The 57,022-nt window shown below is 74.8% G+C and carries 55 protein-coding genes (2 of these 55 running past the window's edge); 17 read left to right on the top strand and 38 right to left on the bottom strand.

Annotated features, from left to right (window positions below; translation table 11 throughout):
• The 5 genes from ACH436_RS12325 to ACH436_RS12305 form a co-directional block, all read left to right on the top strand.
• Positions 1-595: the 3' portion of a DUF885 domain-containing protein gene (locus ACH436_RS12325; protein WP_430560469.1), read on the top strand. 1,169 nt of this gene lie to the left of the window's left edge; only the last 595 of its 1,764 coding nucleotides appear in the window; its start codon lies off the left edge, out of view; the stop codon is at positions 593-595.
• A 36-nt stretch (positions 596-631) separates the two neighbouring features.
• Positions 632-1,558 (top strand): AEC family transporter, encoded by a 927-nt coding sequence (locus ACH436_RS12320; RefSeq protein WP_430560468.1) that lies wholly within the window; start codon positions 632-634, stop codon positions 1,556-1,558.
• 17 nt (positions 1,559-1,575) lie between these two features.
• The gene (locus ACH436_RS12315) at positions 1,576-2,250 is read left to right on the top strand and encodes a Maf family protein (protein WP_430560467.1); all 675 of its coding nucleotides are present in this window, start codon (positions 1,576-1,578) and stop codon (positions 2,248-2,250) included.
• Between the two features lie 185 nt (positions 2,251-2,435).
• Complete coding sequence (locus ACH436_RS12310; protein ID WP_430560537.1) at positions 2,436-4,217, top strand: acetyl/propionyl/methylcrotonyl-CoA carboxylase subunit alpha; 1,782 nt, start codon at positions 2,436-2,438, stop codon at positions 4,215-4,217.
• A 205-nt stretch (positions 4,218-4,422) separates the two neighbouring features.
• On the top strand, positions 4,423-6,444 hold the full coding sequence (locus ACH436_RS12305; protein WP_430560466.1) for a DUF222 domain-containing protein: 2,022 nt from the start codon (positions 4,423-4,425) through the stop codon (positions 6,442-6,444).
• A 111-nt stretch (positions 6,445-6,555) separates the two neighbouring features.
• Here ACH436_RS12305 and ACH436_RS12300 read toward each other — a convergent pair whose 3' ends face one another.
• Complete coding sequence (locus ACH436_RS12300) at positions 6,556-7,962, bottom strand: MFS transporter (RefSeq protein ID WP_430560465.1); 1,407 nt, start codon at positions 7,960-7,962, stop codon at positions 6,556-6,558.
• Between the two features lie 29 nt (positions 7,963-7,991).
• Here ACH436_RS12300 and ACH436_RS12295 point away from each other — a divergent pair, with 29 nt between their 5' ends.
• Positions 7,992-8,513, top strand: coding sequence for an NUDIX domain-containing protein (locus tag ACH436_RS12295; protein WP_430560464.1), 522 nt, complete (start codon positions 7,992-7,994; stop codon positions 8,511-8,513).
• A 31-nt stretch (positions 8,514-8,544) separates the two neighbouring features.
• On the top strand, positions 8,545-9,735 hold the full coding sequence (locus tag ACH436_RS12290; RefSeq protein ID WP_430560463.1) for an epoxide hydrolase family protein: 1,191 nt from the start codon (positions 8,545-8,547) through the stop codon (positions 9,733-9,735).
• Between the two features lie 10 nt (positions 9,736-9,745).
• Here the strand turns inward: ACH436_RS12290 and ACH436_RS12285 are convergent, their stop codons facing one another.
• A complete protein-coding gene (locus ACH436_RS12285; RefSeq protein WP_430560462.1) occupies positions 9,746-11,245 on the bottom strand; it encodes an NAD(P)H-quinone dehydrogenase in 1,500 nt (499 codons plus the stop codon).
• A gap of 77 nt (positions 11,246-11,322) precedes the next feature.
• On the opposite strand from ACH436_RS12285, the gene ACH436_RS12280 reads away from it, so the two are divergent.
• Positions 11,323-12,174, top strand: a complete 852-nt coding sequence (locus ACH436_RS12280) for a purine-nucleoside phosphorylase (protein ID WP_430560461.1) — start codon at positions 11,323-11,325, stop codon at positions 12,172-12,174.
• A gap of 28 nt (positions 12,175-12,202) precedes the next feature.
• Positions 12,203-14,050, top strand: coding sequence for a phospho-sugar mutase (locus tag ACH436_RS12275; protein ID WP_430560460.1), 1,848 nt, complete (start codon positions 12,203-12,205; stop codon positions 14,048-14,050).
• Positions 14,051-14,072: 22 nt separating this feature from the next.
• Here the strand turns inward: ACH436_RS12275 and ACH436_RS12270 are convergent, their stop codons facing one another.
• The 15 genes from ACH436_RS12270 to ACH436_RS12200 all read right to left on the bottom strand — a co-directional run bounded on the left by ACH436_RS12270 (position 14,073) and on the right by ACH436_RS12200 (position 30,061).
• Positions 14,073-14,909 (bottom strand): siderophore-interacting protein, encoded by an 837-nt coding sequence (locus tag ACH436_RS12270; RefSeq protein ID WP_430560459.1) that lies wholly within the window; start codon positions 14,907-14,909, stop codon positions 14,073-14,075.
• Positions 14,910-14,975: 66 nt separating this feature from the next.
• Positions 14,976-16,535 carry a hypothetical protein gene (locus tag ACH436_RS12265; protein ID WP_430560458.1) on the bottom strand — a complete coding sequence of 520 codons (1,560 nt, stop codon included), beginning with the start codon at positions 16,533-16,535 and terminating at the stop codon, positions 14,976-14,978.
• Between the two features lie 34 nt (positions 16,536-16,569).
• A complete protein-coding gene (locus tag ACH436_RS12260; RefSeq protein WP_430560457.1) occupies positions 16,570-17,220 on the bottom strand; it encodes an ATP-binding cassette domain-containing protein in 651 nt (216 codons plus the stop codon).
• 11 nt (positions 17,221-17,231) lie between these two features.
• A complete protein-coding gene (gene deoC, locus ACH436_RS12255) occupies positions 17,232-17,951 on the bottom strand; it encodes a deoxyribose-phosphate aldolase (protein ID WP_430560456.1) in 720 nt (239 codons plus the stop codon).
• A complete protein-coding gene (locus ACH436_RS12250) occupies positions 17,948-19,063 on the bottom strand; it encodes an adenosine deaminase (RefSeq protein ID WP_430560455.1) in 1,116 nt (371 codons plus the stop codon). The genes deoC and ACH436_RS12250 overlap by 4 nt, the downstream gene beginning before the upstream one ends.
• A 19-nt stretch (positions 19,064-19,082) precedes the next feature.
• Positions 19,083-19,337 carry a hypothetical protein gene (locus tag ACH436_RS12245; RefSeq protein ID WP_430560454.1) on the bottom strand — a complete coding sequence of 85 codons (255 nt, stop codon included), beginning with the start codon at positions 19,335-19,337 and terminating at the stop codon, positions 19,083-19,085.
• An 80-nt stretch (positions 19,338-19,417) separates the two neighbouring features.
• Positions 19,418-20,248, bottom strand: coding sequence for a hypothetical protein (locus ACH436_RS12240; RefSeq protein ID WP_430560453.1), 831 nt, complete (start codon positions 20,246-20,248; stop codon positions 19,418-19,420).
• A 50-nt stretch (positions 20,249-20,298) separates the two neighbouring features.
• Entirely contained in the window at positions 20,299-21,618 is a 1,320-nt protein-coding gene (locus ACH436_RS12235) for a thymidine phosphorylase (protein WP_430560452.1), read from the bottom strand.
• Positions 21,615-22,043 (bottom strand): cytidine deaminase, encoded by a 429-nt coding sequence (locus tag ACH436_RS12230; protein WP_430560451.1) that lies wholly within the window; start codon positions 22,041-22,043, stop codon positions 21,615-21,617. Before ACH436_RS12230 ends, ACH436_RS12235 begins: the two co-directional genes overlap by 4 nt.
• A gap of 2 nt (positions 22,044-22,045) precedes the next feature.
• The gene (locus ACH436_RS12225) at positions 22,046-23,344 is read right to left on the bottom strand and encodes an ABC transporter permease (RefSeq protein ID WP_430560450.1); all 1,299 of its coding nucleotides are present in this window, start codon (positions 23,342-23,344) and stop codon (positions 22,046-22,048) included.
• Positions 23,341-24,762, bottom strand: a complete 1,422-nt coding sequence (locus ACH436_RS12220; RefSeq protein WP_430560449.1) for an ABC transporter permease — start codon at positions 24,760-24,762, stop codon at positions 23,341-23,343. The genes ACH436_RS12225 and ACH436_RS12220 overlap by 4 nt, the downstream gene beginning before the upstream one ends.
• Positions 24,759-26,303 carry an ABC transporter ATP-binding protein gene (locus tag ACH436_RS12215; RefSeq protein WP_430560448.1) on the bottom strand — a complete coding sequence of 515 codons (1,545 nt, stop codon included), beginning with the start codon at positions 26,301-26,303 and terminating at the stop codon, positions 24,759-24,761. The genes ACH436_RS12220 and ACH436_RS12215 overlap by 4 nt, the downstream gene beginning before the upstream one ends.
• Positions 26,304-26,478: 175 nt before the next feature.
• Positions 26,479-27,576, bottom strand: a complete 1,098-nt coding sequence (locus ACH436_RS12210) for a BMP family protein (protein ID WP_430560447.1) — start codon at positions 27,574-27,576, stop codon at positions 26,479-26,481.
• A gap of 161 nt (positions 27,577-27,737) precedes the next feature.
• Positions 27,738-28,931 (bottom strand): amidohydrolase, encoded by a 1,194-nt coding sequence (locus ACH436_RS12205; protein WP_430560446.1) that lies wholly within the window; start codon positions 28,929-28,931, stop codon positions 27,738-27,740.
• Complete coding sequence (locus ACH436_RS12200; RefSeq protein ID WP_430560445.1) at positions 28,928-30,061, bottom strand: mannose-1-phosphate guanylyltransferase; 1,134 nt, start codon at positions 30,059-30,061, stop codon at positions 28,928-28,930. Before ACH436_RS12200 ends, ACH436_RS12205 begins: the two co-directional genes overlap by 4 nt.
• 179 nt (positions 30,062-30,240) lie before the next feature.
• Here ACH436_RS12200 and sdhC point away from each other — a divergent pair, with 179 nt between their 5' ends.
• Genes sdhC through ACH436_RS12180 form a run of 4 tightly spaced genes read left to right on the top strand, consistent with a single transcriptional unit; the run spans position 30,241 to position 33,728 of the window.
• Positions 30,241-30,624: a succinate dehydrogenase, cytochrome b556 subunit gene (gene sdhC / locus ACH436_RS12195; protein ID WP_430560444.1), complete on the top strand. Its 384-nt coding sequence runs from the start codon at positions 30,241-30,243 to the stop codon at positions 30,622-30,624.
• On the top strand, positions 30,624-31,100 hold the full coding sequence (locus tag ACH436_RS12190) for a succinate dehydrogenase hydrophobic membrane anchor subunit (protein WP_430560443.1): 477 nt from the start codon (positions 30,624-30,626) through the stop codon (positions 31,098-31,100). The genes sdhC and ACH436_RS12190 overlap by 1 nt, the downstream gene beginning before the upstream one ends.
• A gap of 16 nt (positions 31,101-31,116) precedes the next feature.
• A complete protein-coding gene (sdhA, locus tag ACH436_RS12185) occupies positions 31,117-32,952 on the top strand; it encodes a succinate dehydrogenase flavoprotein subunit (protein WP_430560442.1) in 1,836 nt (611 codons plus the stop codon).
• The gene (locus ACH436_RS12180) at positions 32,952-33,728 is read left to right on the top strand and encodes a succinate dehydrogenase iron-sulfur subunit (RefSeq protein ID WP_430560441.1); all 777 of its coding nucleotides are present in this window, start codon (positions 32,952-32,954) and stop codon (positions 33,726-33,728) included. Before sdhA ends, ACH436_RS12180 begins: the two co-directional genes overlap by 1 nt.
• On the opposite strand, the gene ACH436_RS12175 is transcribed toward ACH436_RS12180, so the two are convergent.
• Genes ACH436_RS12175 through sigE form a run of 7 tightly spaced genes read right to left on the bottom strand, consistent with a single transcriptional unit; the run spans position 33,712 to position 39,951 of the window.
• Positions 33,712-34,803, bottom strand: coding sequence for a YihY/virulence factor BrkB family protein (locus tag ACH436_RS12175; protein WP_430560440.1), 1,092 nt, complete (start codon positions 34,801-34,803; stop codon positions 33,712-33,714). The genes ACH436_RS12180 and ACH436_RS12175 overlap by 17 nt on opposite strands.
• Positions 34,804-34,813: 10 nt before the next feature.
• On the bottom strand, positions 34,814-35,368 hold the full coding sequence (locus ACH436_RS12170; RefSeq protein WP_430560439.1) for a 2'-5' RNA ligase family protein: 555 nt from the start codon (positions 35,366-35,368) through the stop codon (positions 34,814-34,816).
• Positions 35,365-36,432, bottom strand: coding sequence for a tryptophan--tRNA ligase (gene trpS, locus ACH436_RS12165; RefSeq protein ID WP_430560438.1), 1,068 nt, complete (start codon positions 36,430-36,432; stop codon positions 35,365-35,367). The genes ACH436_RS12170 and trpS overlap by 4 nt, the downstream gene beginning before the upstream one ends.
• Positions 36,433-36,480: 48 nt before the next feature.
• Positions 36,481-36,870: a Sec-independent protein translocase TatB gene (locus ACH436_RS12160; RefSeq protein WP_430560437.1), complete on the bottom strand. Its 390-nt coding sequence runs from the start codon at positions 36,868-36,870 to the stop codon at positions 36,481-36,483.
• Positions 36,871-36,879: 9 nt separating this feature from the next.
• Positions 36,880-38,283: a S1C family serine protease gene (locus tag ACH436_RS12155; protein ID WP_430560436.1), complete on the bottom strand. Its 1,404-nt coding sequence runs from the start codon at positions 38,281-38,283 to the stop codon at positions 36,880-36,882.
• Between the two features lie 19 nt (positions 38,284-38,302).
• A complete protein-coding gene (locus tag ACH436_RS12150) occupies positions 38,303-39,313 on the bottom strand; it encodes a zf-HC2 domain-containing protein (protein WP_430560435.1) in 1,011 nt (336 codons plus the stop codon).
• On the bottom strand, positions 39,310-39,951 hold the full coding sequence (gene sigE / locus ACH436_RS12145) for an RNA polymerase sigma factor SigE (protein ID WP_430560434.1): 642 nt from the start codon (positions 39,949-39,951) through the stop codon (positions 39,310-39,312). The genes ACH436_RS12150 and sigE overlap by 4 nt, the downstream gene beginning before the upstream one ends.
• Before the next feature lie 190 nt (positions 39,952-40,141).
• Between sigE and ACH436_RS12140 the strand changes: the two genes are divergently transcribed.
• A complete protein-coding gene (locus ACH436_RS12140) occupies positions 40,142-40,714 on the top strand; it encodes an O-methyltransferase (protein WP_430560433.1) in 573 nt (190 codons plus the stop codon).
• Between the two features lie 106 nt (positions 40,715-40,820).
• On the opposite strand, the gene ACH436_RS12135 is transcribed toward ACH436_RS12140, so the two are convergent.
• The 4 genes from ACH436_RS12135 to dapE form a co-directional block, all read right to left on the bottom strand.
• Positions 40,821-40,988, bottom strand: a complete 168-nt coding sequence (locus ACH436_RS12135; RefSeq protein ID WP_430557106.1) for a DUF3117 domain-containing protein — start codon at positions 40,986-40,988, stop codon at positions 40,821-40,823.
• 184 nt (positions 40,989-41,172) lie between these two features.
• A complete protein-coding gene (gene folP / locus ACH436_RS12130) occupies positions 41,173-42,132 on the bottom strand; it encodes a dihydropteroate synthase (RefSeq protein WP_430560432.1) in 960 nt (319 codons plus the stop codon).
• Positions 42,129-42,998, bottom strand: a complete 870-nt coding sequence (locus tag ACH436_RS12125) for a TIGR00730 family Rossman fold protein (RefSeq protein WP_430560431.1) — start codon at positions 42,996-42,998, stop codon at positions 42,129-42,131. The genes folP and ACH436_RS12125 overlap by 4 nt, the downstream gene beginning before the upstream one ends.
• Positions 42,995-44,221 carry a succinyl-diaminopimelate desuccinylase gene (gene dapE, locus ACH436_RS12120; protein WP_430560536.1) on the bottom strand — a complete coding sequence of 409 codons (1,227 nt, stop codon included), beginning with the start codon at positions 44,219-44,221 and terminating at the stop codon, positions 42,995-42,997. The genes ACH436_RS12125 and dapE overlap by 4 nt, the downstream gene beginning before the upstream one ends.
• A 31-nt stretch (positions 44,222-44,252) precedes the next feature.
• Here dapE and dapD point away from each other — a divergent pair, with 31 nt between their 5' ends.
• Together dapD and ACH436_RS12110 are read left to right on the top strand one after the other, a co-directional pair.
• Complete coding sequence (gene dapD, locus ACH436_RS12115; RefSeq protein ID WP_430560430.1) at positions 44,253-45,221, top strand: 2,3,4,5-tetrahydropyridine-2,6-dicarboxylate N-succinyltransferase; 969 nt, start codon at positions 44,253-44,255, stop codon at positions 45,219-45,221.
• A gap of 1 nt (position 45,222) precedes the next feature.
• On the top strand, positions 45,223-46,137 hold the full coding sequence (locus ACH436_RS12110; protein ID WP_430560429.1) for a hypothetical protein: 915 nt from the start codon (positions 45,223-45,225) through the stop codon (positions 46,135-46,137).
• A gap of 54 nt (positions 46,138-46,191) precedes the next feature.
• On the opposite strand, the gene ACH436_RS12105 is transcribed toward ACH436_RS12110, so the two are convergent.
• From ACH436_RS12105 to fdxA, 3 genes are all read right to left on the bottom strand, one after another.
• A complete protein-coding gene (locus tag ACH436_RS12105; protein ID WP_430560428.1) occupies positions 46,192-47,514 on the bottom strand; it encodes a citrate synthase in 1,323 nt (440 codons plus the stop codon).
• A 193-nt stretch (positions 47,515-47,707) separates the two neighbouring features.
• Entirely contained in the window at positions 47,708-48,859 is a 1,152-nt protein-coding gene (gene dapC / locus ACH436_RS12100; RefSeq protein ID WP_430560427.1) for a succinyldiaminopimelate transaminase, read from the bottom strand.
• Positions 48,859-49,176, bottom strand: coding sequence for a ferredoxin (fdxA, locus tag ACH436_RS12095; protein WP_429762524.1), 318 nt, complete (start codon positions 49,174-49,176; stop codon positions 48,859-48,861). The genes dapC and fdxA overlap by 1 nt, the downstream gene beginning before the upstream one ends.
• A 137-nt stretch (positions 49,177-49,313) precedes the next feature.
• Between fdxA and ACH436_RS12090 the strand changes: the two genes are divergently transcribed.
• Complete coding sequence (locus tag ACH436_RS12090) at positions 49,314-49,610, top strand: hypothetical protein (protein WP_430560426.1); 297 nt, start codon at positions 49,314-49,316, stop codon at positions 49,608-49,610.
• Positions 49,611-49,622: 12 nt separating this feature from the next.
• On the opposite strand, the gene ACH436_RS12085 is transcribed toward ACH436_RS12090, so the two are convergent.
• The 7 genes from ACH436_RS12085 to typA all read right to left on the bottom strand — a co-directional run.
• The gene (locus tag ACH436_RS12085; RefSeq protein ID WP_430560425.1) at positions 49,623-50,657 is read right to left on the bottom strand and encodes a prephenate dehydrogenase; all 1,035 of its coding nucleotides are present in this window, start codon (positions 50,655-50,657) and stop codon (positions 49,623-49,625) included.
• Positions 50,654-51,604 carry a prephenate dehydratase gene (locus tag ACH436_RS12080; protein WP_430560424.1) on the bottom strand — a complete coding sequence of 317 codons (951 nt, stop codon included), beginning with the start codon at positions 51,602-51,604 and terminating at the stop codon, positions 50,654-50,656. The genes ACH436_RS12085 and ACH436_RS12080 overlap by 4 nt, the downstream gene beginning before the upstream one ends.
• 13 nt (positions 51,605-51,617) lie before the next feature.
• A complete protein-coding gene (locus tag ACH436_RS12075) occupies positions 51,618-52,538 on the bottom strand; it encodes a hypothetical protein (protein WP_430560423.1) in 921 nt (306 codons plus the stop codon).
• On the bottom strand, positions 52,538-54,670 hold the full coding sequence (locus tag ACH436_RS12070) for a VanW family protein (RefSeq protein WP_430560422.1): 2,133 nt from the start codon (positions 54,668-54,670) through the stop codon (positions 52,538-52,540). The genes ACH436_RS12075 and ACH436_RS12070 overlap by 1 nt, the downstream gene beginning before the upstream one ends.
• Before the next feature lie 210 nt (positions 54,671-54,880).
• Positions 54,881-55,300, bottom strand: a complete 420-nt coding sequence (locus ACH436_RS12065; protein ID WP_430560421.1) for a DUF6113 family protein — start codon at positions 55,298-55,300, stop codon at positions 54,881-54,883.
• Positions 55,297-56,352 (bottom strand): PIG-L family deacetylase, encoded by a 1,056-nt coding sequence (locus ACH436_RS12060; RefSeq protein WP_430560420.1) that lies wholly within the window; start codon positions 56,350-56,352, stop codon positions 55,297-55,299. The genes ACH436_RS12065 and ACH436_RS12060 overlap by 4 nt, the downstream gene beginning before the upstream one ends.
• Before the next feature lie 11 nt (positions 56,353-56,363).
• On the bottom strand, positions 56,364-57,022 hold the 3' portion of the coding sequence (typA, locus tag ACH436_RS12055) for a translational GTPase TypA (protein ID WP_430560419.1). 1,252 nt of this gene lie beyond the right edge of the window; only the last 659 of its 1,911 coding nucleotides appear in the window; its start codon lies beyond the right edge, outside the window; its stop codon occupies positions 56,364-56,366.

Below are 57,022 nucleotides of genomic sequence, written 5' to 3'. Positions count from 1 at the left end.
CACCTGGCGCGAGAAGACGACGGTGTACCACGAGGGCGTCCCGGGCCACCACCTGCAGTGCGCGGCCGCCGTCGTCGCGCGCGACACCCTCAACTCGTGGCGCCGCCTCATGTGCTGGGTCTCCGGTCACGGCGAGGGCTGGGCGTTGTACGCGGAGCGGCTCATGGCGGACCTCGGCCACCTCGACGACCCGGGCGACCGGTTCGGCATGCTCGACGCGCAGCGCATGCGCGCCGCCCGCGTGGTGCTCGACATCGGCGTGCACCTCGGCAAGAGGGCCCCCGATCAGTGGGGCGGCGGCGCTGGGCCCGATGGCCGATGGGACGCGGAGAAGGCGTGGCCGTTCCTCAAGGCCAACGTCAACATGCCGGAGTCGTTCGTGCGGTTCGAGCTCAACCGCTACCTGGGCTGGCCGGGCCAGGCGCCGTCGTACAAGGTGGGCCAGCGGCTGTGGGAGCAGGCGCGCGACGACGCCCGGACGGCGGCGCAGGCCCGCGGCGAGGAGTTCGACCTGCGGGAGTTCCACGCGCGGGCGCTCAGCCTCGGCTCGGTCGGCCTGGACGTGCTGACCGGCGCCCTGCGCGACGCCCGCTGACGCGGCGCGCCCCGCCCGTCCCGCACCTGATCTGGCATGGAAGGCATCCTCACCGGCTTCGCGATCATCGGCGTGGTCATCGGCGTCGGGTACGTCGCGGCGCGCCTGCGCCTCGGCGGGCCCGACGCCCGGACGGCGCTCAACCGCATCGGGTTCTTCGTCGCCAGCCCTGCGCTGCTGTTCACCGTCATCGCCGACGCCGACGTCGGGGAGCTCTTCCAGGCGCCGCTGCTGGTGCAGGCGATCGCCGCGGTGACCGTGGCGGCGGCGTTCGTCGCGGTGAACCTGCTGTGGCTGCGCCGGCCCGCCTCGGAGGCGACGATCGGCGCCGTCTCGGCCGGCTACGTGAACGCCAACAACATCGGCCTGCCCGTGGCCGTGTACGTGCTGGGCGACCCGGCCGCGGTCGTGCCGGTGCTCCTGCTGCAGCTGCTGATCCTCGCCCCCGTGACGCTGCTGGTGCTCGACGCGCAGACGTCGGGCCGGGTGTCCGTGGGGTTCGTGCTGGCGCAGCCGGTCCGCAACCCGATCATCCTCGGCTCGCTGGCGGGCGCCGTCGTCTCGCTGACGGGGTGGAGCGTCCCGGCGCCCGTGCTCGCGCCGCTGGAGATCCTCGGCGGCGCGGCCGTACCGATGATCCTGCTCGCGTTCGGGATGTCGCTGCACGGTTCCCGCCCGTTCCAGCAGCCGGGCGGGCGGACGGCCGTCGTCGTGGCGTCGGTGCTCAAGGCGGCGGTCATGCCGGCGGTCGCGTTCGTCCTCGCGCGGTACGCGTTCGGGCTGGACCCCGCGCAGGTGGCGACGGCGGTCACGCTCGCCGCCCTGCCCGTGGCCCAGAACGTGTACAACTACGCCGCCCGGTTCCGCACCGGCGAGCTGCTCGCGCGCGACACGATCCTGGTCACCACCGTGGCGTCGCCGGTCGTCCTGGTGGTCTCGTCGCTGCTGCTGCACACCGGCTGACTCGTTAGGGTGCGCACGTGCCTGCCTCCGCCGCGCCCGTGCGCCTCGTCCTCGCCTCCCGGTCCCCCGCCCGCCTGACCACCCTGGCGGCAGCCGGCGTCACGCCGCGGGTCGTCGTCTCCGACGTCGACGAGCCCGCCGTGCTCGACGCCGCGCGCGCCGGGTTCGGCGCCGACCTCGAGCCCGCCGACGCCGTCCTCGTGCTGGCCCAGGCCAAGGCGGAGGACGTCAGCGCCCGCCTCGAGGACGGCGACGACGAGGCGTCGGCCCTCGTGCTCGGGTGCGACTCGATGCTCGAGCTGGACGGCGAGATCCTCGGCAAGCCCGCCGACGCCGACGACGCCCGCCGTCGCTGGCGTGCGATGCGCGGGCGGGCGGCCGTGCTGCACACGGGCCACTGGCTCGTGGACGCCCGCGACCCCGAGGACGGCGGCACCGGCGGCACGCTCGGCGCCTCCTCGTCGACGACCGTGCACTTCGCCGACGTCGACGACGAGGAGATCGACGCCTACGTCGCGACGGGCGAGCCCCTGCACGTGGCGGGCGCTTTCACGATCGACGGGCTCGGCGGCCCGTACGTCGACCGGATCGAGGGCGACCACCACGGTGTCGTCGGGCTGAGCCTGCCGCTGCTGCGGGAGCTGCTCGGCGAGCTGGAGATCCCCTGGCGCTCGCTCCGCGACCCGCGCTGAGGCCGCGGGGCACACTGTCGAAACCACCAACTCCGAGCGCGCCGGACACCGCCTGACCCCCGGGTCCATGTGGGATCCCTCCAAACGGCTCGGAGCCGCGTTGGTACCCGGCACAGACTTCGGCGGCGGGGCCGGGCGGGTGCCGGAGGACGGCGGCGCACGCGTTACCGTGAGCCGTGCCCACCATCAGCAAGGTGCTCGTCGCGAACCGCGGCGAGATCGCCGTCCGCATCGCCCGTGCCTGCACCGACGCCGGGATCGCCTCCGTCGCCGTCTACGCCGACTCCGACCGCGACGCGCTGCACGTGCGGCTCGCCGACGAGGCGTTCGCGCTGCAGGGCCAGCGTGCCGCGGACACCTACCTCGACGTCGAGAAGCTGCTCGACGTCGCGCGCCGCTCCGGCGCGGACGCGGTGCACCCCGGCTACGGCTTCCTGTCGGAGAACGCGCAGTTCGCGCAGGCGGTGCTCGACGCCGGCCTCGTGTGGATCGGCCCTCCGCCCGCGGCCATCGAGTCGCTCGGCGACAAGGTCAGCGCGCGGCACATCGCCCAGGCGGCCGGTGCCCCGCTGGTCCCCGGCACCCCCGACCCGGTGCACGGCGCGGACGAGGTGCACGCTTTCGCCGCCGAGCACGGGCTGCCGATCGCGATCAAGGCGGCGTTCGGCGGCGGCGGCCGCGGGCTCAAGGTCGCCCGCACGGCGGACGAGATCGACGAGCTGTACGAGTCCGCGGTGCGGGAGGCGGTCGCCGCGTTCGGCCGCGGCGAGTGCTTCGTGGAGCGGTACCTCGACCGGCCGCGGCACGTCGAGACGCAGTGCCTGGCCGACCAGCACGGCAACGTCGTGGTGGTCTCCACCCGCGACTGCTCGCTGCAGCGCCGCCACCAGAAGCTCGTCGAGGAGGCGCCCGCGCCGTTCCTCACCCCGGAGCAGGAGGCCGAGCTGGACCGCGCGTCGCGGGCCATCCTCACCGAGGCCGGCTACGTGGGCGCCGGCACGTGCGAGTTCCTGGTCGGCACCGACGGCACCCTGTCCTTCCTCGAGGTCAACACCCGCCTCCAGGTGGAGCACCCCGTGACCGAGGAGGTCACGGGCATCGACCTGGTGCGCGAGCAGCTGCGCATCGCCGCCGGCGAGCCGCTGGGCTACGACTCCACCACGCCACGCGGCCACTCGTTCGAGTTCCGCATCAACGGCGAGGACCCGGCGGCGGGCTTCCTGCCCTCCCCCGGCACCGTGACCACGCTGCGCTGGCCGTCCGGCCCGGGCGTGCGCGTCGACACGGGCGTCGTCGAGGGCGACACCGTCTCCGGCGCCTTCGACTCGATGATCGCGAAGCTGATCGTCACGGGAGCCACCCGCGAGCAGGCCGCCCAGCGCGCCCGCCGCGCCCTGCGCGAGCTCGAGGTCGCGGGCATCCCGACCGTCGTGCCGTTCCACCGCGCCGTCATGGAGGCGGAGGACTTCGTCCCGACCGACGGCTCGGCGTTCCGCGTGCACACCCGCTGGATCGAGACGGACTTCGCGGACGAGCTCGGCCGCCTCGCCCCTGCCGCCCCCGCCCCGACGCCCGACGCCGAGGAGCCGGTCGAGGAGCTCGCCGAGCGCGTCGTCGTCGAGGTCGGCGGCCGTCGCCTCGAGGTCGTCCTGCCCGCCGGGCTCGGCGTGGCCGCCGGGCGCGCGCGCCGCGCGAACGCCGCCCGCCGTCCCGCCCGCCGCGGCAACGGCCGCGCGTCCTCCGCCGCGAGCGGCGCGACCCTCGCATCGCCCATGCAGGGCACGATCGTCAAGGTGGCCGTGCAGGACGGCGCCCAGGTGGCCGAGGGCGACCTCGTCGTCGTGCTCGAGGCCATGAAGATGGAGCAGCCGCTCCTGGCGCACAAGGCCGGCACCGTGCGATCGCTGTCCGCCGCCCCCGGCGACGGCGTCACCGCCGGCGCCGCCATCTGCGAGATCGTCGACTAGCGCCGGCCGGCCGGCCGACGATGCGCACGGCCGGCCGGCGCGGATCGGACCGTCTGGCCGGGGTTCACCCATGGCCCCCGGCTCGTACGCGGCGAACGACATCCCGCCACCCCGGCACGGCGCGACAGCCTCGCCCTCGTCGCAGGTTTCCACAGATCTTGACGACGGTCTAGAACAGGTGTTCGAACGCCGCTAGGCTGGGGGCATGACGACGACGCTCCCCGACCCCGTGACCGGCACCGACGCCGGTGCGGCGGGTGGCGTCGGCGACCGGGTGAGCTCGGTGGTGGACCTTGGGGCGGCGGCGGCCCGGCTCGCCGCGATGCCCCGGTCGTGGGCCCCGTCGATCAGCGAGCTGCTCGAGGAAGAGTCACGACGCGAGGACCGTCCGCCAGCGACCGACACCGCACCACCCGTACCCGCGTCAGCACCCGTTCCCGCAGCCGCAGCCGCACCCGCACCCGTACCTGTGCCCGCACCCGCACCCGTGCCTGCGGGCCGCCCGGCCTTGGCCGACCTGGACCGGGTGCTGGACCAGCTCACCGCCAACGATGCCCAGATCGCGACCCTGCACGCCGAGCGCGCCGTCCTTCTCTCCCGCACGCTCCGCCTGGCCGAGGCCTTGGAGGCCGACCTGCTCGACCCCGACGACCCCACCACCCGCCGCGCACCGTCGGCCCGCCGCCTCGAGCTCGCCCACCGCGCCGTCACCGCCGAGGTCGCCACCACCCTCCGCATCGGGGAACACGCCGCCGGCACCCTGACCGACCACGCCCACACCCTCACCACCAAGGCCCCCGCGACCCTCGCCGCACTGCACGAAGGCCGCCTGTCCTGGGGGCACGCCACCGCGATCACCAAGCACGTCGCCGACCTCGACCCCGACCAGGCAGCCCACGTCGAACACACCGTCCTGGCCGCCGTGACCAGCTCAAACGATCCTGATACCGGCGCGAGCACGGTCACCTGCACCCCCGCGCAGATCGCCAGGCGCGCACGCCGAGCCCGCGAGACCGCCCACCCCACCCCCGCCGACGTCCGCCACACCGACGCCACCCGGCACCGCGCCGTCTGGCTCGACGACGGACACGACGGCATGGCCTGGCTGTCCGCCCACCTTCCCGCACCCCTCGCCCACGCCGCCTACGACCGCCTCACCCGCACCGCCCAACACCTCACCAGCACCACCGCGAGCATGAGCAACGGCACCAGCGGGAGCATGAGCAACGCCACCAGCGCGAGCGGCACCGGTGAGCACCGCACCCTCTCCCAAGCCCGCGCCGACACCCTCGCCGCCCTCCTCCTGGACGACGGCACCCTCGACGTCGCGGCGGTGCCCGGCCCTGGCCCGCGGCACACGCGACAGGACACTCGTCCGCACCCTGACCAGCACGGGGGCCAGCCCGGCGGGCGGCGCGGCGCGCCACACGAGGCATCGCCGGAGGATCAGGACGCGGACGCGGCCCCTGCCGAGCACACGGCAACCGGCACCACCGACGACCGGCTGTTTGCCCAGCACCACACCCTGGCAGCTCTCGCCCGCTCCATCCGGCCGCAGGTCACCGTCACCGTCCCGGTCCTGACCCTGCTCGGCCTCACCGACGCCCCCGCCACCATGAACGGCCACGTCCCCGTCGACCCGGACACGGCCCGACAGCTCACCGCCCTCGCACCCTCACTACGACGGATCCTCACCGACCCCGAGACCGGCACCGTCTTGTCCGTCGGACGCACCACCTACACCGTGCCGGCCGACCTCAAAGCCCTCGTCCGCACACGCGACACCACCTGCCGCTTCCCCGGCTGCACCCACCCCGCCACCCGCGCCGACCTCGACCACACCCAGGCATGGGCCAACGGCGGCGCCACCAGCGCCACCAACCTGGCCATGCTCTGCCGCCGCCACCACGTGATCAAGCACCAGTCGACCTGGCACGTCAGACAGGTCGACACCACCGGGGCCACCCACCGACCCACCGGCTGGGGCGGCACCCTCCAATGGACCTCCCCCACCGGACGCCGACACGTCACCCGAGCCGAACCCGTGGAGACCACCCGACATCGCGTCACGCCCACGGGCCCCGAGATCCCCGAGATCCCCGAGATCCCCGAGATCCCCGACCACACACCACCGAAGTCGGGCCCCGTGGTGGGCGGCGGTGAGCGCGGAGTGAACGACCGGACCGAGGGCCCATCTGACGCGTCGCCGAACGACCCGCCCTTCTGACACGGCCGTGCCGACGGCCTCGTGCCGACGGCCTCGTGCAGACAGCCTCGTGCAGACAACCTCGTGCCACACCCCCGACCGGACGCCGTGCCGGGCGCCCGCTTCGACCTGTCAGGCGTCGACGGGCGCGCCATCGGGTGCGTCGTCGGCGGCCGCGGGCCGGGCGATGGCGGCGAGCGACCGTCGCGCGGACGGGACGGACAGCACCGCCGCGACGAACGCGACGAGCAGCGCCCCCGCGACGACGAGCAGCACCTGCACGGAGTAGCGGTCGGCGAGCGGGCCGAAGACCACCATGCTCAGCGGCATGGCGACGGTCATCACGATGCCGACGAAGCCGAAGACGCGGCCCTGCATCTCGGGCTCCACCGTCTCCTGGAGGATCGCCATGCTGGGGGCGGACATCAGCGTGAACCCGACGCCGACGAACAGGCCGAGCAGGTAGAACACCCACAGGTTGGTCGACAGCCCCAGGCCGAGGGTGAACACTCCCGCCCCGAGGGTGGCGAGCACGATCAGCGCGACGCGGTTCCTCACCCGGGTGCCGAGCACCGCCATCGCGAGACCGCCCGCGAGCATCCCGGCGGCCCAGAACACCTCGTTGGTGGTGAGCTTCCAGACCTCCTCGCCGAACGTCCGGGTCACCATGAGCGGCGTGAGGTAGGACGGCGCGCCGATGAGCACCATCGTGGTGGCGAAGATCGTCATGAGCCACTTCACGGCGCCGTGCCCGCGGATGTAGCGCACCCCCGCGGCCAGGTCACCGAAGTAGCTCGGCTTCTCGGGAGCCGCGCCACCCCCGGGGCCGGCGTCCTCGTGCCGCACCAGCCGCGGCACGGTGACCAGCAGCAGCATGCCGATGCCGAGCACGGCGGTGACGACGTCCACGAAGAACACCGCGACGATGTCGAAGCTCGCGTAGACCGCCGCGGCGACCACGGGGGCGAGCAGCATCATCCCGGACTGGATGGACTGGTTGATCCCGTTGATGCGGATGAGCTGCGGGGCCGGCACGATCTGCGGCACCATCGCGTTGACCGCGGGCGTCTGGATGCCGGCGAAGGTGGAGCGGACGGCGAGCGCCACGTAGATCAGCCACAGGTCGTCGACGCCGGACAGCATGAGCAGCGCGAGCGCGAGCGTGATGGTCGCGATGGCGCTGTCCGCGCCGATGATCAGCAGCTTGCGGGAGTGCCGGTCGGCCCACACCCCGCCGAAGATCGACATGAACGCCTGCGGCAGCATGCCGAACACGATGCTGAGCATCAGCACCGACCCCGACTGCGTGACGATCGTCAGGTGCCACATCACGGCGAACTGCACCAGCATCGACCCGAGCAGCGAGACCGTCTGGCCGGTGAGGAAGATCGCGACGTTCCGCTTCCAGCCGGGCATCCCGTCGTCCGTGCCGCCCATGCCGCCCATGCCGCCCATGCCGTCCGTGTCGTCCGTGTCGTCCCGCATGGTGCTGGCAGACGGTGCGGGGTCGGGGAACTCATCGGTGCCGTGGGCGCTCACCGTGTCATCGTCACCTGTAGCCTGACCGCGTGCCCAGCCCATTTCCCCCGCGCGAGACCCTTCACCGGCACCCCGGGGACGGCTGGGTGGCCTGCGGCGACCACCGGCACTGGGGCCTGTACGGCGCGGCCGGGCTGCTGCTCGCGCGACGCGCGTCGTCCACGACCTCGCCGGGCCCCGTGACCGACGTCGTGCTGCAGCACCGCGCGGTCTGGTCGGACCAGGGCGGCACGTGGGGCGTGCCGGGCGGCGCGCTGGCCCCGCACGAGACGCCGGTCGACGGCGCCCTGCGCGAGAGCCTCGAGGAGGCGGCCGTGGAGCCGCGCGCGGTGCACGTCCTCGGGACCCACGTCCTCGACCACGGCCCGTGGGCCTACACGACGGTGCTCGCGGACGTCGTCCCGGGTGCCCGCGTGACGCCCGGCGCGGCCGACCCCGAGAGCCTCGAGGTGCGCTGGGTCGCCGTCGACGAGGTGGAGACCCTGCCGCTGCTGCCCGCCTTCGCGGCGGCGTGGCCGGTGCTGCGGGCGCGCCTCGACCCGGCTCGCTAGGGTGGCGGGTCCGCGACGACGAGGAGGACCCGTGTCCCGCCCCACGAGCGACGTCCACCCGGACGACGTCCAGCCGTTCGAGGCCCGCGCGACGGACGCCGAGCTCGACGACCTGCGGGCTCGTCTGGCCGCGGCGCGGCTGCCGGAGCGCGAGACGGTCGACCCCGCCGCCCGCGGGGCGCGACGCTGGGACCAGGGGGTGCCGCTCGCGGACCTCGTCGACCTGGTGGACCACTGGCGCACCGCGTACGACTGGCGGCGCTTCGAGGAGCGTCTCGCACGGATCGGCCAGTTCCGCACGACGATCGACGGGCTGGGGCTGCACTTCCTGCACCGGAGGTCCCCGCGCGCCGACGCGGTCCCGCTGGTCATGACGCACGGCTGGCCGGGCAGCGTCGCGGAGTTCGTCGACGTCGTCGACGAGCTGGCCGACCCGCCGCTTCCGGACGCACCGGCGTTCCACGTCGTGGCCCCGTCCCTCCCGGGCTTCGCGTACAGCGACCGCCCGTCCACCACCGGGTGGGGCACGGAGCGGATCGCGGCGGCCTGGGTGCAGCTGATGGGCAGGCTCGGGTACGGGCAGTTCCTGGCCCACGGCGGCGACTGGGGAGGCAACGTCACCACGGTGCTGGCCGGGCGCTTCCCGGAACACGTGCTCGGCATCCACACCACGTTCGCCGACGCCCCGCCGCACCTGCCCACGGACGGGCTCACGGAGACGGAGCGCCGCTGGGCCGCCCAGACCCGCGACTTCTACGCCGGGCCGCGCGGGGCGTACGCGAAGCAGCAGGCGGCCCGTCCGCAGACCATCGGGTACGCGCTCGTCGACTCGCCCGTGGCGCTGCTGGCGTGGATCCTCGACAAGTTCGCCGAGTGGTCGGACACCGACGACAGCCCGTTCGAGACCCTCTCCCGCGACCGCGTGCTCGACGACGTCACGCTCTACTGGCTGACGCGGACAGGCGCGTCGGCGGCCCGCATCTACCACGAGAGCCACGCCGCGATGGACCCCGAGCTGCGTGTCGACGTCCCCGCGGCGATCACGATGTACCCGCGCGACATCGAGAAGTGCCCGCGCCCCTGGGCCCAGGAGCGCTACCGCCGGATCGTCCGCTGGCACGAGCCGGAGCGCGGGGGCCACTTCCCCTCGCTGGAGGTTCCCGACCTCTACGTCGCCGACCTGCGCGCGGGCCTCGCCAGGGTGCTCGCCGCCGCCGGGTGAACGCGCGCGCTCAGCCGGCCAGACCCTCCCCCGACTGCCCGTGCAGCACGCGGGCCGCCTCCGCGACCGATCCGGACAGCGACGGGTAGACGGTGAACGAGTCCGCGACGTCGTCCACCGTGAGCCGGTGCGCGACCGCGAGGGTGATCGGGAAGATGAGCTCGCTGGCGCGCGGGGCCACGACGACGCCGCCCAGCACGACGCCCGCGTCCGGGTGCGCGAAGAGCTTCACGAAGCCGTCGCGCATGCCGAGCATCTTGGCGCGCGGGTTGCGCGCCAGCGGCAGGGTCGTCGTGACGTAGCGATAGCCGCGCTCGCGGAGCGTCGCCTCGCTGAGCCCGACGGTGGCGATCTCCGGCGCGGTGAAGATGTTGGCCGCCACGCGGCCGGGCTTGAGCGGCGCGACGGCGTCGCCCAGCGCGTGCGACATCGCGATGCGCCCCTGCATGGCGGCCACGGACGCCAGCGGCAGCACGCCCGTGCAGTCGCCCGCCGCGTAGACGCCGGGCACGGAGGTGCGCGACACGCGGTCCACCTCGACGTGCCCGCTCGCGGACAGGCGCACGCCCGCCTCCTCGAGGCCGAGGCCGGCGGTGGACGGCACCCCGCCGACGGCGATGAGCACGTGCGAGCCCTCGACGACGCGGCCGTCGGTCAGCGTGACGGCGACCCCGTCCTCGGTGCGCACGGCGGACGCCGCGCGCGAGCGGGACATGACCGTCATGCCGCGGGCGCGGAACACGCCCTCGAGGAGCTCGGCGGCGTCCATGTCCTCGCCGGGCAGCACCCGGTCGCGGGAGGAGACGAGCACGACCTGCGAGCCGAGGGCCTGGTAGGCGCCCGCGAACTCGGCGCCGGTGACGCCGGACCCGACGACGATCAGCTTCTCGGGCAGCTCGTCGAGGCCGTAGAGCTGCGTCCAGGTGAGGATGCGCTCCCCGTCGGGGACGGCGGTCGGCAGCGTGCGCGGCGTGGCGCCGACGGAGACCAGCACCGTGTCCGCGTCGAGCGTCGTCGTGCCGGTCTCCGTGTCGACGACGACGCGCGACGGGCCGTCGAGCCGGCCCGTGCCGACGAGGATCTCGACGCCCTCGCGCTCGAGGCGGGAGTGGATGTCGCGCGACTGCGCGTCGGCCAGCGCGAGCACGCGCGCGTTCACGGCCTCGAGGTCGACCAGGTCGCGGCGCTCCCCCGACGGGGCCTCCCCGCGCACGCCGAGCTCCGGCCCCTGCTCCGCCATCGTGAACCACTCGGCGGTGGCGATGAGGGTCTTGGACGGCACGACGTCGGTGAGGACGGCCGCGCCGCCGAGGCCGTGGCGCTCGACGACGGTGACGCGGGCGCCGAGCCGGCGGGCCACGAGGGCGGCCTCGTAGCCGCCCGGGCCGCCGCCGACGACGACGACGTGCGGGGCACGGGGCTCGGCCACGGGGACGCCGGGGGTGGAGGCGGTCGTCGTGGCTGGGACGGCAGGGGCAGTGTCCGGGGAAGGGGTGTTCACGGAGGGCACGGGGGCCATTGTGTCAGCCCGCGAGGGCGCATGCGCCGGCGCGGCGGCGGGCCCTGGCCCGGACTACCCTCAGGACCATGAGCACCACGAGCCGCAGCGTCGGGGACCTCGACGACCCGACCACCGACCCGTTCGACGTCGCCCGCGCCGCGGCCGACCACATCGCCGAGGCGACGGGGGTGCCGAGTCACGACGTGGCGCTCGTGCTCGGCTCCGGGTGGGGCGGGGCCGCCGAGCTCGTCGGCGACGTCGTGGCCGAGATCCCGACCCACGAGATCCCCGGCTTCACCCGTCCCGCCGTCGCGGGGCACGCGGCGACGACCCGGTCGATCCGCGTGGAGCGCCCCGACGGCGCGGTGCGGCACGCGCTCGTCATCGGCGGCCGCACGCACCTGTACGAGGGCAAGGGCGTGCGCCGCGTCGCCCACGGCGTGCGGACCGCCGCGGCCACCGGGTGCGAGACGGTGGTGCTCACCAACGGCTGCGGCGGCCTGCACATCGCCTGGCGGCCCGGCCAGCCGGTGCTGATCCGCGACCACATCAACCTCACGGCCGCCTCCCCGCTCGAGGGGGCGACGTTCGTCGACCTCACCGACCTGTACTCGGCCCGCCTGCGCAAGATCGCCCAGTCCGTCGACCCCGACCTGCCGGAGGGCGTGTACGCGCAGTTCCGCGGGCCGCACTACGAGACGCCGGCCGAGGTCAAGATGGCGGGGATCATGGGCGCGGACCTGGTCGGCATGTCGACCACGCTCGAGGCCATCGCCGCCCGGCACGCCGGCATGGAGGTGCTCGGCGTCTCCCTCGTGACCAACCTCGCCGCGGGCATCAGCCCGCAGCCGCTGTCGCACGAGGAGGTGCTGGAGGCGGGCCAGGCCGCCGGGCCCCGCATCAGCGAGCTCCTCGCCCGCATCGTCACCGCCCTCTGAACCGAGCACTGCACCGAGGAGACCAGCCATGAGTCTGGACACCGACGACCCGGCGTACGAGCCGGCCGCGCGGACGACCGACCTGTCGTCGCTGCTCGACGCGGTGGAGCGCTGGATCCGCTACGACGTGGACGAGGACGACAAGGCCGAGCTGTCCAGGCTCGCGCAGCAGACGTCGTCCGAGCGGCCGAGCACGCGGGAGCACGCGGTCGCGCTGCTGCGGGACCGGTTCGCGGGCTCGCTCCAGTTCGGCACGGCGGGGCTGCGCGGCGCGATGGCGCCCGGCCCGAACCGGATGAACCGCGCCGTCGTCACGACGGCGGCGTCCGGCCTCGGCACGTACCTCACGTCGGTGCTGGGCCCGGGCGTGGCCGCGCGCGTGGTGGTCGGCTACGACGCCCGCGACCGGTCGTCGGTGTTCGCCACCGACACGGCCGCCGTGCTCACCGCCGCAGGCCACGAGGTGCTGCTCCTCCCCTCGGCCCTGCCGACCCCCGTGCTCGCGTTTGCGGTGCGCCACCTCGACGCCGACGCGGGCGTCATGGTCACCGCGAGCCACAACCCGGCGCAGGACAACGGCTACAAGGTCTACCTGGGCGGGCGCGTCGTCACCGACGCCGGGCAGGGCGCGCAGATCGTGCCGCCCCACGACGCCCGCATCGCCGAGGCCATCGCCGCGGCGGGCCCGCCGTCGGGCGTCCCCCGGGTCGAGTCGGGCTGGCGCGTCCTCGGCCGCGAGGTCGTCGACGCGTACGTCGCGTCGGTGCACGACCTGGCCGAGCGCGCCGGCACGTCCACCGGCCCCGCGGAGCGGGCGGCGCTGCGCGTCGTCACGACGTCCCTGCACGGTGTCGGCGGGCGCGTGCTGGCCCGGGTGCTGGCCGACGCCGGCTTCACGCGGGTGCTGCCCGTCGAGGAGCAGCTCGACCCCGACCCGGCGTTCCCCACGGTCCGTTTCCCCAACCCGGAGGAGCCCGGCGCCATCGACATGGCGGTCGCCCTCGCGGAGGCGCACGCCGACGTCGTCATCGCGAACGACCCCGACGCCGACCGGTGCGCGGTCGCGGTGTACGACCCGAGCCACGGCACGCACCAGGGCGCGGAGACGGCGCGCTCGCACGGTTGGCGCATGCTGCACGGCGACGAGGTGGGTGCCCTCCTCGGGCGCGAGGCGGTGCGCCGCATCGCACGCGGCGACGTGCCGGCGCCGGACGGCTCCGGCACGGGGCCGGTCGTGGCCTCCTCCGTCGTGTCGTCGCGCGTGCTGTCGTCGATCGCGGTCCGCTACGGGGTCGGGCACGCGACGACCCTCACGGGGTTCAAGTGGATCTCTCGCACCCCCGGCCTGGTCTTCGGCTACGAGGAGGCGCTCGGCTACTGCGTGGACCCGGCGCGCGTGCGCGACAAGGACGGGCTCAGCACCGCGGTGCTCGTCGCCCTGCTGGCCGCGCGGGAGAAGGCGGCCGGGCGCACGCTCGTGGACGCGCTCGACGACGTCGCCCGCGAGAACGGCCTGTTCGTCACGGACCAGCTCTCCGTCCGCTTCGACGACCTGGCACGCATCCCCGACACGATGGCGCGGCTGCGCACGTCGCCCCCGCGCACGCTCGCGGGCGCCGGCGTCGCGGAGGTGCTCGACCTGTCCGCCGGCGTCGACGGCCTGCCGCCCACGGACGGCATCGTGCTGCTGGGGGCGGACGACACCCGCGTCGTGGTGCGCCCCAGCGGCACCGAGCCGAAGGTGAAGTGCTACCTGGAGGTCGTGGAGCCGGTGGCCCCGGACGCGTCGGCGATCGACATCGGGCGGCTGCGGGTCGCGGCGCACCGCAAGCTCGACCGGATCAAGGCCGACCTCAAGGTCGCGCTCGGGATCTGACCCGGCGCCGACGGCACGGCGGTCACCCGACGAGCGCGGCGTCGTCCTGCTCGACGGCGGCCTTCCACTCGCCCTTGCGGGCGCGCCAGTCCTCGTCGTCGCTGCCGCGGCGCCAGTAGCCCGACGCGGACAGCAGCTCGCGCGGCACGGCGAGCTCGGCGCGGACCCACCGGCGCAGGTCGCGCACCATGCCCGCCTCGCCGTGCAGGAAGACGTGCGGCGCGCCCGCCGGGAGCTCGCCGGCGGCGTGCGCCGCACGCACGGCGCCGGCCAGGCCGCCGCCGGCCCGGTCCCGGTGCACCCACGTGAGCGTGACGTGGGCGGCGCTGTCGAGCGGCAGCTCGTCCTCCGGCCCGGGGACCTCGACGACCACGTGCGCCACCGCGCCCGCGGGGAGCGCCTCGAGCGCGGCCGCGATCGCGGGCAGCGCGGCGTCGTCACCCACGAGCAGGTGCCACGGTGCCTCCGGGTCGGGGGCGTAGCCGGCGCCAGGGCCCAGGAACGTCACCGGGTCCCCGGGCTGCGCGCGCGTGGCCCACGGGCCGCCGACGCCCTCGTCGCCGTGCACGACGACGTCGAGGTCCCACTCGGCCTCGCCCGAGACGGTGTCGCCGGCGTCGCGCCGAGCACGCACCGTGTAGGCGCGCAGCAGGGGCCGGCCGTCCGCGAGCTCGCCCAGCACGAGCTTGACGTAGGTGTCCGTGTGACCCGTCGGTGCCACGGCCGCGAGCTCGGGGCCCGCGATCGTGACGCGGACCAGGTGCGGGGTGACCCTGCGGACGGCGGAGACCGTCGCGTGCCGAGGGGTGCGCTTGCGGGCGGGCGGGCCGGCGGGGGCCTGCGGCTGCGTGTCAGACATGGTCAGGCGAGCCTAACTTCCCTCGGACGCGACGCCCCGTGTGACGTCGCTCACCCGGGCGCGGGTTCACGTGCGGGCGAACCGCCGCACGCCCGCCGCGGCGAGCCCGGCCGCCACCGCCAGCCCGAGAGCCACCGCCCCCGCCGTGCCCCCTCCTGACCCGGCGCGGTCGAGCAGCCAGGCCGTGGTGGCCACCGCGAGCCACCCGCGCAGGTACCAGGCGCCCAGCACGAGCATCGCCATGTCGCCGTTCGGCGTCATCATCGGCGTGAAGAGGCCCGGCGGCGCCGCGGTCGCACCGGCCACCCAGACGCGCGCCGCGAGCGCCAGCACCACGACGACGGCCACGGTGGCCGCGGTCCCTGCTGGGGCACCGGCCGCGCCCACGACGACCGCCAGCAGGCCCGCGACCGCCGGGGCCGCCGCGTGGCCCGCGACGGCGCGCGCGGCGGAGCCCGGCAGGAGGGCGCCCGGCTGCGGCTGAGCGGCGAACGCGTGCAGGCCGTCGGCCCAGGTCCGCGCGGCGCCGTACAGCACGCACGCCCCCAGCACGGTCACGATCACCGGTCCGTCGCCGCCACCCAGCCGCACGAGCGCCGCCCCGACGCAGCCCGCCACCAGCGCGGCGGCGGTCGTCGCCGGGCGGCGGCGCAGCCCGAGCAGGTCGCGCGCCGCCACCGGGGCACGGCGCAGCAGCCCGGCCGGGAGCCGCGCCCCGCGCCCGCGGTACGTGCGCGGGCCGAGCACGTCGGCGGTGGCTCCCGAGTCACCGCCCACCAGGCCGCGGCCCGCCGTCACCGTGCGGGCCTGGCCCGCGGCGGCCGCGTCCACGTCGACCTCGTCCGGAAGCACCCGCGCCACCAGCCATGCGCTCGCGAGCCCGGCCAGGACGACGACGCCGCCCACCGCGACCACGGCCCCGGTCCACGACGACCACCCCGGGTCGAGGCCGTCCCCTGCCCCCGGTCGCGTCGCTCCCACGGCCGCCGCCGCGCCGAGGGCCAGCAGCACCCCGGTGACGGCCACGGCGGCCCGCCCGCGACCGGGCGCCTGCGCGGCCGCGCCGACCGCGAGCGGCACCTGGGCCAGCAGGGCGGCGGCAGCGCCCGCGGCGACCAGCGACGACGGATCCGAGACGGCAGGACCGCCTGCGAGCCCCGCCGCCGCGGCCGTCGCCACGAACGCTCCGACGACGCCTGCCCCGAGGACCAGGAGCAGCGCACGACGGCGCAGGACGTCGCGGCGGCGGAACTGGCCGGACAGGGCGAACGTCACCTCCGCCGGTCCCGTCCACAGCGGGACCCCCGCCCTCGCCGCCACGACGGCGGCGCAGCACACGACCCCGAGCACGAGCAACACCCCTGCGACCACCGCCGACGCGCGCCCCTGCGCCGCCCCGGGCAGCGGTACCGCCGCCGTCGCCTGCGCCAGCGCGGACCACAGGACCGGCCCGTACACCAGCGCGAGCAGCACCACGCCGTACCCCAGGTACACGCGGTCGTGCGGGTCGCCGCCGGACTCCGCCGCCCGCACCACGAGGGCGCGCCGTCGGAGCGACGCGACCCACCGCCGCCAGCGGCGGTACGGCACCCGGGCGCCGTCGTCCACGGTGGACGCCACGCTCACCGTGCCCTCCCCATGCCCGTCGTCGTGCCCGTCGTCACCGTGGCCCCGGTGCCGCGAGCTCGACCTCCCGGCCGCGCCGCGCGAGGTCGGCGCGCAGGTCCTGGTCGTGGGTGGCGACGACGAGCGCACGGCCGGCGTCCAGCGCCCCGGCCACGAGCCGGCGCGCGACGGCCCGCCAGCGCGCGTCGAGCCGCTGCTCCGGCTCGTCGAGCAGGACCAGCCGGGCGGGCCGGTAGAGCGTCGTCGCGAGGGCGAACATCTGCCCCTCCCCCGACGACAGCTCGCCGGGGAGCTGGTCGCGCACCCGGTCGAGCTCGGCCGCAGCCAGCGCGGTCTCGACGTCCGGCCCCGGGTGCCGCCCGGCCCACGCCGACGCGACGAGCCGCAGGTGCTCGGCGACGGTGAGGTCCGGGTACGCCGACAGACCGCCCAGCAGCAGCGCGACGTCCTCGCGCCGCCGCAGCCGCGCCCGGCCCGCGGGCAGCCCGAGCACCCGCACCTCACCGGAGGTGGGCTCGTCCTTGCCCGCGACCAGCCGCAGCAGCGTGGACTTCCCGCTGCCGTTGGGGCCGACGACCGCCGCCGCCTCCCCCGGCCCCACCGTGAGCGACGTCGGCGCGAGGACCTGGACGCTGCCGTGCGTGCGGGAGGCGTCGCGGACCTCGACCAGCGGTTCCGCGGCCACGCGGGGCCCGCTCAGTAGCCGCTGCCGCCCGCGGCCGGGGCCCCGCCGGAGAAGCCCGCGACCACGCCCGCGGTCCCCGACAGCCCGAGCCTTGTGGCCCCCGCGCCGATCATGGCGAGCGCGTCGTCCAGCGTCCGGATCCCGCCGGAGGCCTTGACCCCGAGCGCGCCGCCCACGGTGTCCGCCATGAGCTCCACGGCGTGCACGGACGCGCCCCCCGCGCCGTGGAAGCCGGTCGACGTCTTGACGAAGTCGGCGCCCGCGTCCTGCGCGGCCCGGCAGACGGCCACGATCTCGTCGTCCGTGAGCGCCGCGGCCTCGATGATCACCTTGAGCAGGTGCGGGGCGGGCACCGCGGCGCGCACCGCGGCGATGTCGGCCCGCACGGCGTCGAACGCCCCCTCCTTGGCCGCTCCGACGTCGATCACCATGTCCACCTCGTCCGCCCCGTCGGCGACCGACCGGGCGGCCTCGGCCGCCTTCACGGCGCTGACGTGCTTCCCGGACGGGAAGCCGCACACGGTCGCCACGGCGAGACGGCCGGCGGCGACGCGCGCCGCGTGCTCGACGAAGGTCGGCGAGATGCACACCGAGAAGACGCCCAGCCGGGCACCCTCCTCGACGAGCGCGGTGACGTCGGCCGTCGTCGCCTCCGGCTTGAGCAGGGTGTGGTCGACGAACCGCGCCAGGGCGAACGCGTCGGCGGGGAGGTTCCGGGCCGTGGCGGTCATCGCTGGGCTCCCTCGATCTGCTGGTACCCCGGCAGGATGACGTCGTCGACCAGGGCGCGGCGCTCGTCGTGGTGCATGAAGGCGCTCCACGCGGCGGTCAGAGTGACGTCGGCCAGGTCGTCGATCGTCCAGCCCGCCTCGGTGACGAGCCGGGTCATCTCGTTCGACATCGACGTCCGGGACATGAGGCGGTTGTCGGTGTTGAGCGTGACCGCGAAGTCCAGCTCCTTGAGCCGGGTGATCGGGTGGTCGGCCACGGTGGTCGCGGTGGTGGCACCCGTCTGCAGGTTCGACACGGGGCAGACCTCGAGCGCGACCTGGTGGTCCCGCACCCAGTGCGCGAGGCGCCCGAGCTCGGCGCGCCGCTCGCCGTCGTCGTCGAAGCCCTCGTGGAAGGTGATGTCCTCGACGATCCGCACGCCGTGGCCGATGCGGTCGGCCTGCCCGAGGTGCACGGCCTCGGCGATCGACGCGGGCCCGGCCGCCTCGCCCGCGTGGATCGTGGTCGGGAAGTCCTGCTCGGCCAGGTAGCGCCAGATGCCCGCGTGCCGCGACGGGGGGAACCCGTCCTCCGGGCCGGCGATGTCGAAGCCCACCACGCCGCGGTCGCGGTGCGCGACGGCGAGCTCGGCGATCTCCTGCCACCGGTCGGTGTGCCGCATCGCGGTGACGAGCTGGCCGACGCGGATGATCTGCCCGCGCGACGCGGCCTCGCGGATCCCCTCGTCGATGCCCGCCTGCACGGCCTCGACCGTCTCCGGCAGCGTCAGCCCGCGCGCCAGGTGCTGCTCGGGGGCCCAGCGCTGCTCGGCGTACACGACGCCGTCCGCGGCGAGGTCCAGCACGGCCTCCCGCGCCACCCGCGACAGGGCGTCGGCCGTCTGCATCACGGCGATGGTGTGGTCGAACGTCTCGAGGTAGCGCACCAGCGACCCCGAGTCGGCGGCCTCGACGAACCAGGTGCCGAGCGACTCGGCGTCGGACGCCGGGAGCTCGTGGCCCACCTCGGCGGCGAGCTCGAGCACGGTCTGCGGTCGCAGGCCCCCGTCGAGATGGTCGTGCAGCAGCACCTTGGGCAGGGCGGGGATCAGGTCGACGAGGGCTTGCGTCATGGGGCCAACCTACCGGCGATCACGCGTCGCCGGAGGCCTCGGGATCGTCGAGCCCGGGGACCTCCTGGCTCTGCTCGACGACGTCCGCCTCGGCGGCCTCGCCGTCCAGGTCCGGCCGGGCGTGCCGCGGCTTGTACTCCTCCGCGCGGGCTCCGGCCGCCACGTCGTCGGCACCCTGCACGTCGTCGGTCAGGGCGTCCTCCACGAGGCTCGTGCTGTCGTCGTGGTGCTCCAGCCCGGCGTCCCGCCAGGCGTCGTCCGGTGCGGTGCTCATGGGACTCTCCCCTCGCTGCGACGGCAGTGCGCTCCCATGGTGGCCCGGGCCTCCGCGGCCCGCCAGCCCAGGTCGACCGTTCAGCCCTGCGCGTCCCGCGGCAGCAGCGCCCACACCACGTGCGGCCAGCCGCCCAGCGCGGCGGCGACCAGGGGGTCGTCCCCGCGCTCCCGGGCGGCGGCGACGAGCCGCGCGGCCGGCACCGCGTGCAGCCGGCCGGCCGACGGCTCGTAGATGGTCGCGACGCCGCCCCGCACGGTCGTGAGGAGGACGACGTGCCGGGGCACCGCCGTCGACACGCCGCCGGCGAGGTCGCCGCCCGAGTACAGCGGGACGGGCACGCCCGCGGCCGCAGCCTCGACCGCGGCGTCCAGCACGCGCGCGCCCGAGCGCCCGCCGACCACGCGATGGGTGTAGCGGACCGGCCCGTACCGGGCCACGCGGGCGGCGCCCCACGGCGGGGTGCCGAGGGCGACGGGCCACGCCTGCAGGCCGCCCGGCCCTCGCGTGGCGCGGGCGTGCAGCGTTCGCTGGAACCCGGCGAAGGTCTCGGCGGCGCCCGGCGGCCGGCGGCTCAGCTCGAGCGCCCGGCGGGGGTCGCCCGCAAGCGCGAGGAGTGCCAGCACCGCCGCTCCGCACGTGCGCTCGTCGACCTGCCGGGCCGGGGCGACCACACCGTCCGCCGCGGGGAGCGTCAGCGTGCGCGGGCGCCCCGGGGCGGGCTGCGGACCGCGTCGCCCGAGCGCGTCGAGCACCCGTGCCCGCACGCCCGGGGCGAGCGCGGCGAGCGCCGGGACGAGGTCGCCGGGCACCTCCGGGCGGGCGAACCGCCCGGCCGGGGGCGGCACGGGCGGCCGGGCGGCGAACACGCCCAGCGACGCCAGCAGGTCCGTGATCCGCGGCGTCCGCACCGTCGTCGCCCCCCCTGGTCGGCCTGGTCGGCCTGGTCGGCCCGGGCCGCTCAGCCGATCCGGTCGAGCAGGAGCGGTCGGGCCGCGTCGCGGTTCGCCGGGTCGTCGACCGCCCACTGGCCCTCCAGCGCGGCGCGGGCGCGCTCGAACCGCTCCGGGGTGTCGGTGTGCAGGGTGAGCAGCGGCTGCCCCGCGGTGACCTCGTCCCCCGGCTTCGCGTGCAGCTCGACGCCGGCGCCCGCCTGCACCGGGTCCTCCCGGCGCGAGCGCCCCGCCCCGAGCCGCCAGGCCGCGATGCCCACGGCGTAGGCGTCGAGCCGGGTGAGGACCCCGGACCGGTCGGCGAGCACGTCCTGCCGCTCCCGCGCGCGAGGCAGCTCCGCGTCGGGGTCGCCGCCCTGGGCCGCGATCATCCGGCGCCAGACCTCCTTGGCGCGGCCGTCGCCCAGCGCCGCCCGCACCTCGGCCTCGGGCACCGGCCGCCCCGCGCCCGCGAGCATCTCCACGGCCAGCGCGACGGTGAGGTCGACGACGTCCGCGGGGCCGCCGCCGTCGAGCACCTCGACCGACTCGCGCACCTCGAGCGCGTTGCCCGCGGTGCGGCCGAGCGGCACGGCCATGTCGGTGAGGAGCGCGACCGTGCGCACGCCCGCGTCGGTGCCGAGGTCGACCATCGTGCGGGCCAGCTCCCGGGCCGCGTCCAGGTCCTTCATGAAGGCGCCGGAGCCCACCTTGACGTCGAGGACCAGCGCGCCGGTGCCCTCCGCGATCTTCTTGCTCATGATCGAGCTCGCGATGAGCGGCACCGACTCGACCGTGCCCGTCACGTCCCGCAGGGCGTAGAGCTTCTTGTCGGCGGGGGCCAGGCCCGCCCCGGCGGCGCAGATCACCGCGCCCACGTCCTCGAGCTGGTCCATCAGCTCGGCGTTGCTCAGCGCCGCACGCCAACCCGGGATCGCCTCGAGCTTGTCGAGCGTGCCGCCCGTGTGCCCGAGGCCGCGGCCCGAGAGCTGCGGGACCGCCACCCCGAACGAGGCCACGAGCGGTGCGAGCGGGAGGGTGATCTTGTCCCCCACGCCGCCGGTCGAGTGCTTGTCGGCCGTGGGCCGCGACAGGCCGGAGAAGTCCATCCGCTCGCCGGACGCGATCATCGCGCCCGTCCAGCGCGCGACCTCCGGGCGGGTCATCCCGCGCAGCAGGATCGCCATCGCGAGGGCCGACATCTGCTCCTCGGCGACCGCTCCGCGCGTGTACGCGTCCACCACCCAGTCGATCTGCGCGGCCTCGAGCGGGTGCCCGTCACGCTTGGTCCGGATGACGTCGACGGCGTCGAACGGCTCCCCGGCAGAACTGCTGTCCGGCACGGTCATTCCTTCTCCCCCTCGCGGTAGCGCTCCAGGTCCGCTGCGCCGAACGCGTCGGGCAGCACCTCCGTCATGGGCACGACGCCGCGCACCGACTCCACGAGCAGGTCGGGCCCGCCGTGCTCCCACAGCAGCTGACGGCAGCGGCCGCAGGGCATCAGCGTGCGCCCCGCCCCGTCGACGCACGTGAACGCGACGAGACGGCCGCCCCCGCCGGTCACCAGAGCGGACACCAGGGAGCACTCCGCGCAGAGCGTCACCCCGTAGGCGGAGTTCTCCACGTTGCAGCCGACCACCACGCGGCCGTCGTCCACCAGCGCGGCGGCGCCGACCGGGAAGCCCGAGTACGGCGCGTACGCACGCCCGACGACGTCGCGCGCCGCCGCCCGCAGCGCCGCCCAGTCGACGGTCGGCCCAGCCGTGCTCGCCATCGTCACTCCTTGGTGTAGGGCGTCCCCGACGCCGCGGGTGCGCGGGACTTGCCGACCAGCCCGGCGACCGCCAGGAGGGTCACCACGTACGGCAGCATCAGCATGAACTGGCTCGGCACCGGCGAGCCCACCACCGACAGCACGTTCTGCAGGTTCGTCGCGAAGCCGAACAGCAGGCCGGCCAGGGCGGCCCGCAGCGGGTCCCACTTGCCGAAGATGACCGCGGCGAGGGCGATGAAGCCGGCGCCCGCCGTCATCTCCCGGCCGAACTGGTTGATCGACACCACGGTGTAGAACGCGCCGCCGAAGCCCACCACGGCGCCGCCGATCAGCACCGCCCGGTAGCGCGCGCGCAGGACGTCGATGCCCACGGTGTCGGCCGCCTTGGGGTGCTCTCCCACCGCGCGCACCCGCAGGCCCCAGCGGGTGCGGAACAGGGCGTACCAGACCGCCGGCACCGCGAGGTACATGAGGTACACGACGATCGTCTGGTTGAACAGCACCGGGCCGATCACCGGGATGCTCTCGAGCCCGGGGATCGGCAGGCGCGAGAACCGCACGGTGGAGTTGAGGGTCTCCGCGTTGGGGACGAGCAGCTCGGAGTAGAAGAAGCTCGTCAGGCCGATCACCAGCACGTTGAGCACCACGCCGACGATCACCTGGTTGACGCGGTAGGTGATGGTGAACAGCCCCAGCACGAGGGCGACCAGGGCGCTTGCGACGACCGCCGCGACGAGCCCGGCCCACGGGCTGTTGGTCAGCGACCCGACGATCGCCGCGACGAAGGCGCCCGCGAGCAGCTGGCCCTCGATGGCGATGTTCACGACGCCGGCCCGCTCCCCGATGACGCCGCCGAGCGCGCCGTACACGAGTGGGACGGACAGGCCCACGGCCCCGCCCAGGAGGCCGACGACGGAGAGGTCGCGCGGGCTCCCCGCGGCGGCCCACGCCAGGAACCCGACGAGCAGGGCGGCCGCGAAGACCGCGATGGCCCACGCCGGGACGCGCCGTCCGGCCCGGGTGCGCAGGACCGCGTAGGCGAGCACGGCGAGCCCCACGGCCCCGCACACCCAGGCGGTGGCCATCGCGGGCACCACGAGGGTGGACAGCACCACGAAGTCGGTGCTGGTCGAGAGGGCGAACCGGGCGGAGCCCTCGTGCGGCGCGAGGAGCAGCAGCAGGGCGTACAGCGCGAGGACCACGGCGAGGCCGACGGCGGCCTTCCAGGTCACCGGGGCGCCGGCGCGCGGCGCGGGCGCCGTGGCCGCGGGCCCCGCGGCGTCGACGGTCGTGGCGGTCATGCCTGTCCCTCCTCGGTGCCGCGCGCGGCCTCGGCGCGACGGCGGTCCCGCCGGCTCTCTCGTCGTCGGGGTGTACGTTCCGGCTGCGGCAGCCGGAAGATCGCCCGCACCAGCGGGGGCGCCGCGATGAACAGCACGATCAGCGACTGCACGACCAGGACGATCTCGATCGGGATGCCCTGGCCCGCCTGCATCGCGGACCCGCCGGCCTTGAACCCGCCGAACAGGATGCCGGCGCCGAGGACGCCCCAGGGCGAGGAGCCGCCGAGCAGCGCCACGGTGATGGCGTCGAAGCCGATGCCCGCGTCGATGTCGGCGCTGAAGCCCGTCGTCACGGTGCCGAGCACCTGCTGCGTGCCCGCGAGACCGACCAGCCCGCCCGCGACGAGCATGACGAGCACCGTCGTGCGCGGCACGTCGATGCCGGCGACCCGTGCCGCCTTGGGGTTCTCCCCCACCGCGCGGAAGGCGAAGCCCGTGCTGGAGCGGTTGAGCAGCCACCACACGCCGACGACGGCGAGCAGCGACAGCACGAAGCCCCAGTGCAGGTTGTACCGGTCGCCGAGGAGCGGGGGCAGCACCGCGCTGTCCTGCATCGGCGGGGTCTTCGGGTTGGCCGAGCCGGGGGCCTGCATCAGGCCCGGCGTCGCCAGGAAGTAGGACAGCAGGTAGAAGGCGATGTAGTTGAGCATGATCGTGACGATCACCTCGTGCGCCCCGGTGCGGGCCTTGAGCAGGCCCGCGATGCCGGCCCACAGCGCGCCGGCGGCCACACCGGCCACCAGGCACAGCAGCAGGTGCCACGGGAACGGCAGCCCCGTGACCCCGAAGCCGATCCAGCCCGCCGCGGTCGCGGCGACGAGCATCTGCCCCTGGCCACCGATGTTGAACAGCCCGGCCCGGAACGCGAGCGCGACGCCGAGGCCGGCCGCGATGAGCGGCGTGGCGTTCGTCAGCGTCTGCGTGAGCGGGCGGATGCCCTGCGCGAACGAGTCGGCGCCGAAGTTGTAGACCGCGCCCTGGAACAGCGCCGAGTAGGCGCCGCCGACCGCCTGGCCGATCGCCGCGAACGTGTCGGACGGCCGCGAGAAGAAGTACGGGGCGGCCTCGAGCACGGCCTCGTCGGTGACGACGATGAGGATCGAGCCCGCGAGGACCGCGAGCACGATCGCCCCCAGGGCGACGGCCCAGCCGCCCGACGTCGCCCGCCGGAGCGCGTCGCGCCACCGCTGGCCGGAGTCCTCGACGACCGGCGCCTGCTCGCGCGCCGCCTCCTGCTCCAGCTCCTCCGCGAGCCCGGGCTCCGCCGTCGCGTCGACGTTCTCGAGCGCCTCGCCGAGGCGTGAGCCGGGGTCGACGTCGGGCCCCTGGTCCTGTGCCGGGTCCTGAGCCCGGTCCCGGGGCGTCTCGCCGCTCACGCCGCGTCTCCTTCGTTCTGGGGGCCGGTCGGCGACGCGTCCTCGGGCGCGATGCCGGCCATCATGAGGCCGAGCACGTCGCGCGGGGTGTCGGCCGGGACGATCCCGACCACGCGGCCGCGGTACATGACCATGATCCGGTCGGCGAGCGCGACGGCCTCGTCGAGCTCGGTCGACACCACCACCACCGGGATGCCGGTGTCCCGCGTCTCGACGATCCGCTTGTGGATGAACTCGATCGACCCGACGTCGACGCCGCGGGTCGGCTGGGCCGCGACCAGCAGGCGCAGCTCGCGGGACAGCTCGCGCGCGAGGACGACCTTCTGCTGGTTGCCGCCCGACAGGCGCCCGACGCGCGTCTCGATGCCCTGCGTGCGGACGTCGAACTCGGCGACCTTCTCGCGGGCGAACTCGTCGCGCACCGCGAGCTGCAGGGCACCGCGACGCACGAACGGCGGGCCGTCCGTCCGGTCCAGCACGAGGTTCTCGGCGATCGTGAACTCGCCGACCAGCCCGTCCTCGTTGCGGTCCTCCGGCACGAACCCGACGCCCGCCTGGAGGATCCGGCGCACCGACCGGCCCACCAGCTCCTTGCCGTCGAGCCGCACGCTGCCGGTGACCTGGTCCTGGAGGCCCACCAGGGCCTCCGTCAGCTCGGTCTGCCCGTTGCCCTGCACGCCCGCCACGACGAGCACCTCGCCGCCGCGCACGGTGAAGCTCACGTCGTCGACCAGCACCTGCCCGTCCGGCCCGGTGACCCGCAGGTCCGTGACGGCCAGCTCGTTGCCGGTGGTGCGCGCCTCCTCCTTGCGCACCGTGAGCTCGACCGCGCGGCCGACCATGAGGGACGCCAGCTCGGCGTCGGTCGCGCCGGGGCTGGCCTCGCCCACGACCTTGCCGTGCCGGACCACGGTGATGCGGTCGGCGACGGCGCGCACCTCGCGCAGCTTGTGGGTGATGAAGACGATCGCCGCGCCCTCGTCGCGCAGCTGCCGCATGATCCCCATGAGCTCGTCGGTCTCCTGGGGCGTGAGCACGGCCGTCGGCTCGTCGAACACGAGCACGTCGGCGTCACGCGAGAGCGCCTTGATGATCTCGACCCGCTGCTGGACCCCGACCGGCAGGTCCTCGACCAGCGCGTCCGGGTCCACCTGGAAGCCGAACCGCGCCGAGATCTCCTGCACCTTGGCGCGGGCGCTGTCCAGGTCGAGGAGGCCGCCGGCGCGCGTGGACTCGTGCCCCAGCATGACGTTCTCCGCCACGGAGAACACCGGCACCAGCATGAAGTGCTGGTGCACCATGCCGATGCCCGCGGCCATCGCGTCGCCGGGCCCGTCGAAGTCCTGGACCTCGTCGTCCAGCAGGATCTGGCCCTCGTCGGCCTGGTAGAGCCCGTAGAGCACGTTCATCAGGGTCGACTTGCCGGCACCGTTCTCGCCGAGCAAGCAGTGGATCTCGCCCGGTGCCACCACCAGGTCGATGTGGTCGTTCGCCACGAGCGCGCCAAAGCGCTTCGTGATACCTCGCAGCTCGAGCCTCATGCTCTGCCTTCCATCCGTCGAGGATCGGTCGAGGGCCACCAGGGCCGGGGTCGACGCGCCGTCGTCAGCCTCTCACCGGGGCGTCGTCGTCGCCGCCCCGCATACGTCGTGCGCGGGCCCGGGGACAGTTCCCGCGGGCCCGCGCACGTGCGTCACCGGTGTGTCGGAGCTCCGGTCACTCCTGACCGGAGAGGTACGACTCGACCTTCACGTCGCCGGAGATGATCTGCTCCTTGAGGGCGTTGACCTCGTCCATGAGGGCGGGGTCGACCTTGTCCTCGAAGTTGTGCAGCGGGGCGAGCCCCACGCCGTCGTTCTCGAGGGTGCCCACGTACGGGGTCGCGTCGAACTCGCCGTTGCCGGCCGCCACCACCGCGTCGTAGGTGGACACGTCCATCTTCTTGAGGATCGACGTGAGCACGTAGTCCTGCGTGGACGGGTCGGTCTCGAAGAAGTCCGCGTCGACGCCGACCAGCGCGATGTCCCGACCGGAGTCCTGGATCGCCGCGATCGCCGACTGGTAGATCGGGCCGCCGACCGGCAGGAGCACGTCGACGCCCTGGTCGATGATGTTCTGCGCGGTGGTCTTGGCCGTCTCGTTGGCCTCGAACCCGCCGGTGAACGAGCCGTCCTCGCCGCCGGAGAAGCCCACGACCTCGACCTTGGTGCCCTTGGTTTCGTTGTAGTACTCGACGCCCTGCTTGAAGCCGTCCATGAAGATCGTGACGGTCGGGAAGGGCTGGCCGCCGAACGTGCCGACCTTGCCCGCCTCCGAGTAGCCGGCGGACAGGTAGCCGGCGAGGAACGCCGCCTGGGCCGTGTCGTACAGCAGCGGCTTGATGTTCGGGGCGTCGGCCTCGCCGTCGAAGTCCGCGTCCGCGGCGTCGTCGACGATGATGTAGTCGGTCTCCGGGTTGGCGGTCGCCGACTCGATCGTCGCGGCGGAGAGCGCGAAGCCCACCGAGACGATCGCGTTGCAGTTCTGCCCGACGAGGGACTCGAGGTTCGGCTTGAAGTCGCTCTCCGACTGCGACTGCACGGAGACGAGCTTCGTCCCGAGCTCGTCGGCGGCCTTCTCGGCCCCCTCGAAGCTGAGCTGGTTGAAGCTCTTGTCGTCGAACCCGCCCTGGTCCGAGACGATGCACGGCTTGAAGTCGCTGGCCGCAGCCGAGCCGTTACCGCCGCTGCCGGACTCCTCCGGGGCCTCCGCACAGGCCGCCAGCGCGAGCGCGGCGACGCCGGCGAGGGCGGTGAGCTGAATCGCTCTCTTCACCTGTCGCTCCTGTCGATCGTTCGTCGGGCCAGGATCGTCCGGCCCGTCACCGTGGTGAGCCTAGTCACCACCGGGAGGACCGAGAACCGCAAGCGATGAACCCGCAGGAGTCGTTACCGAAGCGGTATCGACCGGGAACGCGCCGGACACTTTCCGGCGTCTCAGGGCTGCAGCGCGAAACGTCCCAGCAGTCGGGCCCCGACGGCGATCGCACGCTCGTCCACGACGAGGTCGCCCTGGTGGATGTCGTAGCGCCGCTGACCCGGGGTCCCCGTGCCGAGCCGGGCCATCGCCCCCGGCACCTTGGTGAGGTACCAGGCGAAGTCCTCGCCGCCGAGCGACTGCTCGGTGAGCACGACGCCCTCAGGGCCGAGCACGGCCGTCCCCGCCGCCTCGAGCGCGCCCGTCACGGCCGCGTCGTTGTCCACCGGCGGGACGCCGCGCGCGTGCCGGACGGTCACGTCGACCTCGTAAGGCGCCACGACCTGCTCCACCGCGTCGTGCAGCACCTGCCCCGCCCGCTCCCACGCGCGCACGTCGAGGCAGCGCAGCGTGCCGGCGACCGTGCCCGTGGCCGGGATGGCGTTGTGCACGTTGCCCGCGTGCACGGCGCCCCACGTGAGGTTCACGCCCGAGCGCGGGTCCAGCCGGCGGCCCAGCACGGCCGGCACCTGCGTGATGACCTGGCCCAGGGCGTACACCACGTCGCCCGTGAGGTGCGGGCGGGAGGTGTGCCCGCCGGAGGACGACAGGGTCACCGTGACGCTGTCGGAGGCCGAGGTGATCGGCCCGATGCGGGTGCCGACCTGCCCGACGTCCAGCTTGGGCTCGCAGTGCACGGCCGCGATGCGGTCGACGCCGTCGAGCGCGCCCTGGGCGACGACGTCGTGCGCGCCGCCGGGCATGATCTCCTCGGCCGGCTGGAACACCAGCCGGACGCCGCGCTCGAGCAGGCCCTCGTCGTGCAGCGCCGCGAGGGCCAGGCCGGCGCCGAGCACCACGGTGGTGTGCACGTCGTGCCCGCAGGCGTGCGCCACCCCCGGCACCACGGAGCGGAACGGCAGCCCGCACGAGTCGTCGACGGGCAGCGCGTCGATGTCCGCGCGCAGCGCCACCCGGCCGAGCCCGTCGGGCGACCGGTCGGGGCCGACGTCGCAGACCAGGCCCGTGCCCTCGAGCAGCCTCGGCTCCAGCCCGGCGGCGCGCAGCCGGTCCGCCACGAGCGCGGTGGTGCGGACCTCCTGCCGGCCGAGCTCGGGGTGGGCGTGCACGTCGCGGCGGATCGCGACGAGCTCGGCCTCCAGGCCCGCGACGACCTCGTCGAGCCGCGCGCCGGCCGTCTCGCGCGGGCTCACAGGACGTCCTCCCGGCCGTGGGCGCGCATCGCGTCGACCATGTCCTTGACCTGCTGCGCGCGGGCGCGGGTCGTGACCAGCAGGGCGTCGGGCGTGTCCACCACCACGACGTCGTCGATCCCGAGCAGCGCCACCACCCGGTCGCCGCCGGGCACGACGACCGACCCGGCCGACTGCACCCGCACGACGTCGGCCGCGTCGCCCAGCACCTTGGACCCCCCGTCGTCGTCCGAGGGCAGGAGCGCGGCGAGGGAGTTGAAGTCGCCGACGTCGTCCCACCCGAACGTGCCGGGCACGACGGCGACGCCGCCCTCCGCCGCGACGGGCTCCGCGACGGCGTGGTCGATCGCGACCTTCTCGAGGCCGGGCCACACCCGGGCGACGACGTCCGCCCGGTCCGGCGTGTCCCAGGCGGCGGCGATCTCCCGCAGCCCGTCGTGCAGGGCGGGGCGGTGCGTGGCCAGGTGCCCCAGCAGGACCGACGAGCGGGCGACGAAGATGCCGGCGTTCCAGCGGTACTCCCCCGACGCGACGTACTCGCGCGCGGTCGCGGCGTCAGGCTTCTCCGTGAACCCGCGCGCGTGCAGGGCGCTCGGTGCGCCCTCGACGCCCAGCGGGTCGCCGCTGCGCACGTAGCCGAACGCCACGGACGGGCGCGAGGCGGCGATGCCGATCGTCGCCACGTAGCCGGCGCGCGCGGCCTCGACCGCCTCCCGGACCGCGGCGTCGAAGGACGCCGCGCCGGACACCACCTGGTCCGCGGCGAACGAGCCCACCACGACGTCACCGTGCCGCCGCTCGAGCACCGCGGCGGCCAGCCCGATCGCGGCCATCGAGTCCCGCGGGGACGGCTCCGCGAGCACCGCGTCGTCGGCCAGCTCGGGCAGCTGCGCGCGGGCGGCCGCGACGTGCGGCTCGCCGGTGACGAGGACGACCCCGCCGCCCGCCAGCGGCCGCAGCCGGTCGACGGTGCCCTGCAGCAGGGTGCGGCCCGCGCCCGTGAGGTCGTGCAGGAACTTCGGCGCGCCCGCGCGGGACAGCGGCCAGAGACGGGTCCCGGCACCCCCGGCGGGAACCACGGCGAAGAACCCGGGGACCGATGGACGGGAGGGGGACGCCGCAGTGCTCATCCCCGCAGCATAAGCGTGCTGACGGCCGGGCCGTCGGCGACGTCAACCCTGTGGAATAGGTCACGAAACACCCCGAGCCGTCCCGGTTTGCCGGACCTCGTGTGCCGCGAGACGACCGGATGTCACTACAGTGACCGTGAACGGAATCCACACAGAATCCGCCAACGGAGGCTCCCCCCGTGCCTACAGCACCTGCTGGCACGCTCTACCGCGGCCGTGAAGGCATGTGGTCCTGGGTCGCGCATCGCGTGACCGGCGTGCTCATCTTCTTCTTCCTCCTCGTGCACGTCCTGGACACAGCACTTGTCCGGGTGTCGCCCGAGGCCTACAACGCCGTCATCGGGACGTACCAGACGCCGATCATGGGACTCGGGGAGGCCGGTCTCGTCGCCGCGATCGTCTTCCACGCGTTCAACGGCATCCGCGTGATCCTCGTCGACTTCTGGGCCAAGGGCCCGAAGTACCAGCGGACCATGCTCTGGGTCGTCGTCGGCCTGTTCGTCGTGACCATGGCCGGGTTCCTGCCGCGGCACCTGATGAACGTCTTCGGAGGTGGGCACTGATGGCTCAGGTCCAGTCCGGGTCCCCGACCCCGTCCGCCATCGCGGCACCCCGCTCCCCCTACGCCCGCCGCAAGACGACCCGCGGCAACTACGAGCTGTACAGCTGGGTCTTCATGCGCGCGTCCGGCGTCGTGCTGCTGGTGCTGATCTTCGGCCACCTCTTCGTCAACCTCATGGTGGGCGACGGCGTGCACGCGATCGACTTCGCCTTCGTCGGCGGCAAGTGGACCAGCCCCTTCTGGCAGGTCTGGGACCTGCTGATGCTGTGGCTCGCGATGTTCCACGGCTCCAACGGCGTGCGCACCATCATCAACGACTACGCGCAGAAGGACTCCACGCGCGGCGTGCTCAAGGTGCTGCTCTACCTGGCGACCGTGATCGTCGTCGTGCTCGGCACCCTCGTGATCTTCACGTTCAACCCGTGCCCGCCGGGAAGCCCGGCCGAGCTCCTGCCGTCGATCTGCTTCCCGAACTAAGGACAGGCACCCCCCGATGCAGACACATCAGTACGACGTCGTCATCGTCGGCGCAGGCGGCGCCGGCATGCGCGCGGCGCTCGAGGCCTCCGGCGAGGCCCGCACCGCCGTGATCTCCAAGCTCTACCCCACCCGCTCCCACACCGGTGCCGCCCAGGGCGGCATGGCGGCGGCCCTCGCGAACGTCGAGGAGGACAACTGGGAGTGGCACACGTTCGACACCGTCAAGGGCGGTGACTACCTGGTCGACCAGGACGCGGCGGAGATCCTTGCGAAGGAGGCCATCGACTCGGTCCTCGACCTCGAGAAGATGGGGCTGCCGTTCAACCGCACGCCCGAGGGCCGGATCGACCAGCGCCGGTTCGGCGGCCACACCCGCGAGCACGGCCAGGCCGCCGTCCGCCGCGCCTGCTACGCCGCGGACCGCACCGGCCACATGATCCTGCAGACGCTGTACCAGAACTGCGTGAAGCAGAACGTCGAGTTCTACAACGAGTTCTACGTCCTGGACCTGCTCACGGACCACGACCTCACCACCGAGCAGATCGAGGACGGCGCCGAGGTCAACGCGACCGGCGTCGTGGCCTACGACCTGGCCAGCGGTGAGATCCACGTGTTCCAGGCGAAGGCGGTCATCTTCGCGACCGGCGGCGCGGGCAAGATCTTCAAGACGACGTCCAACGCGCACACCCTCACGGGCGACGGGATGGCCCTGGCCTACCGGCGCGGCCTGCCCCTGGAGGACATGGAGTTCTTCCAGTTCCACCCGACAGGCCTCGCCGGCCTCGGCATCCTCCTGTCGGAGGCGGCCCGCGGCGAGGGCGGCATCCTGCGCAACTCCGACGGTGAGCGCTTCATGGAGCGCTACGCCCCCACCATCAAGGACCTCGCGCCGCGCGACATCGTCGCCCGCTCGATGGCCAACGAGGTGCGCGAGGGCCGCGGCGCCGGCCCGAACAAGGACTACGTGCTGCTCGACCTGACGCACCTGGAGCCCGCGCACATCGACGCGAAGCTCCCGGACATCACCGAGTTCGCCCGCACCTACCTCGGCATCGAGCCGTACACCGAGCCCGTGCCCGTCTACCCCACCGCGCACTACGCGATGGGCGGCGTCCCGACGAACATCCAGGGCGAGGTGCTGCGCGACAGCCACAACGTCGTCAAGGGCCTCTACGCGGCCGGCGAGGTCGCGTGCGTGTCCGTGCACGGCTCCAACCGCCTCGGCACCAACTCGCTGCTCGACATCAACGTCTTCGGCAAGCGCGCCGGCCGCTCCGCCGCCGCGTACGCGAAGACGGTCGCCCAGCACAAGGAGCTGCCGGAGAACCCGACGGCCCGCGTCGAGGCACAGCTCGCGGAGATGCGCGACCGCCCCGACGGCGAGCGCGTGGCGGACGTCCGCAAGGCCCTCCAGGAGACGATGGACGCGAACGCCCAGGTGTTCCGCACCGGGGACTCCCTCAACGAGGCGCTCGCCGAGATCCGGGAGCTGCAGAAGCGGTACCGGAACGTGTCCGTGCAGGACAAGGGCAAGCTGTTCAACACGGACCTGCTCGAGGCGATCGAGCTCGGCTTCCTGCTGGACATCGCCGAGGTCACCGTCGTCGCCGCCCTCAACCGCAAGGAGTCGCGCGGCGGGCACTACCGCGAGGACTACCCGGCCCGCGACGACGCGAACTACATGCTGCACACGATGGCGTACCGCCGTCCGACGTCGGCCCCCGACGCCGGCGACGGCCACGTCCCGGGCTACTTCGACCACGTCGAGGACTTCGGGGACTACAAGGTCGTCCTGGGGTCCAAGCCCGTCATCCAGACCCGGTACGAGCCCATGGAGCGGAAGTACTGATGACTGCTGTACTCGAGAACCCTGCGGCCCCGGCCTCCGAGCCGAAGGCCGGCGCCATCCCCAGCTTCGAGGTCACGCTCCGCGTCCGGCGGTACAACCCCGAGTCGGAGCACGGCGAGGAGTCGACCTGGGACGACTTCACCGTCCAGGTGCACGGCACCGACCGCGTCCTCGACGCGCTGCACAAGATCAAGTGGGAGCAGGACGGGAGCCTGACCTTCCGGCGCTCCTGCGCCCACGGGGTCTGCGGCTCCGACGCGATGCGGATCAACGGCCGCAACCGGCTCGCGTGCAAGACGCTCCTCAAGGACGTCAACCCCGACAAGCCGATCACGGTCGAGCCGATCAAGGGCCTGCCCGTCGTCAAGGACCTCGTGGTCGACATGGAGCCGTTCTTCGCCTCCTACCGCGAGATCATGCCGTTCCTCATCACCTCGGGGAACGAGCCGACGCGCGAGCGCCTGCAGTCCGCCGAGGACCGCGAGCGCTTCGACGACACCACCAAGTGCATCCTGTGCGCCGCGTGCACGTCGTCCTGCCCCGTGTTCTGGACCGACGGCCAGTACTTCGGCCCGGCCGCGATCGTCAACGCGCACCGGTTCATCTTCGACAGCCGCGACGAGGGCGCCACGCAGCGCCTGGAGATCCTCAACGACAAGGAGGGCGTGTGGCGCTGCCGCACGACCTTCAACTGCACCGAGGCCTGCCCGCGCGGCATCGAGGTCACCAAGGCGATCCAGGAGGTCAAGCGCGCCATGATCACGCGCGCGTTCTGACCCCCGATCTGCCTCGCTGTCCCACGCTGCGCACGCTCGACTCCCGCAGCGCCCAGGAGCCCCGTCGTACCCCACGGACGACGGGGCTCCACGGTCTTCCGGACCCCTGCCCGCGGCGCACCACGCGCTCGATCTCGGCCGCGTCGCGTCGTGCGGCCACCTCCGCCTCGGCGCGAGCGATCTCGTCCAGCCGCGGCGGGTCGTACACCCACGCGCACACGAGCAGCAGCACCCGGGCGACGAAGTTCACCAGCACCAGCACGGTCACGATGCCGGCGAACGCCGCCAGCAGCGCGTTGCGGTCCGCGCCCGCGGCGACGACCGACGTGCCCAACCAGCGCAGCACGCCCGCGACGACGCCCGCCGCCAGGCAGCCGAGCACGAAGTCCCGCCGCTTGCGCGGACGGACCCGCGCGACCACGCGGATGATGAGGTAGACCAGCAGCGCGTCGAGCAGCACGCCCACCACGGCGGTGCCGAGCGCCGTGAGCTGGGCCAGCAGGTACGAGCTGCCGAACCACGCCTGCATCTGTCGGCTGAACGTCTGCGACAGGATGCTCGCGCCGGCGGAGGCCACGATCATCGCCCCGAGGATGACGAAGCCCAGCAGCTCCCAGATCTTCGACAGCACAGGGCTGACGCCCACCACCGGCTGGGCGAACATCGACCGCACGGAGATGCGCAGGGCGCGCATGAACCCGATCGCGGTCCAGAGGAAGATGACCGAGGCGATCACGCTGGTCCACGAGACGCCGGAGGTGATCACCAGATCGCTGGGCGTGATGACGCCCTTCGAGTCGGCGCTCGTCTTGATGAGGCCCGGGAGCCAGTCGTTGATCTGCTCGAAGACCTCGTCCTGCAGCTCCTGCCGGCCTGCCAGCACCCGCGAGAACACCGTGAACCCGATGGTGAGCGCCGCGAACAGCGAGAAGATCGCCGTGTAGGCGATGCCGCCGCACAGGAGGGCGCCGCGGCGGTCGACGTACCAGTACCACGACCGCACCGGCCGCAGGCTCTTGAACCACTGGTACGCGACGAGGGACCGGCTCTTCGCCTGTTCGAGTCGGTCGTTCACAGACGCGACCCTAGGGAGCGGGGTGCTCCCCCGCGAGCCGGAACGAGCGTTGCGGTCGCCACACGCCGTCGTCGCCGTGCTCGTACTGCCACAGCCGGTCCACCTCGAACACGCCGTCGAAGTCGGCCATCTCCACGAAGGCGCGGTCCAGGTCGGCCTCGGGGACCTCGTGCGCGACGGTCACGTGCGGGTGGTAGTTGAACCGCAGCTCCTGGGCCAGCACGCCCGAGCGGGCGGCTGTCTCGAGCTGCTCGCACTCCGCGATGCCCTCGGCGAGGGCCACGAACACCACGGGCGAGATCGGGCGGAACGTGCCGGCCCCGCGCAGGTGCACCCGGAACGGCGCCGTCTCGGACGCGACCTTCTCGAGGTGCTCGACCACCGCGTCCAGCACGGACTCGTCGACCACCGTGGGGCCGATCACCGTGATGTGGGGCGGGATGGCGTGCGCCAGCGGGTCGCCGAGCGAGGCGCGGGCCTCCTGGAGCCGGGAGCCGAACGGCTCGGGCACCGCGATGGCGACGCCGATCCGCACCTGGGCCGGGCCGCGGTCGGGGAGGTTCACCGTGCGCCTCGGGGCAGCAGGCCGAACCGGTCGTAGACCCGGTCCAGCACGGGCCGCGCGATCTCGCGCGCGCGCTCGGCCCCGTCGGCGAGCACCTTGTCGAGCTGCGCCGGGTCGGACAGGTAGGTCTGCGCCCGCGCCTGGAACGGCTCGAGGAACGCGACCACGGCGTCGGCCAGGTCCACCTTGAGGTAGCCGTAGCCGCGACCGTCGTACTCGGCGGCGATCTCGTCGACGCCGCGGCCCGTGACGGCCGAGAAGATCGTGAGCAGGTTGGAGATCCCCGGCTTGGCCGCCGGGTCGTAGCGCACGCCGTACGTCTCGTCGGCGTCGGTGACCGCCGACTTGATCGCCTTGACGGCCTTCTTCGGGTCCTCGAGCAGCCAGACGACACCCTTGCCGCCGGCGTTCGACTTGCTCATCTTGGCCGTCGGCTCCTGGAGGTCCTGGATCTTCGCCACCGCCTTGACGATGTGCGCCTCGGGGACGACGGCGGTGCCCTCGCCGAAGCGGGCGTTGAGCCGCTCCGCCAGGTCGCGGGTGAGCTCGAGGTGCTGGCGCTGGTCCTCGCCCACCGGCACGAGGGCCGTGTCGTAGAGCAGGATGTCGGCGGCCATGAGCACGGGGTAGGTGAACAGGCCCACCGTGGTGCCCTCGGAGCCCTGCTTGGCGGACTTGTCCTTGAACTGCGTCATGCGACCGGCCTCGCCGAAGCCGGTCTGGCAGGACAGGAGCCACGCCAGCTCCGCGTGCTCGGCCACGTGCGACTGCACGAAGAGGATCGACCGCTCCGGGTCGATGCCGCCGGCCAGGTACTGGGCGGCGGTGCGGCGGGTGCGCTCGCGCAGCGCCGCCGGGTCCGGGTTCACCGTCAGGGCGTGCAGGTCGACGACGCAGTACAACGCCTCGTGGTCGTCCTGGAGCGCCACCCACTGGGCCAGGGCGCCCAGGTAGTTCCCGAGGTGCAGGGACCCGTCGGTCGGCTGCATGCCGGAGAAGATGCGGGGCAGTCCCGGCGCGGACGCTCCGCGCTGGAGGGACGGTGAGGTGGCGACGTCGGGCATGGCGTCCATTGTGGCAGGTCGGCCCGGCCGCCCGGAAACCGGTCCGGACTACGTCGCCTCGTCGTCGAACGGCGCCGGCACGGCCGCCGCGCGGCGCTCTCCGGACGCGGCGGTCGCGACCGCGCCTCCGGCTGCCGCGCCGCCCGCCGCCGCTGCGCCCCGGGGACCCGCCGCGGGGGCGTCGTCGTCGTCCATGAGCGCCTCGCGCACGATGCGACGCGGGTCGTACTGGCGCGGGTCGAGCTTCGACCAGTCGACGTCCTTGAACTCCGGCCCCAGCTCGGTGTCCACGCGTGCCTTGGTGTCCTGCAGCAGGCGCTTGCCGCGCTTGACGAGCGAGGCCAGCTGGGCGGCGTACCCAGGGAGGCGCTCGGGCCCGATGAGCAGGACCGCGAGCACCACGATGATGATGAGCTCACCGCCGTTGATGTCGAACACGCGGACAGCCTATTCGCTCTCCCGCTCCTGCAGCACCACCCGCACGTCGCGCTCCTCGCCGTCGGTGCGCACGCGCAGCGTCACCGCGTCCCCCGGCTGGCGGGCGCGGATCGCCACGATGAGCGCGTCGCTCACCGTGACCGGCCGGCCGTCGATCTCCAGGATGACGTCGCCGGGCCGGATCCCGGCCCGGTCCGCGGGCCCGTCGGGGGTCACCGCCGGCTGCCCTTCCTGGGGTGCGGAGGAGACCTGCACGCCCTCGCCCGCGTACGACGTGTCGAGCAGAGCCCCGATCACCGGGTAGGTCGCGTGCCCCGACTCGATGAGCTGCTCGGCGGTGTGCCGGGCCTGGGACGCGGGGATCGCGAACCCGAGGCCGATGCTGCCGGTGGCGGACAGGGCGCCCGGCGGCTGGGCGATGGCGGAGTTGATCCCGACCACCTCGCCGTCGGCGTCGATCAGCGGGCCGCCGGAGTTGCCCGGGTTGATCGCGGCGTCCGTCTGGATCGCGTCGATGAACGCCGACGCGGCCCCTCCCCCGGACTCGTCGCCCGCCTGCACGGGCCGGTGCAGCGCGCTGACGATGCCGGTCGTCACCGTGGAGTCCAGCCCGAGCGGCGCGCCGACGGCGAGCACCGGGTCGCCGACCACGACGGCGTCGGAGTCACCGAGCACCAGCGGCGCCAGGCCCTCGGCGTCCACCTTGAGCACGGCCAGGTCGTAGTCCGCGGTGCGGCCCACGACCTCGGCCTCCCGCTCGCGGCCGTCGGCGAAGACGACCACGGCCGACCCGCCCGCGCCCGCCGCGGGCGCCACCACGTGGTTGTTCGTGAGGATGTAGCCGTCCTCGCGCAGCACGAAACCCGACCCGCTGGACGCGCCGTGCGCGCCCTGCACCTGGATCGAGACCACGCTCGGCAGCACGTCGGCGGCGAGCGCCGCCACCGAGCCGTCGGGCCGCTCGGCACCGGCCGTGGCGCCTGCGGCCGTGCCCCGGTCGGTGCCCTGGCCGCCCGACGTCGGGAGCGCCGCGTCCGCGGGCCTCCCGTCGTCGAGGGCGTCCGACACGCGGTCCCCGGCGAAGCCGCCCACGAGCCCCGCCACCAGCGCGAGCACCACGACCGCGGCCGCTCCCGGGCGGCGGCGCCGCGCCGGGCGCGTGGCCGGCGAGGTCGCGGTGGCGGAGGACGTCGCTGACGGGGCTGCCGGGGCTGCCGGCGCTGACGGGGCTGCCGACGTCGGCGGGTCCGCGGCGTCCGCCGCTGCGGTGCCCGGTACGACGGGCGGGGCCGACTCCGTGGCGGGGAACAGCGCCGCCGCCGGCGGCGGCACGTACGGGTCCGCCTCCGGTGCGCGGGCCGGGGGCTCGGGCGGCGCGAACAGGTCGTCGGCCGGGTGGGACGGTTCGGTCATCGGCGCCTGAGGGTTCCTGTCATCTCGTCGCTCCGGACATGGCTCCGGACATGGCTGCGGACATCGCTCCGGTCATCGTGGTCCAGCCGCGCGAGATCTCGTGCAGCACGCCGGCGTCGTCGTCCTCCGAGGTGCCCGGGAAGGCCGCGACGAGCTCGGCGAGCGTCTCCGCGTCCACGTCGGTGGCCACGTCGACCACGGTGTCCCCCGACTGCCAGGCCACGTGCCACGGGTCGGAGGAGAGCACCCGCACCTCGTGGCCCTGGACGGCGAGCGCGCCCGGCGCCCCGCCCGCGCTCCCGTCGGCCGGGGCGCCCAGGTCGGCCAGGCGACCCTGCCGCAGGCAGGCGACGGCGGCCCCGTCGGGCCCTGCGAGGTCCAGCTCCACGGCGCCGGCGGACCCGTCCGGGCCGCGGCAGCCGTCGGTGCGCAGCGCCGTGACGGCATACCCGTCGGGCAGCGCGGCGGGCGCCGACCAGCCGTGGTCGGCCAGCCAGGCGAGGGCGTCGGCCGTGGCGGCACGCCCGGCGGCCGCGTCGTGACCGCCCGGCTCGGCGTCCGCCAGCAGCGTGAGCGCCGCGACCCGCGACGGGTCGGGGCTCACCACGGGTGCCTGCCCGAGCACGAACAGCGCGACCCCGAGCACGCCGACTCCGCCCGCCCCCACGGCGACCAGCCGCCGGGTCCGGTGCCGACGCCGGGAGCCCAGGTCGCCCGACAGCGTCGGCTCCCAGGCACGCGGCCGCTCCCAGTCCGCGGTGCGGCCCCGGTCGCGCAGCGGGTCGCCGGTCGCCGACGGGATGGAGGCCGACAGCGCCAGCAGACGGTTCGTGAGCTCCGGGTCGGGGGCGACGTCGCAGGCCGCCGCGAGCGCCCGGTGCGCGTCCCGCGCGGCGTCGAGCTCCGCGGCGCACCGCGAGCAGCCCGCGACGTGCGCGAGCGCCCGCTCGGTCGTCGCCGCGTCGAGCTGTCCGTCGGCCAGGTCGCTCACCCAGACCCCGAGGTGCCCGGACCCGGCGTACCCCGTCACGACGCCGCCCCGCTGCTCGCGTCCCGCGCGGTCACCTCCGCGCGCCGGTGCTCCAGCGCGTCACGGAGCTGCGCACGGGCACGGTGGATGCGGGAGCGGACCGTGCCGAGCTTGATCCCCAGCGTGACGGCGATCTCCTCGTAGCTCAGGCCCTCGATGTCGCAGAGCACGACCGCCGCCCGGTACTCGGGGCGCAGCGCGTCGAGCGCGGCCTGCACGTCGTGGTCGAGGTTGGCGTGCTCGTACCCGCGCTCGGGCCGACCGTGGTCCTCGGGGGCGGCGACGCGCGCGGCGTCGTCGCCCATCGCCTCCATCCGGATGCGCTTCTTGCGCCGCACCTGGTCGAGGAACAGGTTGGTCGTGATGCGGTGCAGCCAGCCCTCGAACGTGCCCGGGGTGTAGCTGGAGAGCGACCGGAAGACCCGCAGGAACGTCTCCTGCGTGAGGTCCTCGGCGTCCTGCCGGTTCCCGCTGAGCCGGTAGGCCAGGCGGTACACGCGCGCCGAGTGCTCGCGCACGATCTCGTCCCACGTCGGCGGGGTCCACGCCGTCTCGGGCGCGGCGGCGTCACGGGCGCGCGAGGGCTCCTCGACAGGGGCCTCGGGCGCGTCCGGGACAGGTGCGGGGTCGGTCGTCATCGTCACCATCGTCCCATGGCAACGTCCGGGCGCGCCGCGACGTTCCCGCGTACGATCACGGCAGCATCACCCGCGCCGGCCGCCGCCGGCGACCCCGCCGTGGAGGACCGCCATCACCACCGACGTCGACGCCCGCAGCGGGCGCACCGCAGCCTGGGCCTACAGCGAGTCCTTCGTCCCCGAGGACGAGGTGCTGCTGCGCGCCCGCGAGCGCGCGGCGGAGCTCGGCTGCGGGGCCGCCTCCCCCGGCACGGGCGCGCTGCTCCAGGTCGTGGTCGCCGCGCTCGGCGCGCGGGCCGTCGTCGAGGTCGGCACGGGCACCGGCGTCGCCGCCCTGTGGCTGCTGCGCGGCATGCCGGCGGACGGTGTGCTCACCACCATCGACGCCGAGCTCGAGCACCAGCGAGCCGCGAAGCGGGCCTTCGCCGAGGCGGGGATCGCGCCGGCGCGCACGCGGGCCATCCCCGGCCGTCCGGCCGACGTGCTGCCCCGGCTGACGGACGGCGCGTACGACCTCGTCCTCGTCGGGGCCGAGCCGCACTCCTACCCGGAGTACGTCGAGGCGGGGCTGCGCCTGCTGCGCCCCGGCGGCGTCCTCGCGGTGGACGGCGCGCTGCACGGCGGCCGCGTGCCCGACCCGGCGCGGCGCGACGAGGTCACGACCGTCGTGCGCGACGTCGGGCGCACGCTGCGCGCCGACGACCGGGTCCTGTCGGCCCTGGCGCCGACCGGGGACGGGCTGCTCCTGGCCGTGCGGCGCTGAGACAGCTCGCGGAGACGCTGAGACGGCTCGCGGAGACACCGAGGAGACACCGCGAGCGCCGGACGACGTGATCGTCCGGCGCTCGCCGTACTGCTCGGGTCGGTCGTCAGCCGACGACGGCCTGGAGTGCCTCGCCCAGCTCGGTCGCCTCGGTGGCGTTCAGCTCCACGACCAGACGGCCGCCACCCTCGAGCGGGACCCGCATGACGATGCCGCGTCCTTCCTTGGTGACCTCCAGCGGCCCGTCGCCCGTCCGCGGCTTCATCGCAGCCATCTGTGGCTCTCCCATTCCGTTGTCCGGTTCCTCGGCCTGCCCCCTGCCCGCGGCCCACCGGTCGGCGGGGGCGGATCGAGGCGCGCCCCACCATTCTAGGTCAGAACCCACCCCAGACTTCCACACCCCGGACTCCCGCGGCCGACAGGCGAGACCCCGCGACGCCGGGCCAGGTGGGGCGCGATCACGCCAGGCCGCGCAGCACCGCGCGCGGCGGAGCCTCGTCGCGGACGGCCGCGACGAGGTCGAGCACGCGGCGGGTGGCGGCCACGTCGTGGGCGCGGAACACGGTGGCCCCCTGCCAGGCGGCGAGCGCGGTGGCCGCGAGGGTCCCCTCGAGCCGCTCGTCGGCGGGCAGGTCCAGGGTCTCCCCCACGAAGTCCTTGCGGCTCAGCGCCATGAGCAGCGGGAACCCCAGCCCGGCGAGGACCTCGGTGCGGCGCAGGAGGTGCAACGACTGCCACGTGTTCTTGCCGAAGTCGTGCGTCGGGTCCACGAGCACCGACCGCGGCGGGACGCCGCACGCGACGGCGCGGGCGGCCGCCGCCCGCAGCGTCGCGACGACGTCGTCCAGGACGCCGTCGCGCGGGTCCGCCCCCGGCCCGCCGGTGGTCGGCGGGTACTCGACGCGATAGGGGTCGGTGCGCGGCACCGCCCCGCCGGTGTGCGAGCACACGACGCCGACGCCCGCGGCCCCGGCCACCTCGACGAGGGCCGGGTCGTGCCCGGCCCAGGTGTCGTTGACCAGGTCGGCGCCCGCCGCCACGACCTCGCGCGCGACGCCCGAGCGCCACGTGTCCACGGACACGAGCAGGTCCGGCAGCGCCTCGCGCACCCGCGCGACGAAGGGCGCCACCCGGCCGATCTCCTCCGCCTCGTCCACCTCCGGCCCGACGCCGGCCCGCACGCCCCCGACGTCGAGGATCTGCGCGCCGTCCGCCCACGCCTGGTGCGCCGCGTCCAGCGCGGCGCCGTCGTCGGGCCTGCGCGCCGGCGCGTAGAACGAGTCGGTGGTGCGGTTGACGATCGCCATCACGACGGGCCGCAGCACCCCGTCGGGACCGCGGCCGACCTCGCGGCCGCGCAGCACCAGCGGCGTCCCCGGGGCCGGCACGCCGGACGGGGGCGGGACGGGACCGGTCACGACCCGTCGGCCGCGGCGGCCTCCTGCTGGTCCTCGACGAGGTCGTCCAGCGCCTCGCGCTCGGACGCGGCGAGCGCGCGGCCCCGCTCGAGCACGTACTCGACGGCCTCCGCCGGGGAGTCCGTGAGGTGCATGAGGTCGACGTCGGCGGGGCCGACCATCCCCCGGTCGGCGACCGCGGTGCGCACCCACTCCAGCAGGCCGCCCCAGTAGTCGGACCCGACCAGCACCAGGGGGAACTCCGTCACCTTGTGGGTCTGCACGAGCGTGAGCGCCTCGAACAGCTCGTCGAACGTGCCGAAGCCCCCGGGGAGCACGATGAAGCCCTGCGCGTACTTGACGAACATGGTCTTGCGGGCGAAGAAGTACCGGAAGTTCACGCCCAGGTTCACGTACTGGTTCATGCCCTGCTCGAAGGGCAGCTCGATGCCCAGGCCGATCGACGTGCCGCCCGCCTTGTGCGCCCCGGCGTTCGCGGCCTCCATGATGCCCGGGCCGCCACCGGTGATGACGGCGTACCCGGCCTCGGCGAGCAGCCGCCCCACCTCGACGGCGAGCGCGTAGTCCGGGTGGTCGGGCGACGTGCGCGCCGACCCGAAGACCGACACGGCGGGGCCCACCTCGGCGAGGGCGCCGAAGCCCTCGACGAACTCCGACTGGATCCGCATCACGCGCCACGGGTCGGAGTGCACCCAGTCGGGGTCGCCGCCGCCGGCGAGGAGCCGCTGGTCGGTGGTCTGGGCGGGGATCTCCTTGCCCCGCAGCAGCACGGGGCCCTTGCGGTAGCCGCTGCCCTTCTCGGGCACCCCGTCGTCGCCCCGGTCCGCGTGGTGTCCGCCGGGGGTGGTGGTCGTCGCTCGCGTCATGCCTCGAGACTAACCACGCCACCGGCCGGCGCGCCGAGCAGCCAGGCGCGCAGGGCGTCGCGGCCCACCGCGAGCCGGGCCACGGGCAGCCGCTCGTCGTCCTTGTGGGCCAGCACCGGGTCGCCCGGGCCGAAGTTCACCGCCGGGATGCCGAGCTCGGCGAACCGCGCGACGTCGGTCCAGCCGTACTTGGGCGTCGGGGCGGTGCCCGTCGCGGCCTGCACCGCGGCGGCGAAGTCGGCCACCAGCGGGTCGTCCAGGCCGGGGCGGGCGCCGGGCGCGGCGTCCGTGACGACCACCTCGAACCCCTCGAACAGCTCGCGCAGGTGCGCCTCGGCCTCGGCGACGCCCTGCGACGGCGCGAAGCGGTAGTTGACGGTGACGGTGCACGCGTCCGGCACCACGTTGCCCGCGATGCCGCCGCGGATGCCGACGGCGCCCAGGCTCTCGCGGTAGACCAGGCCGTCGACCTCGACGTCCCGCGCCTCGTACGCCGCCAGGCGGTCGAGCACCGGCGCCGCCGCGTGGATCGCGTTCACCCCGGCCCAGGCGCGGGCGGAGTGCGCGGCGACGCCGTGGGTGCGGACCTCGACGCGCAGCGTCCCGTTGCAGCCGCCCTCGATGCCGTTGTTGCTGGACTCGCCCAGGATCGCGAAGTCCCCCTGCAGCGCCTCCGGGTGGTGGCGCACCAGGCGGCCGAGCCCGCTGAGCGACGCCTCGACCTCCTCGTGGTCGTAGAAGACGTACGTGAGGTCGTGGGCGGGCTCGAGGCCCGGGCGACCCAGCTCGACGGCGAGCGCGAGCATGATCGCCACGCCGCCCTTCATGTCCACGGTGCCCCGGCCCCACATCTCGACCGTGCCGTCCGGCGCGGTCTCGAGGCGGGTGGGGAGGTTCGGCGGGTCGGTGAGCGGCACGGTGTCGAGGTGGCCCGCGAGCACCACGCGCCGGTCGCGGCCGAGGCGCGTGCGGGCGACGAGGGCGTCGCCGTCGCGCAGCACGTCGAGGTGGGGCTGGGCGCGCAGCACCCGCTCGACGGCGTCCGCGAGGGCGGCCTCGTCCCCCGAGACGGACGGCACGTCGCAGATCGCCGCGAGCAGGTCCACGAGGTCGGACGCGCCGACGTCGGCCGGGTCGAGGAGGTGGTCCAGCGAGGGCTCGCTCCGGGGGCTGTCGAGGGCGTCGCGTGCAGGGGCGGTGCGGTCCGTGGTCACGCGCACCATCGTGGCAGACGTGCCCATTACGCTGGGCCGCATGACGACGCCTGCCTCCTCCCGCCCCGCCTGGGGCCTCGGTCTCGCCACGGTCGCCGACGACGGCACGACGCTGGACGTCTGGTACCCCAGCCCCGTGCTGGGCGCGCCGCCCCAGACCGACGTCGACATCCCTGCCGAGCTCGACGCCCTCACGGAGCGGGACGACGCACGCCGCGTGGACGTCGTCGTCGTGCGCACCGTGATCGACCTCGACGCCGCCCCCGCGGACACGGCCGACGCCTACCTGCGCCTGCACCTGCTCTCGCACCGGCTGGTCCAGCCCCACGGCGTCAACCTCGACGGGCTCTTCGGCGTGCTGACCAACGTGGTGTGGACGTCGCACGGCCCGTGCGCCGTCGAGGGCTTCGAGGCCACCCGCCTGCGCCTGCGCGCCGACACGGGCCGCGCCGTCACCGTGTACGGGATCGACAAGTTCCCCCGCATGGTCGACTACGTCGTCCCCGCCGGCGTGCGCATCGCCGACGCCGACCGCGTGCGCCTGGGCGCGCACCTCGCGTCCGGCACCACGGTCATGCACGAGGGCTTCGTGAACTTCAACGCCGGCACGCTCGGCGCTTCCATGGTCGAGGGGCGCATCTCGGCCGGGGTCGTCGTGGGCGACGGGTCCGACGTCGGCGGCGGCGCGTCCATCATGGGCACCCTGTCCGGCGGCGGCAAGGAGGTCATCAGCGTGGGCGAGCGGTCGCTGCTGGGCGCCAACGCCGGCCTCGGCATCCCCCTCGGCGACGACTGCGTGGTCGAGGCGGGCCTGTACCTCACCGCGGGCACCAAGGTCACGGTGCTGGGCGAGATGGGCGCGGACGGCGACCCCCTGGTGGTCAAGGCCCGCGACCTCGCCGGCCGCGACAACCTGCTGTTCCGCCGCAACTCGCGCACCGGCACGGTCGAGGTGCTGGAGCGGGGCGGCGTGGGCATCGAGCTCAACGCCGCGCTGCACGCGAACTGACGTGCCCGGCCGAGGAGGCCGACGCAGGCGGCGGCGCCGGGCGACCGGCGCCGCCGTCGCCGCGGTCCTCGTCGTCGGCGCGGGAGCGACGGCCGGGGTGGTCGTCTTCCTCGACCGGCTCGACACCCCCTCCGTGCAGCGGTGCGCGGCCGAGCTGGACGGCACGTCCTGGTACCTCACGCCCGTCCAGGCGGACAACGCCGCCCTGATCGTCGGCACGGCCGTGCAGCGCGGGCTCCCCGGCCGCGCGGCGACCATCGGGCTCGCGACCGCGCTGCAGGAGTCCCGGCTGGTCAACATCGACTACGGCGACCGGGACTCGGTGGGGCTCTTCCAGCAGCGCCCCTCGCAGGGCTGGGGCACCGTCGACGAGATCATGGACCCCGTCTACTCCACCGGGAAGTTCTACGACGGGCTCGTCGAGATCGACGGCTACGAGGACCTGGAGGTCACCGTCGCCGCGCAGGCGGTGCAGCGCTCGGCGTTCCCCGAGGCGTACGCGCAGCACGAGACGCGGTCGCGAGCCTGGGCGTCGGCGCTCACGGGACACTCCCCGGGCGCGATCACCTGCGACCTGCCGCCCACCGACGAGGACGACGCGCCGTCCGGCGCCGCCGCCGAGGCCCTGCTCACCGAGCGCGCGGCCCGCGACCTCGGCCTGCCCGCCGAAGCCTTGCGGTCCGACACGTCCGACGCCGGGGCCCGTACCGTCGTCGTGGACGCCACCGCGGTGCCGCTCGACGGCGAGCTCGCCACCTGGGCCGTCGCCCACTGGGCCGTCGCGACGGCGTCCGCCACCGGGGCGCAGGAGGTCGCGGCGGGCGAGCGGACGTGGACACGCGAGCGCGGGGAGTGGACGGTCATGGACGACGACGACCGTCGGCCCGACGGCCAGGTGACGATCGTCCTGTCGTGATCGTCCTGGGCGTGGGCCGACGGCCGGCGTCGGTGTGCGGGGTGAGGCGAGGCCTCAGCGCTGCTCGAGCGGCACGTAGTCGCGCTCGCCCGGACCGGTGTAGACCTGCCGCGGGCGGCCGATCTTGGTCTGCGGGTCGTTCATCATCTCGCGCCACTGGGCGATCCAGCCGGGCATGCGGCCGAGCGCGAACAGCGGCGTGAACATCGCCGGGGAGAAGCCCATCGCCTTGTAGATGAGGCCCGTGTAGAAGTCCACGTTCGGGTAGAGCTTGCGCTCGACGAAGTAGTCGTCGTTGAGCGCGATCTCCTCGAGGCCGCGGGCGATGTCGAGCAGCTCGTCCTTGGCGCCGAGCTGGCCGAGCACGGCGTCCGCGTGCTTCTTCACGATCGCGGCGCGCGGGTCGTAGCTCTTGTACACGCGGTGGCCGAAGCCCATGAGCCGGACACCGGCCTCCTTGTTCTTGACCTTCTTCATGAAGGTCTCGACGGAGTCGTCGCCCGCGCGGATGCTCTCCAGCATGGTGAGCACGGCCTCGTTGGCGCCGCCGTGCGACGGGCCCGACAGCGCGTTGATGCCGGCGGCGACCGACGCGTACAGCGTGGCGTTCGACGAGCCGACGATGCGCACGGTGGAGGTGGAGCAGTTCTGCTCGTGGTCCGCGTGCAGGATGAGGAGCTTGTCCATGGCGGACACGAGCACCGGGTCGGACTCCCACTGCTCGTACGGCCGCGAGAACGTCATGCGCAGGAAGTCGTCCACGTAGCCGCGGGCGTAGTCCGGGTACATGAGCGGCTCGTCGCGCGTCGCGCGGTGCAGGTACGAGGTGATGGTGCGGATCTTCGCGAGGATCAGCACGGTGGCGAGCTCGACGGCCTCCGGGTCGTGCGGGTCCAGCGACTCGGGGTAGTACGTCGCGAGCGCGTTGACCGCCGAGGCCAGGATCGACATCGGGTGCCCGCCGCGCGGGAACGACGACAGGAAGGCGCGGAAGCCCTCCGGCACCAGCGTGTGCCGGTTGACGCGCTCCTCGAACGCCGTCAGGTCCGCCGGCGACGGCAGCTCGCCGTGGATCAGCAGGTAGGCCACCTCGAGGAAGGTGGACGAGTCGGCCAGCTGCTCGATGGGGTACCCGCGGTAGCGCAGGATGCCCTGGTCGCCGTCGATGTACGTGATCTCCGACTGGCAGGACGCGGTGTTGGTGAAGCCGGGGTCGACGGTGACGAGCCCGGTGTCCCTCAGCAGGGACGACACGACGATGCCGTCGTTGCCCTCCGTGGCCGGGACGACGGGCAGCTGTCGAGCGGTGCCGTCGACGACGAGCTCGACCGAGGCGGAGTCGCCCGTGGTGCCTGCGGCAGGCGTGGTGGACGTCATGTCTTCCTTCCGTGACGGGCCTGCCGACTCCCGACGACGGGACCGGTGGGCGCGTGACTCGTGACTCTGGGACGGGGGCGGCCCGGGGCACGCCGGCCGTGGCATCCTCCAGGGCTACCTCGGCCTGCGGTCGAACCTACCCCCCAACACCAAGGTGATCCAATCCCTCGCCCAGCCGCAGCCATCCGCCAGGTCACAGAGTTGTGATGCGCGCCACACCCTCGGCCACGGAGTCGTCGGTCGCGGTGAGCGCCACCCGGACGTGCCGCCGCCCCGCCTCCCCGTAGAACTCCCCCGGGCCCACGAGGATGCCCCGGTCGGCGAACCACGCCGCGAGGTCCCGCGACGTCGCGCCCGCGAGCGGCGACCCGTCCGCCGGGCGGGCCCAGAGGTACAGGCCGGCCTCGGAGCCGTCGACGACGAAGCCGGCCGCCTCGAGCGCCCCGAGGAGCCCGGTGCGACGGCGCCGGTAGACCTCGCGCTGCGCCGCGACGTGGGCGTCGTCCCCCAGCGCCGCGGTCATGGCGGCCTGGACCGGGGCGGGCACGATCATCCCGAGGTGCTTGCGGGTGGCCAGGAGCCCGGCCACCAGGGTCGGGTCGCCGGCCACGAACGCGGCACGGTACCCGGCCACGTTGGACTGCTTCGACAGGGAGTACGCGACGAGCAGGCCCTCGGTGCTGCCCCCGGTGACCCGCGGGTCGAGCAGGCTCGGCACGCGGGAGACACCGCCGTCACCCACCCAGGCGTCCGCCCACGGCAGCTCGGCGTAGCACTCGTCGCCCACGACGACGGCGCCGGTCCCGCGGGCGGCCTCCACCACGCGGCGCAGGTGCGCGACGTCCGCGACGCGGCCGGTCGGGTTCCCCGGCGAGTTGACCCACACGAGGCGGACGTCGCGGCGGCCGGCCCACGCGTCGACGTCGTCGGTAGCGAGCGGCGTGGCCCCGGCGAGACGCGCGCCGACGTCGTACGTGGGGTAGGCGATCGCCGGGTGCACGACCACGTCGCCGGGGCCGAGGCGCAGCAGCGACGGGAGCAGGCCGACCAGCTCCTTGGAGCCGACCGTGGGCAGCACGGCGTCCGGGTCGAGCCCGGGCACGCCGCGACGGCGGGCGAACCAGCCCGTCACCGCCTCCCGGAGGGCGGGCGTGCCGTGCGTGAGCGGGTAGCCGTGGGCGTCCGACGCCGCGGCGAGCGCGTCGCGCACCACCTGCGGGGTCGGGTCGACCGGGGTGCCGATCGACAGGTCCACCACGCCGCCGGGGTGCGCACGGGCGGTGGCCCGCACGTCCTCGAGCGTGTCCCAGGGATAGGGCAGGTCGCTGAGGTCGGCGAACCCCATCAGGCCTGGGGCGGCAGGCCGGCGATCATGGGGTCGTCCTTCTCGATGAGCCCCATCTTCGCGGCGCCGCCCGGCGACCCGAGGTCGTCGAAGAACTCGACGTTGGCGCGGTAGTAGTCCTTCCACTGCTCGGGGACGTCGTCCTCGTAGTAGATGGCCTCGACCGGGCACACCGGCTCGCAGGCGCCGCAGTCCACGCACTCGTCGGGGTGGATGTACAGGGAGCGCGAGCCCTCGTAGATGCAGTCCACGGGACACTCCTCGATGCACGCCTTGTCCTTGACGTCGACGCACGGCTGAGCGATCACGTAGGTCACTGCGGGCTACCTTCCAGGTGACGAGGACGCGGGCCCGGCGTACGGGGCCGCGGGTCTCGATGCTTCTTCGTGGGTGCTTCTCCGGTGCAGACCGGCGCGGGCGCCGGGCCTGCGCGGCCAACTCTAGTATCGCTGACGTGGTGCCTTCGTCGTCAGCCGTCCCACCTGCTGTCCCGCCGCCCGCCTGGCTCCGCGTGCCGGTGGGCGCGCGGGTCGTCCTGCGCCGTCGGCTGTCGCCCGCCGAGGCCTCCGCCTCCGGCGCCCGCTGGGCGGACGTCGTGGGCATTCTCACGGTCGTCGGCCCCGACGGCGTGCGCGTGCGCCCCGACCGCTCCCCTGGCCTGCCGGAGGTGGCCGTCGCCGCGGGCGACGTCGAGGCCCTCAAGCCGGTACCACCCCGGCCGGCGCGGCGCGGGCGGCCCCGCGACGACTGAGCCGCGGCCCGCTCAGCGCGGCCCGCGCACCCGGACCGCGTCGTCGTCCACGCCGACGACGACGGCGCCCGCGGTGCAGCGCGCCACCAGCTCGTCGACCAGCGCGGGCGTCCAGGTGCCGCCGGACCCCGTCGGCAGGAGCTCCTCGGGGCCGCTCGGGCGGGCCCGTCCGCCGGCACGCAGCTCGCGGACGTCGTCCGCGGCGTGGAAGACGTCGTGCAGCGAGCCGTTGGTCTCCAGCGCGCCGATCACCACCTCGAGGTCCCGCACCGCCTTGCGCAGCGCGGGCGCCACCCATGCGGCGTTCTCGGTGACCATCGCCTCGGTGCGGGCGGGGTCCGTGAGCGCGACCCGGGTGCCGTCGCGGAAGCTCCCGGCGGCGAGCCCCAGGGCGAGGTCGCGCACCGGCGCGCCCGCCACGGCGTTGAGGAGCTGGGTGGCCAGGACGTGGGGCACGTGGCTCACGAGGGCCGCCGCCTCGTCGTGCCGGTCGTCCGTGACCACCGCGGCGGTGCCGGCCAGCGGCCCGGTCACCAGGCGCAGCACGTGCGCGAGCCGCCGCGGCTCGCCGGGCGCGCCCGCACCGGGCTCCGCCACGGTGACCGCCCACGGGGCCCCGTCGAGCAGGCCCGCGTCGGACGCGGCGAAGCCGCTGTGCTCGGTGCCCGCCATCGGGTGGGCCCCGACGTACCGGTCGCCCAGCCCGGCGGCGGCCACGGCGGCCCGGACCGGGCCCTTCACGGAGCCGACGTCGGTCACGGTCACGTCGTCGCCCAGCAGCGGCGCCAGCTCCGCGGCCGTCGCGCGCACGGCCCGCAGCGGGACGGCGAGCACGACCACGTCGGGGCCCGCGGCGCACAGGCCCGCCAGGTCGTCGGCGACGCGCAGCCCGACGGCGCGCGCGTCGGCGCGGGTGCGGGCGTCGACGTCCGTGGCGACGACGTCGACGCCGCGCGCGGCGAGCAGCCGTGCGAGCGAGCCGCCGACGAGGCCCAGGCCGACGACCCCGACCGGGCCGGCCGCGGCGCGCTCCCCCGCCCCGCTCACCACAGCAGGCCTCGCGCCACGGCCGCGTCGCCGTCCTGGCGCAGCACGCTCCCCGTGGGCACGTGGTCGGGCAGCACGCCGTCCAGCCCGGGCCCGCCCGGCGCGACGGGGAACGCCCCGAGCACCTTGAGCGAGTCGCCGGCGCCGAGGAGGGCGGTGAACAGGTCGCGCACCTGCGGCTCCCAGGGGGCGCCGTCGAGCGTCACGACGAACACGTACTGCCCCTCGCGCACCTTCAGCGGCCGCTCCACGAGGCTCGACATGTTCACCCCGCGCTCGGCGAACTCGGCCGTGACGCGTGCCAGCACGCCAGGACCCGTGACGACCGGGGTCACCGCGAGCATGGTGCGCCACGCCTCGGTCTCGTGCCCCGCGCGCAGCGGCGCCCACGCCGCGGTGGCGTCGTCGCGCCGGCACAGCACGACGAACCGCGTGCGCGCGCCCGCGAAGTCCTCCACCCCCGTCGCGAGGGTCTCCAGCCCGTAGAGCTCCCCGCACAGCCGCGGGCCGAACGCGACCTGGTGGTCGGCGAGGTCCCGGCACGCCGCGGCGTTCGACGACGCCGGCACGGGAAGCAGCCCGTGCTCGGTGACGAACCGCGTGCACTGCGCGAGCCCGTGCGGGTGCGCGGTCGCCTCCCGCAGGCCCGCGGTGCCGGACCCGGCCGCGCGGCCGGGCCGCACGAAGGCGTCGAACGAGATGTCCAGCACCACCTCGTCGACGGCGACCACGTCGGGGCTGCCGACGAGCGCGTCGAGCGACGGCACGACGTAGCCCTCCACGGAGCTCTCGATCGCCACGACGCCGCGGTCCGCGGCGCCCGACGCGACGGCGTCGTGCACCTCGCGGACCGTGGCCAGCGGCTGCTGCGCGACGTCGGCGTCCCCCGCCCAGCGGCGGACCGCCTCGTGGGTGAACGTGCCCTCCGGCCCGAGGTACGCGATCATCGTGCGCCGCTCCTCACTCCGCGGCTCGCGCGCCCGCGGCCCACTGCGGCGCCAGCGGCGCCGGGCCGGGCACGAACCGCTCGCCCGGCAGCACGGCCAGCGTGCGGTGCGCGACGCCCCGCGCGTCGAGCTCGGCGACGAGCCCGTCGAGCACGTCCGCGGTGGCGCACCGGAACGACGTGAAGAACACGTGCGGCCCACGGGCCGACAGGTGACTGCGCAGGTGCTGCAGGTCGACGCCGGCCGCCGACAGCACCGCCAGCGTGTGCTGCAGGGAGCCCCGGTGGTCGTCCGACGGCCCCACGGCGAGCCAGACCTGCGCGGGCGCCTCGAAGCGGGGCCACGCCTCCCGCGACTCCAGGAGCCCGTACCAGACCGGCGGCCGGCCGGCGAGCCGCTCGCTGCCGGGCACCTCCACCCAGCCGGCGGGCACCCGGGACCGCTCGACCACGAGGGAGCCGGCCTGGCCGGCCAGCGCGACCCGTTCGTCGACCGAGGTGCGGGTCGGCACCAGCCGGGGGCTCACGCCCATGGCCCGCAGCAGGTCCTGGCAGTCGCGCATCCCGGCCTCGTCGATGACGACCTGGCCGATGACGGCCTGGCCGCCCGTCGCGTCCGCCGGGGTCACCCACACCCACTGCGGGGCGACGGCGACCCCCGCCGTGACGATGAGCGACGGGTCGCCGGCGAGCAGCGCCTCCTCGAGCCGCGGCGACGGCTGCTCGGGGTGCCCCAGGTGGACCACCGCCGCCAGGTCGTCGATCGTCGCGACGGTGGCGAGCGTGTCCGACGTCGTGCCGAGGTCCAGCAGCTCGACCGACTCGTCCGGCACCGCCGCGGCCACCACGGACCCGGGCGCGACCCCCGACCATCCCGCGTCGTGCGCCGCCTGCGCGGCGTGCGCCGGGGACTCGCGTTCCGAGCGTCCGAGCATCAGTCCTCCTTGGCCTTCTCGCCGTCGCCGTCCTGCTTCCCGTCGCCGTCCTTCTCGCCGTCGTCCTTCGGCGTGCGGTCGGCGTCGCGGTCGGCCTTCGGCTGGTCGCACACGACGGGGTTGTCCGGCTTGTACGTCCAGGTCTTCGACTCGTCCTTGACCTGCTCGCCGTCGTGGAACACCTGGCGGTAGTTGGTGATCGTGAACCCGTCGTTGCCGCCGGGGTACGCCTCGCAGCCCGCGCCGGACTTGTGCACGGCCGTCGCCGGGACGATGTTGCGCTTGTCCCCCGCCTGCGACTTGACCTCGTAGTACGGGGTCGACCAGACCTGGACGTGCAGCTCGCCGCCGGACACCCACGACTGCATGACGGCCCCGTAGGGGGTGTCGTTCGTGAACTTCATGTCGATCGCGCCGACGTAGATGGTCGCCTCGCGCCCCGCCGGGTACCGGCTGAACCAGTAGCTGTGCGGCTGGTGCCCGGCGTCGTCGAACCCGGCGAAGTAGCCGGCGTTGTACGTGGTCGTAGCCATCTGGGACAGCCCGCCGCCGACGGCGTCCGTGTGCACCCCGTTGCTCACGACGCCCGCGGCGACGAAGCCGTTCGACTCGTCGATGGGCGACAGCGTGTCGAGGAGCGAGAACGTCTCGCCCGGCGCCACCAGGGTGCCGGTGACGAGCTGGGCGCCCCGCTCGAGGTTGCGCGTGCGGATGGGCTCGCTCGTCAGCGGCGTGGAGAACGACGAGACGACCTCCTTGACGCCCATGTCCTCGAGCGCCTCCTTGGTGCGCTCCGGCTCGCGCTCCACGAGCTTCAGCGCCGCCGTGCGCTCCCCGGACAGGGCGGCCTTGCCGACGGCGGACGCCGTGTCGTCCGGGTCGAGCGTCGTGCCCTGCTCCCCGCCCTCGACGACGGGCTTGCCGCCCGAGAACACGAAGTGCGCGTCGTCCGGCTCGGTGAGCAGGTCGTCGGTGCCGTCCACGACGTCCGAGACGAGCTTCTCGCCGTCGAACTGCGCCTTGAGCTCGCCGTCGGCGTTCTTGAAGGAGGTCGCCTTGGCAAGAGCCTTCGGCGTCAGCTCGGCGGACTGCTCCCCGACGTCGACGGTGACGGGATCGCTCACCACCTGCTGGGCCTGCTCCAGGGCCGCGTCCGTCTCCGCCTGCGTGATCGCGGGCTCGACGACCTCGGTCGGCAGGTCGACCGGGCCGGAGGTGACGAGCCAGGCGTCCGCGACGGCGTCCACCGCGTCGTCGACGACGACGCTGGACCCCTCGACCGCTTCCGTGGCCACCGCCTTCGCGCCCTTGAACCCGACCGTCCCGTCCACCGGCTCGACCTTGAGCGTGTCCTCCAGGCCGGCGACCGCCGCGCTGAGGGTGGGGTGCGAGACCTGGACGACCGGCGGCGCCTCGCCGGCGCCGACCAGGTGCTCCCACAGGTGCACCGGGCTGAGCGAGAACCCGGTGAGCCCGTCGACCGTGCCCTGCGCGTCGAACGACAGCCCGGCCTCGGCCGGGTCGATCGTGCTCGACGCCTCGCCCGCCCGGACCTCGACCGGCTCCGCGGCGCGCGGGCCCAGGCCGTCGTCGAGGGCCGCGACGGCGGGCGCGGCGTCCAACCCGCCGATGTCGATCCCGGCGACCGTGGTGCCCTTCGGGACGGTCCCCGCGACGGCCCACTGCGCCCCCGCGTAGAGGCCCGCGACGACGACGAGGCCGACGCCGGCCCACAGGGCCACCTTCGGGGCGCGGCTGGGGGCGCCGTCGCCCGCCAGGCCGTCGAGCGGCGAGCCGGGGTCGGCGGGCGGAGGGACGTCCGCGGCGGGCGCGGCGGCGCCCGTCGTCGCGGGCGAGGCCCCTTCCGGGCCGCCCGGGGTCGGCCCCACCGCCGGCAGGGCCTGCGTCGGCGGTCCCGACGACGGCGCCGGCACCGAGGCGATGACCTGCTGCTCGTACAGCCGCACCCGCGGCTCGTAGGGCGCCTCCGGCTCCTCGTCAGGCGTCCCGGCGGTCTGGTCGGCAGGCTGCTGCGGGGCGGGGGCCTCGGTCTCGGGCTCGGTCTCGGGGCGCGCAGGCTCGGCGGGGGCGGGCCCGGCGGGGTCCGGCTCGCGCTCGGTCGGGTGACCCATGCATGCTCCGTCTGGGTGGGTGCGGGGACGACGCCCCGGAGGGACAGATGACGCGGGGCGGGCCCGCCTCGGGGATCCTACTCGGAGGACGCCCGCCGACAGGGCGCAAGTCCGGGTGAAAGCGTCAAATCGGACGCGGGTCCGCACAGGTTCGTCACGCCCGGCGGGGCGGCGCGCACGCGACGCGCACAGTCCCCCGGCCCGTCGCGGTCAGCGGCGACGGTCGGAGAACCACGACCGCGGCAGGAACGCGGCGACGAGGAACATCACGAGCCCCCCGTACGTCCACACCAGCCCCACGGCCTGGGCGGGCACCAGCACGTCCCCGCCAGGCCCGGCGACGGCGAGGACCTGCACCGCCAGCACCCAGCCCGCACCGGCCGCGAGCAGCGGCCCGAGCCCCGCCCACGCCCGGCACAGCACGGCCGTGGACAGGGTGATCGCGAGCGCCAGGACGATGCCGACGGGGAGGTCGTGCCACTGGGTGCGGTGCGCGACCGTGCCCAGCACGCCGACGACGGCGCCGAGCGCCACGGCGAGCACCGCGCGTGCGGCGGACCGCCACCACCGGCCGGACCCGGCCGCGGCGGCGGGGGGCGGGGTGGGGGTCGCGGGCTCGGGCGTGGTCATCGCGGCGAGCCTACCGGCGCGGTGGGCGCCGCGACGTCCGGCCGGGACGTGTCGGCGGCGACGAGATAGTGCTCGTGCGCGAGCACCGGGGCGAGCACGCCGTTGCTGAGCGCGTACCAGCCGAGCAGGGCGTCCTCGACGCCGGTCCCCGGCGCCCGGGTGGCGTGCTGCACCTGGGTGGCGTGCGCCCGCATCGCGGTCAGCACCCGGTCGAGCACCGGGGCGACGTCGACCCGCTCGACGTCGCCGGGGGCGGCGGTGGCGAGCTCGGCGTCGTGGCGCGCCACGGGCGGCAGGTCCTCGTCGGGGTCGGGGAAGGTCAGCCCGGCGCGGGAGGCGAGCCCGGCCGCCTCGGGGGCGCCGGCGAGCGCCCTGCGGCCCGCGCGCAGCTCGGCCGACGGCGTGACCGCCTGCCACAGCTCGGCCCCGCCCCAGGGCTCTCCCGGCACGGGGGCTTCCGGGTCCGCGGCGAGGGCGAGCGCGCGCACCGCGACGTCATGGGCACGCACGTGGTCCGGGTGCCCGTACCCGCCCCGCTCCTCGTACGTCGCGACGACGGCGGGGCATCGGGCGCGCACCACGGCGGCCAGGCGCGCGGCCGCGTCGTCGAGCGGGACGCGCGCGAACGCCGACGGCGGTGCGTCGTCCGCCGGCCCCGCGACCCCCGGAGCGACCCAGGCCATGCCGGAGTCCTCGAAGCGCACGACCCCGGACGGGTCGACGGCGTCGAGGAAGGTGTGCGCGACGACGTCCGGCCCGCCGCCGAGCGCGGCCAGGGCGGCGGTGAGCTCGGTCTCCCGGTGCGCGGCGAGGGCGGGCCCGTCGTCCTCGAGGCGCGCGAGCCCCGTGGGGTGCGACGGCGTGTCGATGACCTCGCCGCGCTCGCCGCGCGTGCAGGTCACCACGGCGACGGGTCGGCCCGCGGCCGCCCAGGACGCGAGCAGCGCGCCGGTGGCGAGCGTCTCGTCGTCGGGGTGCGCGTGCACCGCGACCAGCCCGCCGCCGCGCGCGGGCACGCGCACGGCGGGGGCGGGCACGGCCGAGCCGGTCACCGCGAGGCGGGTCAGGCCCGCTTGGCCCGCGCGGTCGCGCGGGCGCGCGACGTGGCGTCGAGCTCGACCTTGCGGATCCGCACGACCTCCGGCGTCACCTCGACGCACTCGTCCTCGCGCGCGAACTCGAGGGACTCCTCGAGGGTGAGGTGGCGCGGCGGGATGAGGTTCTCGAAGTTGTCGGCGGTCGAGGACCGCATGTTCGTCAGCTTCTTCTCCTTGGTGATGTTGACGTCCATGTCCTCGTTGCGGGAGTTCTCGCCGACGATCATGCCCTCGTAGACCTCCTGCGTGGGGTCGACGAAGAACGAGCCGCGCTCCTGCAGGTTGATCATGGCGAACGGCGTCACCTTGCCCGCGCGGTCGGCGACGAGCGAGCCGGTGTTGCGCGACTCGATCGGGCCGTGCCACGGCTCGAAGCCCTCGGAGATCGACGCGGCGATGCCGGTGCCGCGGGTCTCGGTGAGGAACTGGGTGCGGAAGCCGATGAGGCCGCGCGCCGGGACCATGAACTCCATCCGCACCCAGCCGGTGCCGTGGTTGCTCATGGTCTCCATGCGGCCCTTGCGCTGCGCGAGGAGCTGGGTGACGGCACCGAGGTACTCCTCGGGGACGTCGATGGTCATGCGCTCCATCGGCTCGTGCCGCTTGCCGTCGATCTGCTTGGTGA

Source organism: Isoptericola sp. NPDC019693 (genome assembly GCF_044389085.1).
In the GTDB taxonomy this organism is placed as follows: Bacteria; Actinomycetota; Actinomycetes; order Actinomycetales; family Cellulomonadaceae; genus Isoptericola.
Note: the sequence above shows the minus strand (reverse complement) of the source record. Positions and strands in the feature narration are given on the sequence as shown.

Excerpts from the sequence above, each read along its gene's own strand:
- ACH436_RS12320 (WP_430560468.1), top strand. The coding sequence starts at position 632 with ATGGAAGGCATCCTCACCGGCTTCGCGATCATCGGCGTGGTCATCGGC.
- ACH436_RS12305 (WP_430560466.1), top strand. The coding sequence starts at position 4,423 with ATGACGACGACGCTCCCCGACCCCGTGACCGGCACCGACGCCGGTGCG.
- ACH436_RS12280 (WP_430560461.1), top strand. The coding sequence starts at position 11,323 with ATGAGCACCACGAGCCGCAGCGTCGGGGACCTCGACGACCCGACCACC.
- ACH436_RS12275 (WP_430560460.1), top strand. The coding sequence starts at position 12,203 with ATGAGTCTGGACACCGACGACCCGGCGTACGAGCCGGCCGCGCGGACG.
- ACH436_RS12270 (WP_430560459.1), bottom strand. The coding sequence starts at position 14,909 with ATGTCTGACACGCAGCCGCAGGCCCCCGCCGGCCCGCCCGCCCGCAAG.
- deoC (WP_430560456.1), bottom strand. The coding sequence starts at position 17,951 with ATGACCGCCACGGCCCGGAACCTCCCCGCCGACGCGTTCGCCCTGGCG.
- ACH436_RS12250 (WP_430560455.1), bottom strand. The coding sequence starts at position 19,063 with ATGACGCAAGCCCTCGTCGACCTGATCCCCGCCCTGCCCAAGGTGCTG.
- ACH436_RS12245 (WP_430560454.1), bottom strand. The coding sequence starts at position 19,337 with ATGAGCACCGCACCGGACGACGCCTGGCGGGACGCCGGGCTGGAGCAC.
- ACH436_RS12235 (WP_430560452.1), bottom strand. The coding sequence starts at position 21,618 with ATGACCGTGCCGGACAGCAGTTCTGCCGGGGAGCCGTTCGACGCCGTC.
- ACH436_RS12230 (WP_430560451.1), bottom strand. The coding sequence starts at position 22,043 with ATGGCGAGCACGGCTGGGCCGACCGTCGACTGGGCGGCGCTGCGGGCG.
- ACH436_RS12225 (WP_430560450.1), bottom strand. The coding sequence starts at position 23,344 with ATGACCGCCACGACCGTCGACGCCGCGGGGCCCGCGGCCACGGCGCCC.
- ACH436_RS12215 (WP_430560448.1), bottom strand. The coding sequence starts at position 26,303 with ATGAGGCTCGAGCTGCGAGGTATCACGAAGCGCTTTGGCGCGCTCGTG.
- ACH436_RS12200 (WP_430560445.1), bottom strand. The coding sequence starts at position 30,061 with ATGAGCACTGCGGCGTCCCCCTCCCGTCCATCGGTCCCCGGGTTCTTC.
- ACH436_RS12190 (WP_430560443.1), top strand. The coding sequence starts at position 30,624 with ATGGCTCAGGTCCAGTCCGGGTCCCCGACCCCGTCCGCCATCGCGGCA.
- sdhA (WP_430560442.1), top strand. The coding sequence starts at position 31,117 with ATGCAGACACATCAGTACGACGTCGTCATCGTCGGCGCAGGCGGCGCC.
- ACH436_RS12180 (WP_430560441.1), top strand. The coding sequence starts at position 32,952 with ATGACTGCTGTACTCGAGAACCCTGCGGCCCCGGCCTCCGAGCCGAAG.
- trpS (WP_430560438.1), bottom strand. The coding sequence starts at position 36,432 with ATGCCCGACGTCGCCACCTCACCGTCCCTCCAGCGCGGAGCGTCCGCG.
- ACH436_RS12155 (WP_430560436.1), bottom strand. The coding sequence starts at position 38,283 with ATGACCGAACCGTCCCACCCGGCCGACGACCTGTTCGCGCCGCCCGAG.
- sigE (WP_430560434.1), bottom strand. The coding sequence starts at position 39,951 with ATGACGACCGACCCCGCACCTGTCCCGGACGCGCCCGAGGCCCCTGTC.
- ACH436_RS12135 (WP_430557106.1), bottom strand. The coding sequence starts at position 40,988 with ATGGCTGCGATGAAGCCGCGGACGGGCGACGGGCCGCTGGAGGTCACC.
- ACH436_RS12125 (WP_430560431.1), bottom strand. The coding sequence starts at position 42,998 with ATGACGCGAGCGACGACCACCACCCCCGGCGGACACCACGCGGACCGG.
- dapE (WP_430560536.1), bottom strand. The coding sequence starts at position 44,221 with ATGGTGCGCGTGACCACGGACCGCACCGCCCCTGCACGCGACGCCCTC.
- dapD (WP_430560430.1), top strand. The coding sequence starts at position 44,253 with ATGACGACGCCTGCCTCCTCCCGCCCCGCCTGGGGCCTCGGTCTCGCC.
- ACH436_RS12105 (WP_430560428.1), bottom strand. The coding sequence starts at position 47,514 with ATGACGTCCACCACGCCTGCCGCAGGCACCACGGGCGACTCCGCCTCG.
- dapC (WP_430560427.1), bottom strand. The coding sequence starts at position 48,859 with ATGGGGTTCGCCGACCTCAGCGACCTGCCCTATCCCTGGGACACGCTC.
- ACH436_RS12080 (WP_430560424.1), bottom strand. The coding sequence starts at position 51,604 with ATGATCGCGTACCTCGGGCCGGAGGGCACGTTCACCCACGAGGCGGTC.
- ACH436_RS12075 (WP_430560423.1), bottom strand. The coding sequence starts at position 52,538 with ATGCTCGGACGCTCGGAACGCGAGTCCCCGGCGCACGCCGCGCAGGCG.
- ACH436_RS12070 (WP_430560422.1), bottom strand. The coding sequence starts at position 54,670 with ATGGGTCACCCGACCGAGCGCGAGCCGGACCCCGCCGGGCCCGCCCCC.
- ACH436_RS12065 (WP_430560421.1), bottom strand. The coding sequence starts at position 55,300 with ATGACCACGCCCGAGCCCGCGACCCCCACCCCGCCCCCCGCCGCCGCG.